Genomic DNA, 57,671 nt, shown 5'->3' with positions numbered 1-57,671 from the left:
CTCCGGTGAACTGCCCTTCGCCTCGGCCGCGCCCCCTTCCAGGCTCTCCCGCACCCTGACGAAGCAGTGCTCGACGACCGCGGCGAACAGGGACTCCTTGTTCGGGAACAGTCGGTAGACGTATGCCTGGGAGATGCCGGCGGCCTTGGCCACCTCCGTGGTCGTCGTGCCGAAGTAGCCCCGCGAGGCGAAGGCGCCGATGGCGGTGCGGAGCACCGTCTCGCGGCGCTCCTCGGCGGTGGACAGGTGGCGGCGTCGTTCCGTCTGCATGTGAGTACTCAACCACTCACACTTTTTCGCCGTCAAGGGCGGAGTCGCTCGTCACGCTGAAGTAAGTAAAGAAACGTCCGAATCGGAACCCGCGAGTGGCTACGCTGCGTCACCCAGGGCGGAGCTGGCGCCGAGCCGTCAACTCGCCTGTATCACCCACGACTTGCCGACCGACCTACGTAACAGAGCACGGGAGCCCGGATGGGTACGAACTGGATCGAGAAGGCGCAGCGGCTGGGCGACGGGAGCGTCGGAGGCGCGATGGATCATCCGTCGGTCCCCGGCCGTGTCGTCTGGCACACCACGGAGAGCGGCGCTGGCGACGCCGCGTTCCGTTCCGTGACGGCGCACCTGATCAGCGTCGCCGCCGAGCCGCACCTGCTGTACGACCCGACGACCGACCGGCTCGGCCAGTTCGGCCCGCTGAACGCGAGCGCCCGCGCGCTGCGCAACGACGGTTCGACGAGGACCAACCGCGTCGGGAAGGTCTGCATCCAGATCGAGGTGCTCGGGCGGGCGGGCAAGCCGTTCACCGCCACCTGGAAGCCGGGGCCCAACTACCGGGCCATGATGGCCGCGATCCGCTCCTGGAAGATCCCGGACACCTTCCCGGCCGGCCGTCTCGCGACCTCGGGCGCCGACGCGACCAACCGCCCCCGGACGATCTGGATGAGCAAGGGCGGCCACTACGGCCACGCCAACATCCCGGGCAACGACCACTGGGACCCGGGCGACATCGACAAGTCCGCCCTCTTCGAGGCGGCCCCGGCCGGACAGCCCGGGGCGGGCGGCGGTACGCCGTCGAAGCCGGTCGTCGACCTCAGCAACGTCGTCGCCGCCGCGCGTCGCGACCCGGGGCTGCCCCAGGGCGGCATGACCCACAAGGCGGACGTCCTCGTCGTCGAGAAGGCCCTCGTCGCCGAGGGGTTGCTGCCCGCCCAGTGGGCCGACGGTTCCTTCGGCAGCAGGACCGTCGAGGCGTACGCGTCCCTCCAGCGCCGGTACGGCTTCAGCGGTGCCGACGCCAACGGCATCCCGGGCCGGACGACGCTGAAGAGGCTCGGCAAGGAGCAGGGCTTCACGGTCAAGGACTGACTCCTGGCGCGCGGCCCGTGGGGCTCCGGACGTCGTCCGGAGCCCCACGGGCCGTTGTCGTTCCCCGCCTCTTCCCCCGCCTTCCTCCGCTCCTTCCCGCGCTTCTTTTCTGCTGCCTTTTCTCTTGACGTGAAATTGGTCCGTACCTATGGTCACGGCCAACGCCTGTGTTCATAAAGGCATTCCGTGTTCACATACGAGAACGGATGTCCCCACAATGCCGAACACCCCGGTACCCCCACGTCACAGCCGCAGATCCCGCCTCGCGCTCCTCGCGACCGTCGCCGCACTCCTGGCAGGCGCCCTCGCCTGGCCCGCCGCCGACCGAGCCGAGGCGGCTCCCGCCACCTTCGCGCACCCCGGAGTCACCGTCTCCCGCGGCCAGTTGGACTTCGCCCGGCAGCAGGTCAACGCCGGCGCACAGCCCTGGAAGGGCGCGTACGACCAGATGCTGGCGAGCAGGTACGGCTCGCTCACGCGAACTCCCAAGCCCCGGGCGGTAGTCGAGTGCGGCCCGTACTCGAACCCCAACAACGGCTGCACCGACGAGCGCGAGGACGCGATCGCCGCGTACACCCAGGCCCTCGCCTGGTACGTCACACGGGACGCGCGGTACGCGAAGAAGGCGATCGAGCTGATGGACGCCTGGTCCGCGACGATCCGGGACCACACCAACAGCAACGCCCCGCTGCAGACCGGCTGGGCGGGCTCGTCCTGGCCCAAGGCCGCCGAGATCATCAAGCACACGTACGACGGCAACTGGGCGAACTCGGGCCGCTTCGCGACCATGCTGCGCACCGTGTACCTCCCCGAGATCATCAACGGCTCGCACTCCAACGGCAACTGGGAGCTGTCGATGATGGAGGCCGCCGTCGGCATCTCCGTCTTCCTTGAGGACAGGGCGTCGTACGACAAGGCGATGGCGAAGTTCCGCACCCGTACGGCCGCGTACGTGTATCTGTCCTCCGACGGCGCGCTGCCGAAGACCGTGCCGAGCCAGAACCTCGACACCGCACAGAAGATCATCAACTACTGGCAGGGGCAGTCGACCTTCGTCAACGGGCTCACGCAGGAGACCTGCCGCGACCTCACGCACACCGGATACGGCATCTCGGCGATCTCGCACACCGCCGAGACCAGCCGTATCCAGGGCCAGGACCTGTACGGCACCGACGTCGGGGAGCGGCTGCGGCACGCGCTCGGCTTCCAGGCCAAGTATCAGCTGGGCGAGGTGCCCCCGAGCTCGCTGTGCGGCGGTTCGCTGAATCTCGGGCTCGGGCCCGTCACGGAGGTGGGCCACAACGCCCTGAGCAACCGCCTCGGCCATGCCATGACCAACACCGATCGGCTGACGCGGCAGAACCGTCCGGCGGGGAGCAACAACCTCTTCGTCGCCTGGGAGACGCTCACGCACGGCGACAACCCGAACTGAGACGTTGCCCGACCGGGCGCCGGACGGTGATACTGGCGCCCGGTCCACGGGGGAGGGTCATGAGCCAGGTCGTCACCGAAACGATGGTGCGCGTCGAGAACGTCCACCGCTCGTACGGCAGCGGAGCCACCGCCGTACACGCCCTGCGCGGCGTCTCGTTCGACATACCGCGCGGTGAACTCGTCGCCCTCAAGGGGCGGTCGGGGTCCGGCAAGACCACACTGCTCAACCTCGTCGGCGGGCTCGACGAGCCGGACGACGGTCGGATCACCGTCGACGGGCTCGACCTCTCCGGGCTCGGAGAGAACGGGCTGCTGGAGCTGCGCCGGGACCGTATCGGCTTCGTCTTCCAGTCCTTCGGTCTCATCCCGATCCTGACGGCCGCCGAGAACGTGGGCGTGCCGATGCGGCTGCGCCGGGCCGACCCCCGTGAGCGCGAGGAGCGTGTCGAGCTGCTGCTCTCCCTGGTCGGGCTCGCCGACCACGCGGCGCAGCGGCCCGGCGAGCTGTCCGGCGGGCAGCAGCAGCGCGTGGCCATCGCCCGCGCCCTCGCGAACGAGCCCGCGCTCCTCATCGCCGACGAGCCCACCGGCCAGCTCGACGCCGAGACCGGTATCGCGGTGATGGAGCTGTTGCGGGCGGTCGTCCGCAGTGAGCGGGTCACCGCGCTCGTCGCCACCCACGACGCGGCCCTCCTGGACCTCGCCGACCGGGTCCTGGAGCTGAGCGACGGCGAGATCGTCGAGCACTGAGGCCCGGAGGGATCGGCGGCGCGTCAGGGCTCTGTCAAAGACGTCCCGCGTACCACTCCTCACCCCATTTGTCAGGATTGTTGGCCGTAAGGTCGACGCAGCGTGCGCAGTGCGTTTTGGGAAGACAATGGGGCCATGGGACGCGGCAAGCTTCGGATCTACCTCGGTGCGGCACCGGGCGTCGGCAAGACGTACGCGATGCTGTCCGAGGCGCACCGCCGCGTCGAGCGGGGCACGGACTGCGTGGTGGCCTTCGTCGAGCACTACGACCGGCCGCGCACGGAGGTCATGCTGCACGGCCTGGAGCGGATCCCCCGCCGGGAGATCCCCTACCGGGACACGGTCTTCACCGAGATGGACGTCGACGCCGTCCTGGAGCGCGCCCCGGCCGTCGCCCTGGTGGACGAACTGGCCCACACGAATGTTCCCGGCTCACGGAACGCCAAGCGCTGGCAGGACGTCGAGGAACTCCTCGCCGCCGGAGTCGACGTCGTCTCTACGGTCAACATCCAGCACCTGGAGTCGCTCGGCGACGTCGTCGAGTCGATAACGGGAGTACGGCAGCGCGAGACCGTCCCGGACGAGGTGGTGCGCCGGGCCGACCAGATCGAGCTGGTCGACATGTCTCCGCAGGCGCTGCGCCGCCGGATGGCGCACGGCAACATCTACAAGCCCGACAAGGTCGACGCGGCCCTCTCCAACTACTTCCGCCCCGGCAACCTCACCGCCCTGCGCGAACTGGCCCTCCTCTGGGTCGCCGACCGCGTCGACGAGTACCTCCAGCAGTACCGCGGTGAGCACGGCATCCGCTCCACCTGGCAGGCCCGCGAACGCATCGTCGTGGGCCTCACCGGCGGTCCCGAGGGCCGTACGCTGATCCGCCGAGCCGCCCGGCTGGCGGAGAAGGGCGCCGGCGGCGAGGTCCTCGCCGTCTACATCGCCCGCAGCGACGGCCTGACCTCCCCCTCGCCCAAGGAACTCGCCGTCCAGCGCACCCTCGCCGAGGACCTCGGCGGCACCTTCCACCACGTCATAGGGGACGACATCCCGTCCGCGCTGCTGGAGTTCGCCCGCGGGGTCAACGCCTCCCAGATCGTGCTGGGCTCCTCCCGGCGCAAGGCCTGGCAGTACGTGCTCGGCCCCGGAGTCGGAGCCACGGTCGCCCGGGAGTCGGGGCCCGACCTGGACGTGCACATCGTCACGCACGACGCGGTCGGCAAGGGGCGCGGGCTGCCGGCCGCCCGGGGAGTGCGGCTCGGCCGGTCCCGGATCATCGCGGGCTGGCTGGTCGGTGTGGTCGGGCCGGCCCTCCTCGCGCTGCTGCTGACCCATGGCGCCTCGAACCTCGGGCTCGCCAACGACATGCTGCTCTTCCTGACGCTGATCGTCGCGGCGGCCCTCCTCGGCGGGCTGCTCCCGGCGCTCGCCTCGGCGGCCCTCGGCTCGCTGCTGCTGAACTACTACTTCACCCCGCCGCTGCACCGGATGACCATCGCGGACCCCAAGAACATCGTCGCCATCGTGATCTTCGTGGGCGTCGCGGTGTCGGTGGCCTCCGTGGTGGACCTGGCCGCCCGTCGAACCCAGCAGGCCGCCCGGCTGCGGGCCGAGTCCGAGATCCTCTCCTTCCTGGCCGGCAGCGTCCTGCGCGGCGAGACCAGCCTGGACGCCCTCCTCGAGCGGGTCCGCGAGACCTTCGGCATGGAGTCGGTGGCCCTGCTGGAGCGGGAGAGCGACGTCGATCCGTGGACCTGCGCGGGCAGTGTCGGCCCGCACCCGCCGACGCTCCCCGAGGACGCGGACGTCGACATGCCGGTCGGCGACCACACCGCGCTCGCCCTCTCCGGCCGGGTCCTGCCCGCCGAGGACCGCCGGGTGCTCGCCGCCTTCGCCGCCCAGGCCGTCGTCGTCCTGGACCGCAAGCGCCTCCAGGAGGAGGCCGAGCAGGCCCGCGCACTCGCCGAGGGCAACCGCATCCGTACGGCGCTGCTGGCGGCCGTCAGCCATGACCTGCGCACCCCGCTGGCCGCCATCAAGGCCGCCGTGTCGTCCCTCAGGTCCGACGACGTGGCCTGGTCCGAGGAGGACGAGGCCGAGCTCCTGGAGGGCATCGAGGCGGGCGCCGACCGGCTCGACCACCTGGTCGGCAACCTCCTCGACATGTCCCGCCTGCAGACCGGCACGGTCACCCCGCTGATCCGTGAGATCGACCTCGACGAGGTCGTCCCGATGGCGCTCGGCGGCGTACCGGAGGACAGCGTCGAGCTGGAGATCCCCGAGACGCTGCCCATGGTCGCCGTCGACCCGGGCCTGCTGGAGCGCTCGGTGGCCAACATCGTCGAGAACGCCGTCAAGTACGGCCCCGCCGGCGAGCGGGTCCTGGTCGCCGCCAGCGCGCTCGGAGACCGGGTGGAGGTACGTGTGGTGGACCGTGGCCGCGGGGTCCCGGACGAGGCGAAGGACCGTATCTTCGCGCCCTTCCAGCGCTACGGGGACGCCCCGCGCGGCGCCGGTGTGGGCCTCGGCCTCGCGGTCGCCCGGGGCTTCGCCGAGGCCATGGGCGGCACCCTGGACGCCGAGGACACCCCCGGCGGCGGCCTCACCATGGTCCTCACCCTCAGGGCGGCCCCCGCCCACCCGACACCCCTCGTGGACGTCACAGCACTCGTACAACCGGAAAGGCAGGCTTCATGACCCGCGTCCTCGTGGTCGACGACGAGCCGCAGATCACCCGAGCCCTCGTGATCAACCTCAAGGCACGCAAGTACGAGGTCGACTCGGCCCCCGACGGCGCCACGGCGCTCCAGCTCGCGGCCGCCCGGCACCCCGACGTCGTCGTGCTCGACCTGGGCCTGCCCGACATGGACGGCGTCGAGGTGATCAAGGGGCTGCGCGGCTGGACCCGCGTCCCGATCCTGGTGCTGTCCGCCCGGCACTCCTCCGACGAGAAGGTCGAGGCCCTCGACGCGGGCGCCGACGACTACGTGACCAAGCCCTTCGGCATGGACGAGCTGCTCGCCCGTCTGAGGGCCGCCGTCCGCCGGGCCGAACCCAACGGGGGCGACGAGGAGGACGTGATCGTCGAGACCGAGGACTTCACCGTCGACCTGGCCGCCAAGAAGGTCAACCGGGACGGCCGCGACGTGCGCCTCACGCCCACCGAGTGGCACCTCCTGGAGGTGCTGGTGCGCAACACGGGCCGCCTGGTCAGCCAGAAACAGCTGCTCCAGGAGGTCTGGGGCCCCTCCTACGGCACCGAGACGAACTACCTGCGGGTCTACATGGCCCAGCTGCGCCGCAAGCTGGAGACGGACCCGGCGCATCCCCGGCACTTCATCACGGAGCCGGGGATGGGATACCGGTTCGAGAGCTGAGCCCTGAGCCGGCCGGGGGTCCGGGGGTCGCCCCCGGGGGAAGCAGCATCACGGAGCCGGGGATGGGATACCGGTTCGAGAAGTGAGCCGGTGCGAGAAGCGCGTCGGGCCGGGTCGTACGCCGATTCGGGTCGTACGCCGGTTCGAGTGGCGGCACCAGGGGTACGTAGACGTCAGCGCCCCCCGGTACGCTTCGGATATGAGCGCTGTTCCTCGTTCCGAAAAGCCGGCGGGCCGGTTCCGGCGGATGATCGACCGGCTCTCCTCGTCCCAGCAGGACCTGGAGTCGGAGGAGCTGCGCGAGGACACGGAGACCGCGGGCTGTACGCGTATCGGTGACTGCCGCGACCGACAGGTGGTCACCGTTACTGGTACCTTGCGCACGGTCACCCTGCGCCCGAGGGCCGGTGTCCCGGCCCTGGAGGCCGAGCTGTTCGACGGTTCGGCCGCGCTGGACGTGGTGTGGCTCGGCAGGCGCTCGATAGTGGGGATAGAACCGGGGCGCAAGCTGATCGCATCGGGCCGGATCTCGCTGAGCCGGGGCCGCCGGGTGCTGTTCAATCCCAAATACGAACTCAGACCCCTCGGACGGGAGTAGCCGGTGACGTCGCTCGACAAGCCGACCGAAGACGCCCAGCGGGATTCGCGGGCGGTGACCGAGGCCGCGCTCTTCGAGGCGTTCGGCGGTCTGCGGGGCATGATCGAGACGGTCCTGCCGGGCCTGCTCTTCGTCACGATCTTCACGATCAACAAGGACCTGCACTCGGCGGCCATCGCGGCCCTCGGCGTCTCGATCCTCCTGGTCGTGGTCCGCCTGGTCATGAAGGACACCGTCAAGCACGCCTTCAGCGGCGTCTTCGGTGTGGCCTTCGGCGTGGTCTTCGCGATGATGACGGGCAACGCGAAGGACTTCTACCTGCCGGGCATGCTCTACACGCTCGGACTCGCCCTCGCCTACATCATCACGACGCTCGCGGGAGTTCCGCTGATCGGGCTCATCCTCGGCCCGGTCTTCAAGGAGAACCTCTCCTGGCGTACGCGCAATCCGGGGCGCAAGACGGCGTACGCGAAGGCCAGTTGGGCCTGGGGGCTCATTCTGCTCGCCAAGTGCGCGATCCTGTTCCCGCTGTACTGGTGGGCAGACACGACTCAGTTCGGCTGGGTCCTGATCGCCCTGAAGATCCCGCCCTTCCTGCTCGCCGTCTGGCTCACGTGGGTCTTCCTGGCGAAGGCTCCGCCGCCGATTGACGTCTTTGCCGAGATGGAGGCGGAGGAGCGGGCCGAGAAGGAGCGGGAAGCGGCGGCTCGGTCTGCCGATTAGGCACCGGTGCCTGTGTGGGCCGCTGGGGGCGCAGCCCCCAGACCCCCGCTATCGGCCTGAACGGCCTCGTCCTCAAACGCCGGACGAACTGGATGGTGCCGGACCAAGCGGTGAAGCGCTGCCGGGCCACCTCGAAAGTGATGCCGGACCAAGCTGACAAGTGGAGGGGCGCTCGGAGACATCTCCGAGCGCCCCTCCACTTGTCTCCCGTACGCCGGCCGTCAGCTCGACGCGTCCTCGCGACGCACCGACAGCAGGTCCTCCAGCTGTTCCTCGCGGGCCTGGGCCGCCACGAAGAGGAGTTCGTCGCCCGCTTCCAGAGAGTCCTCCCGGGTGGGGGTGAGGACCCGGGTGCCGCGGATGATGGTGACGAGGGAGGTGTCCTCGGGCCACTCCACATCGCCGACCTGGGTGCCGGCGAGAGCGGACTCCGGGGGCAGGGTCAGCTCGACGAGGTTGGCGTCGCCGTGGCTGAAGCGGAGCAGGCGGACCAGGTCGCCGACGCTCACCGCCTCCTCGACCAGGGCCGACATCAGACGGGGGGTCGAGACGGCCACGTCCACGCCCCACGACTCGTTGAACAGCCATTCGTTCTTGGGGTTGTTGACACGGGCGACGACCCGCGGGACCCCGTACTCCGTCTTGGCGAGGAGCGACACGACGAGGTTCACCTTGTCGTCGCCCGTCGCCGCGATGGCCACGTTGCACCGCTGCAGCGCGGCCTCGTCCAGCGAAGTGATCTCGCAGGCGTCGGCGAGCAGCCACTCCGCCTGCGGGACGCGCTCGACCGAGATGGCGGTCGGCGCCTTGTCGATCAGCAGGACCTCGTGCCCGTTCTCCAGGAGCTCGCCCGCGATCGAGCGGCCCACCGCACCGGCACCGGCAATGGCGACCCTCATCAGTGACCGCCTTCTTCCTCGGGGCCCTCGGCGAACGACGCCTCGACCTTCTCGACGTCGTCCGTACGCATCATCACGTGCACCAGATCGCCCTCCTGCAGCACCGTCTGCGAGGTGGGCAGCACCGCCTCACCCAGTCGGGTGAGGAAGGCCACGCGCACACCGGTCTCCTCCTGGAGCCGGCTGATCCGCTGGCCGACCCACGCCGTGGACGCGTGCACCTCGGCGAGCTGCACCCCGCCCGTGGGGTCGCGCCACAGCGGCTCGGCGCCCGACGGCAGCAGCCGGCGCAGCATCTGGTCGGCGGTCCAGCGCACGGTGGCGACCGTCGGAATGCCCAGCCGCTGGTAGACCTCGGCACGGCGAGGGTCGTAGATACGCGCCGCGACGTTCTCGATGCCGAACATCTCGCGGGCCACCCGGGCGGCGATGATGTTCGAGTTGTCGCCGCTGGAGACGGCGGCGAAGGCGCCGGCGTCCTCGATGCCCGCCTCGCGCAGGGTGTCCTGGTCGAAGCCGATGCCGGTGACACGACGGCCGCCGAACCCGGAGCCCAGTCGTCGGAAGGCGGTGGGGTCCTGGTCGATCACGGCGACCGTATGCCCCTGTTGCTCCAGGGTCTGGGCAAGAGCGGAACCCACTCTTCCGCAGCCCATGATGACGATGTGCACGACCGTCCTTCCGGTGTGAAAAATTGCTGCTCAGGCTGACACGCCAAGACAGCGTCTCAGACCGACGCCCAAGCTACACACGCGCGGTCCGCGGGCGGCAACCCCCGTGCACGATCGCCCGCGGGATCCCGGCGGTCAGCGGCGGCTGATGCTGCGGACGCTGACGAGAGTGAGGATCCCGAGGCCTACGAGTCCGGCGGCGGCGCCGATGAGTTCCGCGGTGGTGTGCATGGAACCTCCATGAAGTGGCAAGGGGCGGCAAAGTTCTGGCTTTTTTCATATAGGCATGCGGCTTTGCCCAGCGGTGGAATCCGCAACCGGGCCCGTACGGGATTTCACTCGGAGGGCAGACGAAGGACGGCCGCTCCGTCCTCCGAACGACGCCGAGGGCGGGGGAGGGTGGGCGTGGCCGTGTTCGACCGCTTACGATCCTCTGCGTGTCCAAACTGACCGACGTGCCCAAACGGATCCTGATCGGGCGCGCACTGCGCAGTGACCGGCTCGGAGAGACACTCCTGCCGAAGCGCATCGCACTCCCCGTCTTCGCTTCCGACCCGCTCTCCTCCGTGGCGTACGCGCCGGGAGAAGTGCTGCTCGTCCTGTCCATCGCGGGCGTGTCGGCCTATCACTTCAGTCCCTGGATCGCCGTCGCGGTCGTCGTGCTGATGTTCACCGTTGTGGCCTCGTACCGGCAGAACGTGCACGCCTACCCCAGCGGCGGCGGCGACTACGAGGTCGCCAACACCAACCTCGGCCCCAAGGCCGGCCTCACCGTTGCCAGCGCACTGCTCGTGGACTACGTCCTCACGGTCGCCGTGTCGATCGCGTCCGGCATCGAGAACCTCGGCTCGGCGATCCCGTTCGTCGTCGAGCACAAGGTGCTCTGCGCGGTCGCCGTCATCGTGCTGCTCACGCTGATGAACCTGCGCGGCGTCAAGGAGTCCGGGAAGCTCTTCGCGATCCCGACGTACGTCTTCGTCACGGGTGTCTTCCTGATGATCGCGTGGGGTGCCTTCCGCGGGCTCGTCCTCGACGACACCATGAAGGCGCCCACCGCCGACTTCGAGATCAAGGCCGAGCACCAGGGGCTCGCGGGCTTCGCCCTCGTCTTCCTGCTGCTGCGCGCCTTCTCCTCCGGCTGTGCCGCGCTCACCGGCGTCGAGGCGATCTCCAACGGCGTCCCGGCCTTCCGCAAGCCCAAGTCCAAGAACGCGGCGACCACCCTCGCGGCCATGGGCCTGCTCGCCGTCACCATGTTCTGCGGCATCATCGCCCTGGCCATGGTGACCAACGTCCGCATGGCGGAGAACCCGGCCCACGACCTGCTGAAGAACGGCGTCGAGGTCGGCGCCGACTACGTCCAGAACCCGGTGATCTCCCAGGTCGCCGAGGCCGTGTTCGGCCACGGCAGCTTCCTGTTCATCGTGCTCGCCGCGGCCACCGCGCTCGTGCTCTTCCTCGCCGCGAACACCGCGTACAACGGCTTCCCGCTGCTCGGCTCGATCCTCGCGCAGGACCGCTACCTGCCGCGCCAGCTGCACACCCGCGGCGACCGGCTCGCCTTCTCGAACGGCATCGTGCTGCTCGCCGGCGCGGCCATCCTGCTCATCTGGATCTACGGCGCCGACTCGACGCGGCTCATCCAGCTCTACATCGTCGGCGTGTTCGTGTCCTTCACGCTCAGCCAGACCGGCATGGTCCGGCACTGGAACCGCCACCTGGCCACCGAGAAGGACCAGGCCAAGCGCCGCCACATGGTCCGCTCCCGGGCCATCAACGCGTTCGGCGCCTTCTTCACCGGCCTGGTCCTGGTCGTCGTCCTCGTCACCAAGTTCACGCACGGCGCCTGGGTCGCACTGCTCGGCATGGTGATCTTCTACGCCACGATGTCCGCGATCCGGAAGCACTACGACCGGGTCGCCGAGGAGATCGCCGCGCCCGAGGGCCCGTCCGACGACAGCGTGCGCCCCTCCCGCGTCCACTCCGTCGTGCTGATCTCGAAGATCCACCGCCCGACACTGCGGGCCCTCGCGTACGCCAAGCTGATGCGCTCCGACACTCTGGAGGCGCTCAGCGTCAACGTCGACCCGGCCGAGACGAAGGCCCTGCGCGAGGAGTGGGAGCGGCGCGGCATCGACGTACCGCTGAAGGTCCTCGACTCGCCCTACCGCGAGATCACGCGGCCGGTCATCGATTACGTGAAGGGGCTGCGCCGCGAGTCCCCGCGCGACGCGGTGTCGGTGATCATCCCCGAGTACGTGGTCGGCCACTGGTACGAGCAGCTGCTGCACAACCAGAGCGCGCTGCGGCTCAAGGGGCGGCTGCTGTTCACGCCGGGCGTGATGGTGACGTCCGTGCCGTACCAGCTGGAGTCGTCCGAGGTGGCCAAGAAGCGGGCCCGCAAGCGGCAGGACTGGAACGCGCCGGGTTCCGTGCGGCGCGGACCGGCCGAGGACCGGCCGAAGGAGCCGTCGTCCCCGAAGCGCTGAGAGGCAGGGGGCCCACGGGCTTGTGGTGAGCGGTCGGGCGGTGTCCACGTAGACTGGTGGGCTGTTGTCCGGCCGTTCCCCATTTCGCATCTGGAGTCACCCCGCCATGCAGGCAGAACCGAAGAAATCGCCGGCGGGGTCGCTCGTGGGTCAGGAGTACGAGGTCGAGATCGGCCCCGTCGCGCACGGCGGGCACTGCATCGCCCGTACGGACGCCGGCCAGGTCCTCTTCGTACGGCACGCGCTGCCCGGCGAGCGGGTCGTCGCGCGGGTGACGGACGGCGAGGAGGACTCGCGCTTCCTGCGGGCGGACGCGGTGACCGTGCTGGAGGCGTCCAAGGACCGCGTCGAGGCGCCCTGTCCGTACGCCGGTCCGGGCCGCTGCGGTGGCTGCGACTGGCAGCACGCCAAGCCGGGCGCGCAGCGGCGGCTCAAGGGCGAGGTCATCACCGAGCAGCTGCAGCGGCTCGCGGGCCTCACCCCGGAGGAGGCCGGCTGGGACGGCACGGTGATGCCCGCCGAGGGCGACAAGCTGCCCGCCGGCGAGGTCCCCGCCTGGCGTACGCGCGTGCAGTACGCGGTCGACGAGGACGGCAACGCCGGTCTGCGCCGCCACCGTTCGCACGAGGTCGAGCCGGTCGAGCACTGCATGATCGCGGCGCCCGGGGTCTCCGAGCTGGGCATCGAGGAACGCGACTGGTCCGGCATGGAGTCGGTCGAGGCGATCGCGGCGACCGGCTCGCAGGACCGTATGGTGATCCTCGAACCGCGGCCCGGCGCCCGCCTGCCCCTCGTCGAACTCGACAAGCCCGTCTCCGTGATGCGCGTCGAGGAGCACGACGGCGGTATCCACCGGGTCCACGGCCGCGCCTTCGTCCGCGAGCGCGCCGACGGCCGTACGCACCGGGTCGGCAGCGGCGGCTTCTGGCAGGTCCACCCGATGGCGGCCGACACCCTGGTCAAGGCCGTCATGCAGGGCCTGCTGCCGCGCAAGGGCGACATGGCCCTCGACCTCTACTGCGGCGTCGGCCTCTTCGCCGGCGCGCTGGCCGACCGCCTCGGCGACAAGGGCGCGGTCCTCGGCATCGAGTCCGGCAAGCGCGCGGTGGAGGACGCCAAGCACAACCTCGCCGCGTTCGACCGCGTCCGCATCGAACAGGGCAAGGTCGAGGCCGTCCTCCCGCGCACCGGCATCACCGAGGTCGACCTCATCGTCCTCGACCCGCCCCGCGCCGGCGCCGGCAAGAAGACGGTCCAGCACCTCGCCTCCCTCGGCGCCCGCAAGATCGCGTACGTCGCCTGCGACCCGGCGGCGCTGGCCCGCGACCTGGCGTACTTCCGGGAGGGCGGCTACCGGGTACGGACGCTGCGGGCGTTCGATCTCTTCCCGATGACGCACCATGTTGAGTGTGTCGCGATCCTTGAGCCGGTCGCCAAGGGCTCCTGACCTGCGGCGATGTTGCCGAATCGGAACCGAAGGCCCGTATCGACGGTATGGGCGGGAATCCCCCTGGCATCAGCGAGGCTGAGTGCCATTTACGGTCGGCATGGCCGCGATTCGGTCATCCTCTCTTGCCGGCAAAGGGGCCGCCGTCGCCGAACGCGAGCCGTGCGAAGTTCTCGCCGATGCGGCGGTGTCCGGCGGGGTCGGGGTGGACCTCGTCGGGCAGCGGGAGTTCGGCGTAGTCCTTCTCGCCGTAGAGGTCGCGGCCGTCGAGGTGGTGCAGGTTCGGGTCGTCGGTCGCCCGTTGTTCGACGATTCGGGCGAGTTCGTCGCGGATGATGTTGAGTGTCAGGCGCCCGGCGGCGCGTTCGGCGGGATCGCCCGTGGCCTTGAAGCGCAGGGTGACGCCGTCGAAGTCGGGCGCGAGGGGGCCCGGTGTCGAGGAAGCCGTGGACCGCGGGGGTGAAGGCGCGCAGGCGCATGGCGTCGGTGTTGACGACGTTGATGCCGATTTTGAGGCTGATCAGGTCCGCGGGGGTGTCCCGTATCGCACGGGCGGTGAACGGGTCGAGCAGCGCGCTGCCACTGAACCCCAGGTTGACCAGTTCCACCCCGCCCCTGTTCGCGGCCAGGGTGGGCCAAGTGGCGGTCGGGTGGGTGGCGTTGGAGCCGTGGCTGATGGAGCTGCCGTGGTGCAGCCACACTTTGCGGCCGTTGTCGGGTGCCGGTTCGACGGGGGCGTCGGTGCGCAGGGCGATCAGTTCGGTGATCTCCGTGTGCGGAAGCCAGATCTCGATGTCCTTGTCACGCGCGGGCAGTTCGGCGAACCGGGCGGTGCCGGCGGGCCCCTCGGTCAGTTCGGCGGACTGGGTGGCCATGTCGACGATGGTGTGTACGTTGCCGCCGGTCACCGTGGTCTGGGCGGCGAGGCGGCCGTCGACGAGCAGGTCGTACACGCCGTCCGCGGGGGCCGGGAAGCCTCGGTGGACCCGCTTGGTGGGCAGTGTGTCCAGTTCGATGGTGGTGGCCCTGGTGCGGAAGACCAGCCGCACGCCGGAGGGCTGGGCCTCGGCCACGGCGAGTTGGTCGTCGGGGATCTGCCGGCGGGCCCGGGCGGGCAGGCGGTGCGGCAGCAGGCCGTGTGGGGTGGGTTCCAGGTCGAGGAAACCGCGCAGCATGTCCGCGGTGACAGGTGTGGTGATCCAGTCGTGTCCGGTGTTCATCGCCTCAGCCTCGGGTCGTGGTCCAGGTGCGCAGCAGAGTGTCGAGGGAGTCCAGGGTCCAGGCCCAGGACTCCTGCGAGGGGACGGCGGTGTGGCTGAAGCCTCCGGCCATCTCCAGGCTGACGTAGCCGTGGAAGACGCTGACTTCTTGACACATGGGGGTATCAGGGCGTCGTAGCAGGTCACTGACCGCAACGGGCTGGAAGGTGCGAGTAGCGGTACGCGCAGGCGGCAGGGTCTGCGCGAACCAGCGATCCCTGCCTTCGTGCCAAGGGAGCCCTCAGGTTCGAAGGCGCTGTTCTCCGGGCGCAGGACGGTCTCTTGGTGCCCGTGTAGAAGAAGGCCCCGTTCAGCACCTCGAAGTCGTCTGGCAGCGACGTCCTGGCCGGCGCTGTCATGCCGAACTGACTGATCTTGACCGAGCCGACGCCCCTGATCTCGCCGCGCGCGTCGGGCAGGGCATGGTCCGGCGGGCGGCCGGTGTCCGCGGCCGCGGCGTCCGGTCTGCCAGGCGGTCAGGACTGGCTCGACCAAATCCCAACGGGCAGACGGGACAGTCGCCTCATCGCCTCTTGGGCACCGTCAGTTTCCTTTCCGGAATACGGACTTGGTCCGGCGACGTCGGACAGCGCCATGAGATGGTGCTCTCGCCGGTGAGGCGGCGGAGCTACCAAAGCCCCTTACTTCATGCGCGCGCAGCCGCCAACTGACCCGATACAGCACCTTGTTCGATCAAGAGTGAACGCGCAATCGACATGGCAACGGCTCGTCAGTCGGCCAATTCCGCGAGCAGACGCAGTGCCTCATGCGACCGGCTGCTCGACTCTGCGGAATAGACCACCAGCTGCTGTCCCGGTGCGGAGGGCACCAGAAACCGTTCGAGATCGAGCGTGAGGGTACCGGCCCGCGGGTGCGCGATCGTCACCCTGCCATTGGTGCGGCCCCCGACATCATGCCTGGCCCAAAGACGTCGGAAGCTCTCGCTGCGCATGGACAATTCGCCTACCAGCGCCTCCAGGTCCGGGTCGTCGGCCTCCGTGCCGGCCAGCCCGCGCAGGCACGCCACGAAGTCCTGACGCGGATCCGGTTCGACCAGGAAGTTGTCCGGCTCCAAAAACACGGTTCGGACGAGGTTGGTCCCTGGTGTGTGCGCGGGCGACAGGGCCTGGGCCAGCGGATTCGCTGCCAGCACCAGGAACGTATGGGTCTGCACAAACGCGGGTGTCGCCGGCCAGGAGTCGATCAGCCGAGCCAAGGTGGGAGACACCCTGGGGCGGGGAGCACGCACGCGCGAACGCGGGACAGAATTGGCGAGCGTGAACAAGTGCGTGGTTGCGGACTCGTCGAGCCGCAGAGCCTGAGCGAGTGCCCGGAGGATTTCCGCAGACGGCCGCCGGTCACGGCCCTGTTCGAGACCGAGGTAGTAGTCCACGCTGATACCGGAGAGTGTCGCGACTTCCTCGCGGCGCAGGCCGGGCACCCGCCGACGTGCGGTCTCAGGAAGGCCGACATCCGCAGGGCGCACCAGCTCGCGACGAGCCCGCAGATAATCGCCCAGCAAGTTCACGGTGCGGTCGTCCATGAGGGCAAGGGTAAGCCGGAACGAGCCCCGGACCCTGGTGCCGGCAGTACCAGGGTCACGGCTCACTTCCTCTGCCGCGACCGGGGACCTAGCGTCGGATCCATGCAAGCAGAAACACTTGACGGCCTGACCGCCGTCGTCACCGGCGCCAGTTCCGGCGTCGGCGCAGCCGCGGCACGGCAGATGGCCGCAATGGGTGCGTCAGTCGTAGTCGTGGGCCGTGCGGTGACCAGAACCCGCGCTGTCGCCGACGAAGTCGGTGGCACCGCTTTCCCTGCGGACTTCGCGCGCTTCAGCGAGGTGCGCGAACTCGCTCAGCACCTGATCTCCCACATGCCGCGGATAGACATCCTCGTCAACAACGCCGGCATCGTTTCACCTAAGCGGGAAACGACGTCAGACGGTCATGAATTGACCGTGCAGGTCAATTTCCTCTCTCCCTTCCTGTTGACATCGCTTCTCTGGGAGAAGCTCCTCCAGGCTCCCTCCGCCCTTGTCATCAACACCGGCTCCAGTCTCTACCGGTTCGGAAAGCTCAACCCGGACGATCTGGACCAGAAACGGAGCCGTTACGCACAGATGCGCTCGTACAACGCCTCGAAGCTGGCAAGTGTCGTACATGCCGCCGAGATCAACCGCCGGGCACCGGACACAATGACCGCTGTTGCGTTCCACCCCGGCACCGTCCGCTCCGGCCTCGACCGCAACTCCGCACTGATCACGGCAGCGAAGTCAAGCCTGATCGGTCGGTACCTGACGCAGTCACCGGAGGAGGGCGCCGAGCCGATTGTCAGGATCGCCACCACCGACCGCAGCAAACTGAGAGACGTCTTCTACAACCGGCTTGAGCCGGAGCCACTGCGCGCCCCTGCCGCGGACGCGGATCTCGGTGCCCGACTGTGGCAGCGGGCCCACGAGCTCACCCACGCATCGACATGACAGTCCCTGCCGAGACGATGCCCTATCCGGCAGATCCTGGGTGGCGGTGGTGAACCGTACGGTCATCGGCGACTCCTCCTACGAGTGGGCCCACGGCATGCGCTCCCAGGATCGCCTGGGCAGACCGCTGCCTCCGGAGACAAAATCCGGCTTCCTCAAGGTGCCTCGCGCCTTCCTCCGCGACCTGCACGGATGGGAGTGGCTGGAGGGCGTGGGGGTGGTCGGCAGGTACTGGACGGCACGGCCGACATCGGGGACGTACGTGGCCCTGTACGCCGTACGTCGTCCAGGAACTGTGAACCGGATAACCGGCGGCGCAGTGCCATTCCCGCATCGGCTGACAGAGAGGGGTACGGGCACGGCCGCTGTCGGAGGGTCCTCCCCCCCATACGGCGTGGACGATCTCGGCGGTGGTGACAAGGCGCCCGCGCCGCAACAGCATCGCCCCAGCACCACACGCTGCTGGGGCGATGCGAGGGTCAGCTCCTCCTTGCCGCGCCACACCCGGAGTGGCCCCAGTACCGCGAACCGCAGGGGGACTTCGGCAACTTTCTCCACATCCTGACCGGGTCCGCGGCGACGGGGCCGGCCGTCCTTGACGGAGCGGCGCGCGGGCTCCGTTCCGACTCGCCGTGTCTCTCTCAGGCGCTCGCGCCTCGCGCTTCCCCGTCGCCGCTTCCCGTAGTACTTCCGCAGCCGCTGGGCAGAGCATCCGCTGATGGCGGCCGCGGAGACTGCGGCCTCTGGGCTGCGGGTCCTCACGGATTTCCTTTCGCCGACCGCCGACCGCCGACCGCCGACCGCCGACCGCCACGGCCAGGACGGCGGCTACGTCTCGTCCCGGCCGTGTCCGAGGTGCTCGTCGAAGAAGCGCTCCACGGCGCGGTACAAAGCGATCAAGTTCTCCGGGTTCTCGATGGAGGCCTCTCCAGTCCTCCTATTCGGTTCGCAGGGCGGTGGCGGTGCGGGTTCTTGCGGCCCAGCTTGCGGGGAGCAGCGCGCCCAGGACGGCGATGAGGAGGCCGCCCGAGACCAGTAGGGCCAGTTCGGCGGCGTGGTAGACGGTGAGCACGGAGTCGGGGAGGTCGAGACCGGCGCTGTGGCCCATGGCGGGGAGGACCCAGCCGTGCAGGGTGACGCCGAGCGGAACGCCCAGGGCGCCGCCGGCCAGTCCGGTCACGACCACGGAGGTGACGACCATCGCGATCATCTGCCGGGGCGTCATGCCCAGGGCTTTGTGGACGCCGAGTTCGCGAACGCGTTCGCGGGTGTCGAGTACGACCGTGTTGAGTACGCCGAGCGCCGCGACGGCGACGAGCATCAGTGTCAGGAGCGCCGACAGTGCGTTGAGCGTGACGACCATGTCGCTGCCGCCGTCGGCTCCGCCGGGCCGGGCGGTGACCCCGAGCGGCTTCAGGTCTTCGTTCAGCGTGTCGACGTAACGGACCACGTCGGTACCGGACTTCACCGCGATGTGCTGCGTGGTGTCCGTCAGGGCCGGGTGCGCGGGTGAGAGCGTGGCGGCGTCCGTGAACAGTTGCATGCCGTCGTCGCGGGGGTCGAGGACCTCGCCGACGATCCGGACCGTGACCGCCGCCTCGCCCAGGCCGCCCAGTGTGACGGTGTCCCCGATGCGCGTACCGGTGGCGGTGAGGAAGCCGGTGGGCGCCACGGCCTCGCCGGGCTCGGCGATCCAGTTGCCGGAGACCATGGTGTAGCCGCCCCAGGAGGCGTCGCCGGTGAAGGCGACGACCGCCGTGGTGCCGGCCAGGCCTGGGACCGTGGCCCGGGCTGTCGCGGTGCTGTAGTGGGTCCGGGTCGCGGGCTGGGCGTCGATCGCGGTGGCGACGGCGGCCGGATCGGGCTCGGGCCGCGATGAGGCGATCGGACCGTTGGGGCCGAGCTCCGGCAGAGGTGCGGCGACGGTGACGTCGGCGGCGTCATGGGCTCTGGCCTTCGTCACTTCGCCGAGCGATGCCCCCATGCCGACGGTGAAGGTGATGGCGGCGGCGCCGAACAGGACCGCCGTCCCCATGGCCAGGGCACGGGCGGGGCGGGCGAAGGGGCGGGTCAGGCCCAGGGCGAGTGGCCGGGACACGGGGAGCCGTCCGGCCAGGCGTGCCGCCCACCGGCCGCGGTCCGTTCGCGCGGTACGCCCGACGGCGAGCGCGTCGACCGTGCGGAGCCGGCCGGCCCGCCAGGCGCTCGCCCAGGCGGTCACCGCGACCAGACCGAGCACTCCGCCTACCACGGCCGTGTCGACCCAGGGGACGACGGCCAGAGAGGTGGTGCCGTAGACGTCCTCGGTCTCGGACATCACCGGCACGGCCAGCAGGTGGCCCGCGAGAACACCGAGTGCCGTGCCGACCGCCGCCGGGATCAGGGCCTGGCCCACGTAGGCCCGTACGACCTGCGCCGGGGTGAAGCCGATGGCCTTGAGGACGCCGATCCGGCGCAGTCCCGCGCTCACGGTGCCGGCGACCACGTTGCCCACGATGAGAACCGACATGACCAGGCCCAGGACGCCGAACGCGAGGAGGAACGGCACGTACAGCGCGGTGTCGCGCTCGGCGGACGCCCTGACGGTGAGCCAGGACTGCGTCCCCGTCACCGCCTTGACCCCCGCTGTCACGGCCTTGCGGCCTGCCGAGACCTGGGCTTCGGTGTCGGCGGCGGTGAAGCGGTAGAGCATCTGGTAGCCGCCGGGCCGGTCGGGCGTGAGCTCGGTGACCTGGGCCGGAGACACCCACGCGTCGGCGCTGTGGGTGACCGAGCGGGCCGCGCCGACCACCTTCACGGTGGGGGTACCGGGCAGGCCGGGGAAGGTGAGTTCGAGACCGAGGGTGGGGAAGAGCGAGGCGTCCGCGTTCAGCACGATCTCGCCGGGGCGAGTGGCCCAGCGCCCGGCGGTCAGCTTGAGGTCGTCGACCGCTCCGTCGGGGTCACCGCGGCCGACGACGGTCATCGGCCACGCATTCGCGCCGTCGTGGACGCGTGGGGTGACCGACACCGCGCGGAACGGGCCCGCCGAGGCCGCCACCCCTTCGGCACGCCCGGTCGCCTTCGCCCGACCGGCGCTGGTGCCGGCCGCGTCGAACTCGGCGGACAGGTGCGCGCCGTGCTGCCGGGCGAAGGCGTCGTCGAACGGAGCGCCGGAGATCACCAGCAGCGAGCCCGCCAGGACGGACGCGGCGACCGCCATCATCGCGGTCAGGCCGATCACGAGCGTCTGCACACGGCGTCGCTTCACGCCCGAGCGCACCACCCGGCCCAGCGCGCTCATCGGGCCACCTCCGCGCCGCTGCCCTCGGCGCTGCGGCTGTCGGCGATGCCACCGTCGGCGGTCTGGCCGCCGGTGATCCGGTCCTCGGCGATCCGGCCGTCGACGATCCGCACCGTGCGGTCCGTGCAGGAGCGGGCCAGGGCGAGATCGTGGGTGACCACGACCAGGGTCTGGCCCTCGGCGTTGAGGTCCCTGAGCAGTCGGCTGACGTCCTGGCCGGCCGCCGTGTCGAGCGCGCCGGTGGGCTCGTCGGCCAGGATCAGCGGCGGCCGGTTCATCAACGCCCTGGCCACCGCGACGCGTTGGCGTTCACCCCCGGACAGCCGCCCGGGGTAGCCGGCGGCGTGCCGGTCGATATCGAGGGCTTCGAGGAGTTCAGCCGCCCGGCGACGCGCTTCGCCCCGGGCCATGCCGGCCAGCTGCGCGGGAAGCGCGACGTTGTCCGCGACGGTCAGGTCGTCGAGCAGGTTGAAGAACTGGAAGACCATGCCGATCCTGGACCGCCGGTAGCGGGCCGCCGCGGCCTCGCCCAGCCGGTCGACCCGTACACCGTCCACGGTCACGGTCCCCGTGTCCGGCCGGTCCAGACCCGCGATCAGGTTGAGCAGCGTGGACTTGCCGCTGCCGGACGGTCCCAGGATCGCGACGGCCTCACCGGGCCGCACGGTCAGCGACGTGTCGTGCAGGGCGGGCGGCCCGTCGTCGTATCCGCGGCTCACGTCGCGCAGTTCGATCACCGGCTGGGTCATGAAGGGCTCCTCGGGTCCAAGCGTCTGGCGCCCTGGACGCTAGGCGGGCTCCCGGTCCGGCCACGTCCTTCGCCCGTGCCGTTTCCGGTCGTCCGTCGGAACGAGGGCCCGGCGGTGTCCTCCCTGAGAAGTAGGCGACTGATGTAGGCGGTGCGCCGGAAGTGACCTCCGGGACGGATCCCAGGAGGGCCGGGTGACGGCGAGAATGTGCCGGTGACGAACGAGACGACCGCGGTGGACCGGCTGCGAGAGGCAGCCCGTCGTGCGCTGCGCCCGACCGGGCCGGCACCGCGCCCCACCCGGCGCGGCCGGCAGTTCGACCTGTTGGTGGCGGGGGTCTTCGCCGTCGCCACCGTGTACTACGCCATCGACGTCGCCGACCATCAGATTCGCGAGGTCCTTCCCGGTGTGGGGAAGGCGATCCAGCCGTCGGGAACGGATGCCCGGGTGGCCCTGAGCGCCCTCGCGCTCGTCACCTCCGGTGCCCTGGCACTGCGCCGCCGCTACCCGCTCGTCGTGCTGTGCGCGGTGACCTGCCTGGCACTGCTGACCCCACAGGACGTTGCGCGGCTGACCTTCTACCCCCTTGTCGTCGCCGTCTACAGCGCCGCGGCCTACAGCCCGTACAGGATTCCCACCCTGGCGGCCGTGCCGACGGCGGTCCTCCTCGTCTACACGTCGGGCGCCTCGACCACCCACGTCTACCCGTATCAGCCGGGCATCGTCCCGAACGAGTACGTGGCCCTGTGGATCCTCGGACCGCTGGCGATGGCCGCCAACGGCCTGCGCACCTGGCGGGTACGCACCGACGAGGGCCGCGCCCGGCTGACCGCCGTGGAACGCGAGCAGGCCGAGGCACTGCGCCGCGCCGTCGAGGAGGAACGCGCCAGAATCGCCCGCGAACTGCACGACGTCGTCACCCACAACGTCAGCGTCATGGTCATCCAGGCCGGCGCCGCCCGCCGGGTCATGAGAGTCGTCCCCGACGAGGCCGACGAGGCACTGCTCGCCGTCGAGGCGAGCGGCCGGGCGGCCATGACCGAGCTGCGTCACGTCATGGGCCTGCTCACCATGGAAAGCGGCGACCAGGACGCGACCAGTGCCGAGAACCTGACCCCGCAACCGGGCCTGGAACAGCTGGAGACACTCGTCGGGCGGGTCCGGGACACCGGCCTGCCCGTCGACCTGAAGATCACCGGAGTGGCCCGCCCCATGCCACCCGGCATCGGGCTCACCGCCTATCGCGTGGTCCAGGAGGCGCTGACCAACACGGTCAAACACGCGTCCGGGGCGAGTGCCACCGTCTCCGTCGAATACGCCCCCGACCGGATCCGGGTGGAGGTCTCCGACACCGGCGGACCTCCGGGCCCCGCCGCGGCCACCGGAAACGGCCGTGGACTGCTCGGCCTGCGCGAGCGCCTCTCCGTCTACGACGGGACCCTGCACACCGGGCGGCGCCTCACCGGCGGCTACCGTGTCGAGGCACTCATCCCCCTGGAGGCACTGTGACCGAGCCGCCACCGCGCGTGGTGCTCGCCGACGACCAGACCCTGGTCCGTACGGGATTCCGGATGATCCTGCGCTCCGACGGCATCGAGGTGGTCGGCGAGGCCACCAACGGGTCCGAAGCCGTCGACGCGGTCCGCCGCACCCGGCCCGACGTGGTCCTGATGGATGTCCGGATGCCGGAGACGGACGGCCTGGAGGCCACCCGCCGCATCCTCACCGGCACCCCGGGCGAACCCCGTGTGATCATCCTGACCACCTTCGACCTCGACGAGTACGTCTACGCGGCCCTGTCCGCCGGGGCCAGCGGCTTCCTCCTCAAGGACGTCACCCCCGAGCAGCTGATCTCCGCCGTCCGCACGGTCCGTTCCGGAGACGCGCTGCTCGCACCGGCCGTCACTCGCCGCCTGGTGGAGAGATTCACGCAGCGGGACAGTCACGACAGCCACACCACCGCGATTCACCGTGACCTCGCCTCCCTGACCCCGCGCGAACGCGAAGTCCTGGGTCTGCTGGCCCGAGGACTGAGCAACGCCGAAGTCGCCGACCGCCTGCACCTGGCCGAGACGACCGTCAAGACCCACGTTTCCCGCGTACTCGCCAAGCTCCAGCTGCGTGACCGCGTCCAGGCCGTCATCGCCGCCTACGAGGCCGGGCTGGTCAGCGTGGGCGGACGGGAGCCGGCAGGGCCGTCGGCCGAGCACCTGTGACCGGTCTCGGCGGCCACCCGTTACCCGTCCTGGCGCGAATCCCGCCAAGGCGAGGGCAAGTGGGGTCTGAGTCCCAGCGACACGCCGTGCGTGCGGCGTGTCGCTGGGACTGAGCAGACACCTACCGCCGCGCAGCGGATTCGCCAACCGCGTCCCCCAACGGCAGGGGGCCTGGCGTGTATGGAAACGCCCGGTCAGGACCCCTGTGGCTGCAGGTAGCGGGCCAGTAGGTCGTCCAGGCTCACCATGCCCGTGAGCCGGCCGGACTCGTCGACGACGACGGCCAGGGAGGCACGGCGCCCTCGCAGTACGTCGATCGCGTCGGCGACCGTGGCACCCTGACCCATCTCGGGCACCGGCCGCGCCAGTTCACGGGCGCTGATCGCGCGGCCCTGGGCACGGGCGACCAAGGCGTCGCGGGTGTGGACGGAACCGATGACGGCGGCCTCGTCCCGGACGAGCAGGCGGGTGCGGTCGCTGTCGGCTGCCACGCGCAGGATCTCGTCGACGTCCGCCGTGCCGCCGACCGAGACGATCTCCGCGGCCGGCACCTGAAGGTCACCCACCGGGGTCTGCGGTTCGGTGAGCGAGCGGGTGAGCAGCTCCGAGTCGGCCACGCTGATCAGGCCGAGCCGCTCGGACTCCTCGACGAGGTGGGTGAGCTGCTCCCGGTTGTGGACCGAGAGCAGTTCGTCGCGCGGGGTGACCCGGCACAGCCGTACCAGGACGTTGCTGATCCGGTTCAGCACTCCGATCAGCGGACGGACCACCCTCACCACGGCCCGGAAGGACGGGGAGAGCAGCATCGCGGAGCGTTCGGGGTGGGCGATGGCCCAGGACTTCGGGGCCATCTCGCCGAGCACCATGTGCAGGAACACCACCACGATCATCGCGACGGCGAAGGCGACGCCGTAGCTGAGCGCGCTGGGCAGGCCCAGGTCGTGCAGCAGCGGGTCGAGTTCGTGCGAGATGGCCGGCTTGGACACCGAGCCCAGGCCCAGGGTGCAGATGGTGATGCCGAGCTGGGCGCCGGCCAGCATCAGCGACAGTTCGCGCATGCCGGCGAGCGCGGCCTTGGCGCCGCGCTGCCCCTGGGCGGCGGCCTTCTCCACGCGGTGTCGTTTCGCGGCGACCAGGGCGAACTCGGCCGCGACGAAGAAGCCGCTGCCGATCAGCAGCAGCACGGTGACGAAGAGTGCCATCGGGAAACTCATGCCGGCTCCTCCTCACGGTCCACGGCGGGCAGCCGCTCCAGTCGGACCCGCTCCGGCACGTGACGGTCCAGGGTGCGTACGTCGATCACCGCGCGGCCTCCGCCGGGCAGCTCGACGGTGAGCCGGTCGCCGATGGCGGGGAAGCGGCCGAGGCGGTCCACGATGAGGCCGGCCACGGTGTCGTAGTCCTCCTCCTCGGGCAGGTCGATGCCGGTGGCCTCGGCGATCTCGTCGAGGCGGCGCCCGGCGTCCACCAGCCAGCCGCCGGCGTCGGCGACGGCGAGTTCGGTGACCGTGTCGCTCTCGTCGGCGATGTCGCCGACCAGCTCCTCGGCGATGTCCTCGTAGGTGACGATGCCCGCCACCCCGCCGTGCTCGTCCAGCACGACGGCGAACTCGTCGTCGCGCTCCCGCATCTGCCCGACCGCCTCCGACAGGGGCAGTGTGTCGGGCAGCAGCAGTGGCCGCCGGGCGAGGGCGCCCGCGGTGATGCCGGTGAGCCGGCCGGCGGGCAGGCGCATCAGCTCGCGTACGCCCAGGACGCCGGTGACGTCGTCGGGGTGGTCGCCGAGGACGGGGTAGTTGGAGTGGCCGTGTCTGCCGATCAGGTCGACCGCTTCGGTGGCACCCGCGTCCTTGCGGACGAAGACGGCGTCGACACGCGGGACCATCACCTCGTCCAGGGTGCGCTCGGAGAACTCCAGGGCGTGGTCGATCAGGTCCGCGGTGTCCTTGGGCAGCTCGCCCTGCTCGTGGGACTCGCCGATCAGATGGCCGAGCTCCTCCAGGGTGGCCCCGTGGTGCAACTCCTCGACCGGCTCGATGCCCACCTTGCGCAGCAGTCGGTTGGCCGCCCCGTCGAAGACGCGGACGAGGGGACCGACGACCTTCAGATACGCCAGCGTCGACGGGGCCAGGGCCTTCGCCAGCCGCTCCGGTACGGCGATCGCGAGGTTCTTGGGGGCCAGCTCGCCCAGCACCATCTGCACCACCGTGGCGCCCACGAAGGCGAGTACGACGGAGATGCCGCCGACCGCGCCCTCGGGGACGCCGATGCCGGTCAGCGCGGGCTTGAGCAGCGCGGAGACGGAGGGCTCGGCGATGAAGCCGACGACCAGTCCGGTCACGGTGATGCCCAGCTGGGCCCCGGAGAGCATGAACGACAGCCGCTCCAGCACCTTCAGGGCGCGGGCGGCCTTCCGGTTCCCGGCCTCTGCCTCACGGGCGAGGGCGAGCCGGTCGGCGGAGACGTAGGCGAATTCCTGAGCGACGAAGTAGCCGGTGCCGGCGGTCAGCACGAACACGGCCAGCAGGCCCAGCACGGCGTTGGCGGCACTCATCGAACACCACCCCGCCGGGTGCCGTTCTCATGCTCGGGAACGTCCTGGCGGGATGGTCGGGGACTGTGCCCCGAGGGGTCCGTCGGTCTGGCGGACAAGGTCGGTACTCCTCCGGTAGTGCTGGTACTCGAAACGATTCTGGCCACATTCCGGTTCCCGGCGCCTTCCGCACTCGGACGCGCCGGAGGGCCGCTGCATTCACCGGCCCGTCACCGACGACGCCGCCGCATGGGCCGCATGGCTGAACCCGCTCTTGCCGGTCAGCGCCCGTCGCTGCTCCTGCCGGGAACCGTCCGAACCGCTTTCGGTAAGCCCGTACGCCAGGAGAACCAGGCTGACGGCCGCCGCGGCTACCAAGGCGTGCCGGTAATCGTCATGCCGGGGACCACACGCCGAACCACTGCTCGGCGCCGTAGTCCTCGAACCGCTCCGCCTCGGTGAACCCCAGCTTCGCCGCGAGGCGCATCGAGCGGACGTTGGCGGTCTGGGTGGCGAGCACCACTGGTTCGCCGGGAAGCGCGTCGGCGAACCAGCCGAGTGCTGCCGCGCACGCCTCGGCGGCGTACCCGTATCCCCATGCCCGCGGCAGGAACAGGTAGCCGAGCTCGGCCTTCCCGGCAGCCTGACGAATGTGCCCCGTGTCTCTGGTGAGCGTGATCCGGCCGATCATCGTTCCGTCGAGATCGACCATGAAAAGGCCGGGGCGCCGGACGGGCGCGCCGGGCATCTCGCGTTCGAGCTCGTCACGCGGCCGGGGGCCACCGAGGTAGGTGCCCACCTCCGACGAGGCCAGCAGCTCGATGACCGCCGCACGGTCCCGGGCCTCGGGCTCACGGAGTACGAGCCGCTCGGTCCTGATCGGAGCAGGTGGCCAGGCGACGGGTCCGAGCTCAGTCATGCCGGCCAGCCAATCAGCAGGCCCGGCAGTGATCAAGGCTCCCGGACTGGTCACCCACGCCATCGGCCCGGGCCAGGCGCATGACGCCGGGCGCATCGCGACAACGTGAACACCGTCACGGTCACTGGCACCGTCACCGTCACTTTCACCGACCCGGCCGCTCCGAGCGGTGCAAGAATGCGGCGCCCACGGCATGAGCGTTTCGGCTCGTGCCGGGGTGCGAGCACCATGGGAACGGGGTGGGGAGCCATGAGCTTGGCCATGTGTCCACTGTGCAGCGACGACGAGGATGTCGAGGTGGTCCGCTCGCTCGGTGGCGGACGTCGAGTCGTGAAGCACCGGTGTGGTTACCAATGGGAGCACGGAGAGCCCGCTTCTCCCCAGAAGCAGCCGCCGTACGCATTCAGCGACCTGAAGGCCCGCTTTCCGAAACCCGAGGACGTCGAGCCCGAGCGACTGGACCGCGTCAGCCGGCTCAAGGCGCGGTACCTCGTCACCAAGCCCGACTTCGAGCCCGAGGTCGCGCTCTACTGGGCGAAGTACCAGAAGGTCTTCTCCCCGGACGGGCTGCGGACATGTGACCCCAGGGTCCTCAAGGACTTCGCCAACTCCGATGTCGGAGCCCACCCCGGCAACCAGGCCACCTTCAACTCCGCCTGGAACGCCATGGGCGATGCGGCGGCCGGCGAGTCGACCCGTCGGACCATCGACTATCTCCTGTACGGACCCGACGACATACCGCTCGCGGACCGGCTCCAGCACCTGCTGACGGGTACGAAGCCGTTCGCCATGACCGGATTCAAGGAGGCTCTCCTGACGAGAGCCCTGTGCGTGACGCAGCCGGACCGCTTCCTGTCGATCCTCAAGTACACGACGCAGGCAGGCGGTAAGCGCGAGATCGCGCGGTCGGTGTACGGACTGGAGCTGCCGGCGCCCGAGTCGGTGAACTGGACCCTCGGGCGGCTCATCCTGTGGAGCAACGACCTCCTGCACCACCTGGTCGGAGACGGCTTCGCCAACCAACAGCACGCCGCCGCCTTCCTGTGGTGGGCCAAGGACCAGCCCGGAGGGCTCCGGTAGGCGACGCACCGAGGCCGATCACGGCAGCAGGCTTGTCCCCAGGACTCGGCCTGCTTCCGCATGACTTGGGCTGTTTACGGCGCCGGCCGCGCAGTGGTGGCCGGGTGACAGCCTGCTGTCGGACCTGTCCCGCAAGAACTCCTGGACGACCGCTGAGCGGGCGGGGGAGGCCGGCGGCCGGGCGGAACGGCCCCTGCCGCAGGGGCCGCTCAGGAGGCCGGCTTCCGTGCCGGAGGCTTGTCCGGCCTCCGGCCTGCTCGCCTCGTCAACAGAAGTGAATCAGTTGAATATTCGCAGCACCAGCCGGACAACTGTCGTGACTCCTCGCCAGATCCACTCGAACAGTCCTCCCGCCACGGCCATGTCGGCGGCATCCTCGGCCGAGGACGCCCGGCTCGACTTCGAGCGGCACTGCGAGCAGGAACGGGGCCAACGGCGCTTCCGCGCACCGCATTTCTTGCACATCGTCATGACCTCATTCTTCCCTGCCGTCACACCCCTGCGGATCGTCGCGACCGCGGTTCCGACCACCACCCGCACTTTGTCGACCCCACTCGCCGGACGCGCGACATGGCCCGCCAACTCAAGGCCCTCGGCCACGACTTCGCCCGCGCACCGGCAGCCTGACCGGCAACGCCGTCCAAGCTCTGGCCAACCAAGGGCGCGGCCTGCCCTGTTGGACGGGGATCTCTTCGCGATCCCCGTCCGGGCACACACCCTGCGCCGGTACCTGCGCGCCTCCTCCGCCCGTTGTACGCGGCCGAGTCGCGGATCGACCGGACCTCGGCGAAGGCGGCTCCGGCGGCGTACCGCGCGGCGGTTCGTCGGTGAGTCACGTGCGAGGATGTCGTCCGTGACCGGATCGTCTTCCTCGCCCGTCGCCAAGGACACGCCGGGCGACCACGGCCTGGGTCCCCGTGCCGCTGCCGTGCTTGTGTTCGGGTCCTCGGCCGCGGTCCTGGTGGTCGAGATCGTCGCGTTGCGGCTGCTGGCTCCCTACCTCGGTCTCACCCTCGAAGCCAGCACCATGGTGATCGGCATCGCGCTCACCGCGATCGCTTGCGGCTCCTGGCTGGGCGGGCGCCTCGCCGACCAGGTCGATCCGCGCCGGCTCATAGGCCCGTCGCTCGGGGTGTCGGGAGCGGTCGTGGCGCTCACCCCCGCCGTGCTGCGCACCAGTGCGGAGTGGGCGCCGGCGGTGCTGTTGCTGATCGCGTCGCTGACCATCCTCGTGCCGGGCGCGCTGCTCTCCGCGGTGACGCCGATCGTGACCAAGCTACGTCTCACCAGCCTCGCCGAGACCGGAACGGTTGTCGGCCGGCTGTCCGGCGTCGGCACCGTCGGTGCCATCTTCGGCACCGTCCTCACCGGCTTCGTCCTGGTGTCGCGGCTGCCGGTCAGCGGCATACTGATCGGCCTCGGGAGCCTGCTGGTGGCCGGCTCGGCGCTCATCGAGTGGCGGACCCGACGGTGGAGCGGCACCCCTGCCCTCACACTCGTGGTCGTTGCCGGCGGCCTCGCCACCACGGTCGCGCCCGGTGGCTGCGACGCGGAGACCAAGTACCACTGCGCACGGGTCGTCGCAGACCCCGACCGGGACAGCGGCCGCACACTCGTCCTGGACGGCGTGCGGCACTCCTACGTCGACATCGACGACCCGACCTTCCTGGAGTTCACGTATGTGCGCGCCATCGCGTCGGTGGTCGATGCCGCCTTTCCCGAGGGCGAGCGACTTGCCGCCCACCACCTGGGCGGCGGCGGGCTCACCTTCCCGCGCTACCTCGCGGCCACGCGGCCCGGGACGCGCAGCCTCGTATCCGAGATCGACAGCGGGGTCGTGCGCATCGACCGCGACCAGTTCGGTCTGAGCTCCGAAGCCGGTATCGACGTACGCGCCGAGGACGGCAGGCTGGGCCTGCGCCGACTGGACGCCGGTAGCCGTGACCTCGTCGTCGGTGACGCCTTCGGGGGCGTCAGCGTGCCGTGGCACCTCACCACCGTGGAAGCGATGACCGACGTACGGCGGGTGCTCGACGAGGACGGCCTGTACGTCGCCAACCTCATCGACCACGGTGATCTGGCCTTCGCGCGCGCCGAAGCGGCCACCCTCCGCGAGACCTTCGAGCACGTCGCCCTCGTCGGCCGACCCACCGACATCGGCCTCGACCCGACCGCCACCCCCGAGGGCGGCAACCTGGTGATGATCGCTTCCGGCCGACCGGTCGACCTGCGCGCGACCCAGGAAGCGCTGGACAGCCGGCGAACCGACTGGAAGATCGCCACCGGCGACGACCTCACCTCCTGGATCGGCGACGCCCAACCGCTCACCGACGACTACGCACCCGTCGACCAGCTCCTCCAGCCCTCCAGTTCGCGGGCACCCAGTGACAGGACACGCGCCGGTGCGACCGGCTGAGAAGCAGGGTCTGACCTGGTCTTCTCCGTGACCCGCTCAGGGCGACATCTTTCCTAGACCCCGTCACGCGAAAGGCCTGGCGATTCTGGAGCCCGCCCCGAAGGGTGCCTGACCCGGCTCAGTGTGGTGCGAGTGCCGCGAAGGCCTCGTCCAGGAGGTCGACCAGGTCGAGGTGGCCGTCGGAGGCGGTCCAGTGGTCGACGGCGACGTTCAGGCAGTCGAGGGCGGCCGCGGCTCGTACGGATCGGCCCACTGTCGTGGAACCTGCCGGGTTGTCGCGCTCGGCCAGGGCCTCGGCCAGGGTGGGGCGCCAGCCGTGCTGTTTCTCCAGTTGGCGTGCGCACAGGGCCGGGGTGTCCTGCACGAGGCGTGCCATCGCCAGGGAACCCGCCGGGTCCAGGCGGTAGAGCTCGACGACGGTGTCCAGGGCCCGGCGCAGGGCCGTCCAGTCGTCCTCGTCGGCGGGGCGGGCCCGCAGGGCGTCGGCGACCTGGGTGCCGTGGGCGTTGAAGGCGCCGAGGACCGCGTCCTCCTTGGTGCCGAAGTAGCGCAGAAAGGTGCTGCGGGACACCCCGGCAGCCGCCGCCAGGTCGTCGAGGGTGACCTTGGCGAAGCCCTCCTGGCGGAACAACTCGAAGGCCACCTGGGCCAGTTCGGCCCGCACGGCCGCCCTGGCGATGTCTCGCGTGTTCGTACGCGCCGCTCCACTCACCCCGTGATCGTACCGCTTGACCGACCCTGGATGGCAAGAGAGGCTCTTGGTGGCATGTGTGACACTGAGGTTCACTTGTGCGGTCGGTGTTCATCGATGTTCATCGATTGCCATCGGCATTCTTCGAGAGTCTTCGAGAGGGAGATCCGTCACCGTGACCCAGACCCTTGGAATCATCGGCAGCGGCATGATCGGCGGAGCGCTGGCCCGCCTCGCCGTCGCCGCCGGACTGAACGTCGTCGTGAGCAACTCCCGCGGCCCGGACACCCTCGGCGACCTCGTCGCCGAACTCGGCGAGCGGGCCCGCGCCGCCCTGCCCGCCGAAGCCGCGCGGGCCGGTGACCTGGTGGTGGCGACCGTCCCGCTGCGCGCCTACGACCGGCTGCCCGCGGAGGCCCTGGCCGGCCGGACGGTGATCGACACGATGAACTACTACCCGGACCGCGACGGCCGCATCGCCGAGCTGGACTCGGACGAGTTGACCTCCAGCGCCCTCGTGCAGCGGCATCTGGAGGGTGCGCGCCTGGTCAAGGCGTTCAACAACATCGACTTCCGGCGCCTGTTCACCAGCGCCCGGACCGCCGGTGCCGCCGACCGCAGCGCCCTGCCCGTCGCCGGTGACGACCCGGCCGCCAAGGCGGACGTGGCCCGGCTTCTCGACGTCCTCGGTTACGACGCGGTCGACATCGGCACCCTCGCCGACAGCTGGCGCAGCGAACCCAACACCCCGGTCTACGTCCAGCCGTACATGGTGGAGTGGCCCGAGGGGCTGAGCCGGGAAGAGATGGAACGCTGGTTCTTCGAGACCCCTGGCGTCCCGGTGCCCGCCGCCCGGGTGAAGGAACTGACCACCACAGCTGTCCGGGGTCCGGCCGGCGGTCCTCCCGTGGCCGTCCCCAGCAGCTGAGCCCGGCCGTCGCGGTACGGGACACGGCAGTCGCGCTGCCGTGCCGGACACGGGAGCCGGGACACGGGAGTCCGCGGCGGGTCCTACGCGTTGGGATCGAACGCGATCCCCGCGGGCTCGGCCTTCGCGAGGTGGGCGGCGAAGTTGGCGTCCTTGAGGCCGAAGTTGGCGCTGCCGAAGTCGTAGGCGCTCAACTTGTCGCGCAGGCCCGCGGGGTAGCCGTTCCAGCCGACCAGGGCCGGGTACTGCCATGTGTGACGGTCGTTCTCCGGCGGCTCGTCGGCCGGGTTCGCGGCGCGGAAGGCGTGCGTGCTCACCCCGTCCTTGTGGTAGACGATCTTGGCGTGTGCGCCGTCCCACTGGATCTGGTCACGGGTGTGCACCGCGAACTCGCCGTGCGCCGAGGTGGAGACGTACTGGACCTGGTTGTTCTGCACCCACACCACGACGTGCTCCCAGTCGTGGCGGTGGCCGCCGATCGTCGCCTGGTCCTTCTCGAAGTAGAGGCCGTACATGACCGCGCACCAGCCGTTGTTGCACTTGGACCGCGCGTACCCGTTGGTGTTGTCGAGGTCCGACGCGTCGTGGCACTCGGCCTGCGGGGCGCCGGACGGGTTGAGGCCGCCGTTCACGGTTCCGTCGGGGCCGATGGCGGGAGTGGGGTAGCAGCCGTCCGTGTCGTAGTCGTAGGCCGGCTGGTACGTCTTCTCCAGGTCATCCGCGTTGGCGGGCAGGGCCGTTGGGGGAGCGGCGAGCGCGCTGCCCGGAAGGGCGACGACCAGCGCGACGGCGCTGACGAGGGTGAGCGAGGCCTTGCGGATGCGCGAACTCTTCTGCACAGCGTCCTCCTGTGTGGCCGCGGAGTGGGGTGAGCGGCCTCTTTGGCATGCCCAGCTCACCCTGCTGAGATTCGTCGACCGTCCGATCGCCGACAGGTGTCGGAGTGATGAAAGATCAACCAACAAAGGGGAATGGTGAGTTGGGGTGCTGTGAAGCACGGAGGGCTAGGTCAGGGGGGGTGGGGTGAAGTGCTCACGCCGGAAGCGGAGTTGGGGGAGGGCGACGCGGGTCGGGCCTCTGGGGGGCGCACCTGGGCCGTGGCGGATGCGGAGTCGGACTCCCGTGGGGGTCGGAAGCTGGATGCGGCCCCCCCCGGCCCTCACGCGAGCCCCGGTCTCAACTCCGCGGCCAGGGTCGCCCGTCGTGGCGTTCGACGTCGCGGTTCAGGCGGCCGAGCAGGGCCGCGAACTCGGCGACCTCCTCGGGCGTCCAGTCGGCCACCACCTTCTCCAGCCCCCGGACGTTCTCGGCGCGGTCGGCGGTCAGCCGTCGTTCGCCCTCCGCGGTGATGGCGAACTGGCGGGCGACGCCCCCGTCCGGGTCGGGGATGCGCTCGACGACACCGGCCCGCAGCATGGCGGCGGTCTGCCGGTTGAGGGTGGAGACGTCCAGACCGAAGGCGGCGCTGAGCCGGCCGATGGACATCGGTCCCTCCGCCCGGATGCGGCTGAGCAGCAGATAGGCGCTGCGGTCGAGCCGCCCGTGCAGGCCTCGTGCTTGCGGGGTGAGCAGGTGGATGTGGCGCCCGAGCAGCATGGCCTCGAACTCGATCAGGGATGTCGGCTTGTCCATGCGGGGGTTCCTCGGCTCCTGGATTCCTGGATCGGCGTGCTGGTCCTGCTGGGGAGGGGCGTCTCCTGGTTCGTGCGGTGTGGTGTGACGAGATATGACGCGGTGCGGTGCGACGAGATGCGACGCGGTGCGGCGAGACGCGGCCAGGTGCGCCACGTCGTGACGCCGCATCGCATTGCCTCGCGCGGGCGCCGCGATGTAATGCGATGCGAATATGCATGATGCATTAGACATGTACGATGCACATTCTATGCATGCCGCATTCCTGCCGTGCAGTGTCGTGCAGTGCGTCGCGTCCGCCGTGATCCGGGGGAGCGCAAGAGGGAGTATCCGTGGACCATCCCAAGGCCGAGTCCCGCTCAGGCGGTGTCATCGGCATCCTCGCCTTCGCGGGCATCGTGGCCGCGCTCACGCAGACGCTGGTCGTGCCGCTGATCGGCGGCCTGCCGGAGCTGCTCGGGACCAGCGCCTCGAACGCCTCGTGGGTGATCACCGCCACGCTGCTGGCCGCGGCGGTGGCGACGCCCGTCGCGGGACGCCTCGGTGACATGTACGGCAAGCGGCGGATGCTCCTGGTCTCGCTGATCCCGCTCGTCGTGGGCTCGGTCGTCTGCGCCCTGTCCTCCTCGGTGATTCCGATGATCACCGGACGCGGTCTGCAGGGCCTCGGCATGGGCGTGGTGCCTCTGGGCATCAGCCTCCTGCGCGACACGGTGCCCGCGGAGAAGCTGGGCTCGTCCATCGCGATCATGAGCGCGTCCATGGGCGTCGGTGGTGCGCTCGGTCTGCCGTTCTCCGCGGCGATCGCCGAGAACACCAGCTGGCGCGTGCTGTTCTGGGTCGTAGCGGCCCTGGCCCTCGCGGTCGGCACCCTGATCTGGTTCGTCGTGCCCGTCGGCCGGGCGAACACCAACGCGGGCACCAGCTTCGACCTGCTCGGCGCGGCCGGCCTGGGCGTCGCGCTCGTCTGTCTGCTCCTCGGCGTCTCCAAGGGCGCCGACTGGGGCTGGGGAAGCGGCACCACCCTCGGACTGCTCGGCACCGCGGTCGTCGTCCTGCTGGCCTGGGGCTGGTGGGAGCTGCGGACGCGTGAGCCGCTGGTCGACCTCCGTGTGACCGCCCGCCCGCAGGTGCTGATGACGAACATCGCCTCGATCCTGGTCGGCTTCTCGATGTACGCCCAGTCGCTGGTCATGCCCCAACTGCTCCAGCTGCCCGAGGCCACCGGCTACGGGCTCGGCCAGTCGATGCTGGCCATGGGCCTGTGGATGGCACCGGGCGGCCTGATGATGATGGTGATGTCGCCGTTCGGCGCCAAGGTCTCGGCCGCCCGCGGCCCCAAGACGACCCTGACCGTCGGAGCCCTGATCATCTCTCTCGGCTACGGCATCTCCCTGCCGCTGATCGGCTCCGACTCACCTCTGGGCCTGCTCGCCGTGACCATCGTCGCCAGCACGGGCGTCGGCTTCGCGTACGGTGCGATGCCCGCCCTGATCATGAGCGCGGTGCCGCAGTCGGAGACCGCGTCCGCCAACAGCTTCAACACGCTGATGCGCTCGATCGGCAGCTCCGTGTCGGCCGCAGTGATGGCGGTGGTCCTGGCCCAGATGACCACGGACTTCGGCGGGTTCGCCCTGCCGTCCGAGGACGGGTTCCGGGTCGCCATGCTGATCGGCTGCGCCGTGGCCCTGGTGGCCGCGGCCCTCGCCTTCTTCATCCCGGTCCCGAACGCGGCCGTCGAGCCGCAGCCCGGCACGGTACCGGACACCGCCCCCGAGACGGCCGAGGTCAAGGCCTGACCACGGCGCCAACAGCGCCCCCTGCGGTCAGGGCCCGTCCCGTACGTCCGTGCTCGACAGCGTCATCGGCGCCCCCGTGAAGGCCCGCAACCGGATCCGTACACCGTGCCGGGGAAGCGTGAACTTACCGGTGGGCGGCCGGAGTTCGTACGTCGCCGAGGCGTGGCGGGCGAGGACGGCCGGGCCCCGGGCCACCGACCAGTAGCGGGACATGCCCTGCCCCGTGGTCAGGGTGAAGTGGGGCCGCAGGTCGTCGTCGGCGAGGTTGGTGACGCGCACGGTGAGGTCGGCCAGGGCCGCGCGGCCGGCCGGGCGTTCGTCGAGCACGGTCATGCGGAGCGGTGGCGCGCTCGTCGCCGCGACGGTCACGCCGATCGCGGCCGGTGCCAGGAGCAGCGCGCTCAGCCCGGCCCGGGCGCGTCGCCCGAGCCCGAGCCGCGGCTGCCACGCCGTCGCGAACGGCGCGGGCGGCGCGGTGACGGCCGCCGCCACCCACAGCGGTGTCATCAGCAGGTAGTACCCGTCCTGGGAACGCGTCGCCAGATAGAACGCGCACCAGGGCAGCACGGCCGCCGCCGGACCGAGACGCCGTACGAACAGGACGAACAGCGCCAGCAGGGCCGCGGCAAGCAGCAGGCTCGCGTACGAGTACCAGACCAGCCGGCCGCTGCCGTCGGTGAGGTAGAGCGAGATGCCCACGAGGCCCTGGCCGTGGACGACCGCGCCCTGGGTCAGGGGCAGCGCGATGCCGGAGAGCCAGTCGTGGGGCTGCCGCACGATGAAGTACGTGTTGATCAGCAGCCAGACCGCCGAGGCCACCGCCACGAACCGGCCCACGACACGGGCCGCCTCGCGAGGCCCCAGCTCGCCACGGCGCACGGCGTAGATCCCGGCCAGCAGGAACGGCGCCAGGAACCACGGCAGTTGCTGCGCCGCGCACGCCGCCCCCAGACACGCCGCCCGCGTCAGACCGGCGGGACCGAGCCGACCGCCCGCTCCCGTGCCCGGCCAGCGCACCACCACCGGCACGAGCAGCGCCAGCGCGACGACCGCCGGATAGCCGAGCCGCGCGTAGTCGGGGAGCAGCCCGAAACCCAGGCACACCAGAGTGGCCGCGGACCGCCAGGGCACGGGCAGCAGCCACCACATGACGACCGCGCCGACCAGCAGGGCACCGGTGCTCACCAGCGTCGCGGCCATCGCCCCGTGCCCCACCCCCACGAACGGCGCCGTGAGCAGCACGGACAGGGGCGGATAGCCGTACGTGAAGTCGTAGCCGCCGGTGACCGTGGGCGTGAGCGCCACCCCGCGGCCGAACAGCCCGGGCCACGGCTGCCCGTACACCGGGAGACCGTGGGCGAGTTGCCGCGCGGCCTGGGTGGTGAGCAGGGCCTCGTCGCTGCCGCCGTGGTCCATGGCGTACGCGCAGAGCGTGAGCGTGACGGCCGTGACGAGGACGCACAGGTCGAGCCGGGCGAGCGAACGGCCGCGGCGTACCACCAGGACCAGGACACCGGTCGTGAGGATCGACGCGTAACAGAGCGAGATGACCGCCGCCACGAGCGGACGGTGGCTCGCGGCCTGCGCCCACACCGGACGCGTACCGACGAAGAGGCCGATGTCGGCGAGCAGGGTCAGGAGCCGGTGCCACTGCGCGGGCGCCCCGTCCGCCGACGACACCTTCACGGGTGTCCGCAGGCCGGCTGCCGAGGGCCTTGTCTCTGTCACGTACACGGCATCGGAAGCTAATACGCGGTGGTGAGCGCCGTAGCGACGGAGGTGAAGAGCCCGGTGTGAGGCCGGTAAGAGCAACCCGAGGCCGCTCCTGACGGACTGTCAGTAGACATCCCGGACGTACCGCTTGTCCGCCGCGAGTTGCTTCACGTACCCGGCGGCCTCGGTCTCGCTCAGGCCGCCGTGCGTGACGGCGATGTCCCGCAGGGCCCGGTCGACGTCCTTGGCCATGCGGGAGGCGTCACCGCAGACGTAGAAGCGGGCGCCGCTCTGGAGCCAGGACCAGAGTTCCGGTCCGTGCTCGCGCATCCGGTCCTGGACGTAGACCTTGGCGCGCTGGTCGCGGGAGAACGCCGTGTCGAGACGGGTGAGGGTGCCGTCGTCGACGAAGCCCGTCAGCTCGTCCTCGTAGTAGAAGTCCGTGGCCCGGTGCTGCTCGCCGAAGAACAGCCAGTTGGGCGCCCGGTGGCCGAGGGCCCGCCGCTCCTGGAGGAAGCCGACGAAGGGCGCGACTCCGGTGCCGGGCCCGACCATCACCATCGGGGTCGCCGGGTCCGCCGGGGGCTTGAAATAGGGGGAGCGCTGCACGAACACCGGTACCGGCGTGTCCGGTTCGGCGTCGGCGAGGAAGGGTGAGCAGACACCGCCCCGGACCTGTCCGCCGAGGTTCTCGTACCGCACGACGGACACCGTCAGCGACACGAGGTGCGGGTCGACGAGCGGGCTGGACGAGATGGAGTACAGGCGTGGCTGGAGCCGTTTCAGGACCCCGGCCCACTCCTGGGCGCTCGCTCGCACGGGGTGCTCGGCGATGACGTCGACGGCCTGCCGTCCCCAACTCCACTTGGCCAGCCCGTCCTTGTTGTCCGGGCGCAGCAGCCTCTTCAACTCCCGGTTGTCACCGGTCCGTTCGGCCACGAAGCGCAGCAGGTCCGGGGTGATCCTGGTGATGTCGAGATGGCGCCCCAGTGCGTCGGCGAGGGAGGTGTGGCCAACTCCGTTCACATCCACGGTGGTTGAGGCGTCCAGTCCGGCCACTTTCAGCCATTCCCCCACGAGGGCGGGGGAGTTGACCGGTCGCACACCGAGCGCGTCCCCGGCCTCGTACGTCAGTGGGGTCTCGCTGTCCCGCGTGTCGAAGGTGAACCGGCGGACCTCCTTGCCCGCGCCGGGCAGGCTGAGCAGCCGGTTGCCGGTGAGCCGGGCGGTGACGGGGGCGGGCTTCCTCGACACCGAAGGCGCACTCGCAGTAGCGCGCGAAATCGCACCAGACCCAGCAACAGCACCAGCACCAGCACTTGCACTCGCGCTCGGAGCCGGTGCGGGAGCGTCCCGCTGACCGGGACCGGGACCGGGCACGAGCGCGGTGAGCACCTGGTCGAGCCAGGCCTGTGCGGAGGGCTCGTAGTCCGGCTCGCAGTCCGTACGCGGAGCGAGCCGCACCCCTCCCAACTCGTCCAGCCGCAGGTCGAGTCGGCGGCCGTGCCCGCAGAAGTCGTCGTACGAGGAGTCGCCGAGGGCCAGTACGGCATAGCGCACGCCGTCCATGCGCGGCGACTCGGAAGTGGCCAGCGCCGACCAGAAACCGGAGCCGTTGTCGGGCGCGTCGCCGTCGCCGAACGTGCTCGTGATCAGCAGCAGATCCGCCCCCGGCGGCAGCGCGCGAGGGTCGGCGTCGTCCATCCCGAGGAGCGTCGCCCGGTGCCCGGAAGCGGTGATCCGCTCGGCCGCCGCGACCGCGAACTCCTCGGCGTTACCGGTCTGCGAGGCCCAGAGGACGACGACTTCACGGAGGGGAGTGGCCGGGGCCCGAGAGGTGTCCGCCGCTCGCGAGTACATCCCGGCGAGGACACCGTTCACCCACAGGGCATGGTCCGGGCTGAAGGGCGCGTCCGGCGGCAGCACGGGCACACCGGGGGCGCCCGCGGGAAGCCCGGCGAGGAATCCGGTGAGGTACTGGCGTTCCTGGGCGGTGAGGACGGGGGGAGGGGCGGGGGTGAGGCCGAAGGCACCGGCCGCGGATATCTCGGTCCCTCCGGAGCCACTGGCAATTCCAGCCCCTCCGGCGTTCGAGGAGCGGGGGCCCGGGAGCAGAGCCCCCAGCGGGGTCCGGGGCAGCGCCCCGCTTTCGGGAAGGGGCGGGGTGGGGGAGGAAACCCTCACCACCGAAACCGCACACACCTTCAACTCCGGCTGAAACGACACAGGATCAACGGCGTCACTGGTGACGGCATTGACGCTCAGATACTCCCCGAACAGGTCGTTCCAGTGGAACGGCGCGAACAGACACCCCACTTGCACCCGGTCCGTCACCACCGCGGGCAGCACGGCCCGCCCCCGCCGCGAGGCGACCTCGACCCGGTCACCGTCGGCCACGCCGAGCGCCGCGGCGTCCTGCGGATGCACCTCCACGAACGGCCCGGGATCGAGCTTGTTGAGCTTGGCCACCCGCCCCGTCTTGGTCAGCGTGTGCCACTGGTGCTGAAGCCGCCCGGTGTTCAGCACGAAGGGAAAGTCGTCGTCCGGCATCTCGGCGGCGGGCAGATGCGGCCGGGCATGGAACACGGCCCGCCCACTGGCAGTGGGAAAAACGGGGCCCCTGTCCACGGAGTCCCCGCCCACGCGGCCGACGCCCTCGGAATCCCCATCCGTGGAGCCCCCGCCCACGGACTCCACGTACCGAATCGGATTCCGGTCGTCCCCGTCCTCCCGCGCCGCCGGCCACTGCACGGACGTCTCCCGCAGCCGCTCGTACGTCACGCCCCGCAGATCCCAGCCGGTCTTCGGGTTCCACGCGCGCTTGATCTCCTCGAAGATCTCCTCCGCGCTCTCGTACGAGAACCCCTTCTCGTAGCCCATCGCGCAGGCCACCCGCGCGATGAGCCGCCAGTCCGCGAGTGCCTCGCCGGGCGGTTCGACGGCGGCGCGGGCGAGCGTGAGGTTGCGCTCGCTGTTGATGAGGACGCCCTCGGTCTCGGTCCACATGGCGCCAGGGAGTACGACATCGGCGTACGCGTTGGTCTCGGTCTCGGCGAAGACGTCCTGTGTGACGACGAACTCGGCGGCTTCAAGACCCTCGATGACGGTCCGGCGGTTGGCCACCGAGGCGACGGGGTTGGTGCAGATGATCCAGCAGGCCTTGATCTCGCCGTCGGCCATCTTCTGGAACATCTCGATCGTGCCCTTGCCGACCCCGTCCTTGCGGAGGGTGTCGGGCGGCAGCTCCCACAGCTCCTCGACGAAGGCGCGTTCGTCGTCGACGAGCACGGACCGCTGCCCCGGCAGACCGGGCCCCATGTATCCCATCTCCCGGCCGCCCATGGCGTTGGGCTGCCCGGTGAGCGAGAAGGGACCGGACCCCGGGCGGCAGATCGCGCCGGTGGCGAGATGCAGGTTGACCAGCGCGTTCGTGTTCCAGGTGCCGTGTGTGGACTGGTTGAGCCCCATGGTCCACAGGCTCATCCACTCGCCCGCTTCGCCGATCAGCCGCGCGGCCTCACGGATGTCGTCCTCGGGGATGCCGGTGGTCTCCGCGACGACCGCGGGCCGGTAGTCGGCGAGGAAGCCGGGCATGGCCTCCCAGCCCTCGGTGTGGGCGGCGACGAAGCCGGGATCCGTGTGCCCGTTCTCGTGGAGGAGGTAGAGCAGCCCGTTCAGCAGGGACAGGTCCGTCCCCGGCCTGATCCGCAGGAACAGATCCGCCTTGTCGGCGGTGGCGGTACGCCGCGGGTCGACGACGATCACCTTCGCGCCCGCCGACTTCACCCGGTCCATCATCCGCAGGAACAGAATCGGGTGGCAGTCCGCCATGTTCGAGCCGATGACGAGGAAGACGTCCGCCTTCTCGAAGTCCTGGTACGAGCCGGGCGGCCCGTCGGCGCCGAGCGACAGCTTGTAGCCGGCGCCCGCGCTCGCCATGCACAGCCGCGAGTTCGACTCGATCTGGTTCGTCCGTACGAAGCCCTTGGCCAGCTTGTTCGCCAGGTACTGGGCCTCCAGGCTCATCTGCCCCGAGACATAGAAGGCGAAGGCGTCGGGACCGTGCTCGTCGATGACCGCCCTCAGCCGCCGCGCGGTCTCGGCGATCGCCGCGTCCACGGGCGCCGGCACCGGCTCCGCCCCGCGGTCGTCCCGTACGAGGGCGGTGGACAGCCGTCCCGGCGCGGCGAGCATGTCGGCGGTGGTCGCACCCTTCGTGCACAGCCGGCCGAAATTCGCGGGGTGCGCCTTGTCCCCGGACGCCTTCAGGACCGTACGCCGTCCGTCCGGGCCCATCCCGATGTCGAGGACCATGCCGCAGCCCACACCGCAGTACGAGCAGACCGTGCGCACCTGCGACGTGGGGGTGGTGGTGCTCACACGCTGCCTTTCTCCGGCCTTTCCGAGCCTCTCCGAGGGGAACCTCGGTCCATGAGCGTACGAATTGCCCGTTACGCCTGTGTCACATGGCGCGATCATGAGGAGTTACACGCGCCACACAGCCGCCGTCGGCCAGGTGTGAGGGGGCCCGGTCCGCCGCGGACCGTGTCGCATTGGGCCGAACGGGTGATCATGCGCAAGAATTGCCCGGTGCAGGCAATCAGTGCGAGTCAGGTCGGGGGGAACCGGTGAACCGCCACGACGTCACCGATGAACAGTGGGAAGGACTCGCCCAGGTCGTACCGCTGCGTGGTCGCGACGCCTGGCCCTCGGCAGTCGGCCACAGGTCGATACCGGAGGCGGAGACCGAGGCGCGGCGCCGTTTCGTGGTGCTCCGGGTCAGCATCTTCGCGGACGCCCGCGAGGTCGCCGAGACCGTGATGGCCGGTATCCCGGTCCTCCTGGACCTCACCAGCGCCGAGACGGACGTCGCCAAGCGCGTACTCGACTTCAGTACGGGTGTCGTCTTCGGCCTCGCGAGCGGGATGCACCGGGTCGACCGGAACGTCTTCCTGCTCACGCCGCCGGGAACCGAGGTGCGGGGGCTGATGGAGGGGGCTGGGATTCCCGGAATGTGACGCGCGGGGTGCGATCCCGCGGGGGTGATTCCTGACGGTCGGGGGTGTCGACCCTCGATCGGGTCCCCCGTTCGTAGGAAGGTTTCGCGGACGAAACGGTTCCGCCTGGTCGCGGAGCCCTACCGTCCGGATATGACCGCGTCATCTCCCGGGTCTCGCGCGCAGGCCGAGGCACGTCCGGACCGGCCGAGCGTCGTCGAACTGCGGCTCGCCGCGTTCGCCGCGCACCGCCGCGCCGGATTCCCGCTCGGACCGCTCAGCCTCTTCGCCGGACCCAGCGGCAGCGGCAAATCCAGTGCCCTGCGGGCGTACGAGGCACTCGCCAGACTCGGCGGCGGCGCCGAACTGGACGAGGTGTTCCCCGACCCGGTCGCGTGCGTGCCCGAGCAGGCACGCCCCGACGCCCAGCGGCGGCGCGGCTTCCGCATCGGCTGTACGGCGGACGGCCCCGAGGGTCCCGTACGGCTCGACGTCGCCGTGCAGGCCGAGCCCGAACTGCGCATCGTGGGCGAGCGGTTGACGGCGGGCGGGCTGACCCTGCTGGAGACCGCGCTGCGCGACCCGAGCCGGCGTTCAGTGCAGGCGGCCTGGCACACGGCGGGCGCGTCCCCGGTGACCCGGGCGCCGCTGCCCGACGACCGTCTCGGTACGCCGCTCCTGCCGCTCCGCGTCGCCGGGAAGACGGACGGCCAGCGCCAAGTCCTGGCCGCCGCCGAGCAGATGGTGGTCGCCCTGCGGTCGGTCTTCGCCTGCGATCCGCTGCCCCGCTCGATGCGCACGGCGGTGCCGCTCGGCGCGGGACGGCTGCTGCGCGGCTGTGGCAACCTCGCCGAAGTGCTGTGGCGTACGCGGTCGGAGTGCGGGCGTCGGCACGGGCTGCTGGTCGACGCGGTGCGCGCGGGATGCGCGGGACCGGTCCTCGACCTGCTGGCCGAGCGGCCGGTCGGCGGGATCGACGGGACGGTCCGGGCGCTGCTGGACCGGGGCGACGGACTGCGCACACCGCTCGGACGGCTGGGGGACGGGGAGTTGAGGTACCTCGCGCTGTCCCTGGTGCTGCTCACCGGGCCCGGCGTGCTTGAGGTCGACACTGCGGGAGAGGTGCCCGCGGCACTGCAGACGCTCACCGTCCTCGCCGACGGCTTCGACCGCGATCTGGACGTACGGCAGCGGGAGGGGCTCGTCCGGCTGGCGGCGCGGATGTGCGAGCGCGGGCACATCCGGCTGGTGGGGGCCGTGAGTGACGCGTCCTGGGCGGCCGGGGTGGGCGGCGTCACGGTGGTAGACCTTGAAGCGTGACCGAACTTGATGTGCCGAAGTTGCAGCGCAGGCTGGCCGAGTTCGCGGCGGCGCGGAACTGGCAGCAGTACCACACGCCCAAGAACCTCGTCGCCGCGCTCAGCGTGGAGGTGTCCGAACTCGTCGAGATCTTCCAGTGGTTGACGCCCGAGGAGTCGGCCCGCGTGATGGACGACCCGGAGCGGGCCCCGCGTGTGACGGACGAAGTCGCTGACGTGCTCGCGTACTTGCTGCAGGTGTGCGAGGTGCTCGGTATCGATGCCCTTGCGGCGCTCGATGCGAAGATCGACCGGAATGAACGGAGGTTTCCGGTGGGGGAGGGGTCGTGACCGTCCGCTTGTCGCCCGATTGCTGCCCGCTTGTTGCCCGCCTGGCGCCCATGAAGAGCCTTCGAAAAGGGACTTGAAGACCCCGATTGTCACTCTCCGGAGTTATTGATCTGTCCACAATCAATTCCGTGTCCACAGATTTCAGGCTTCCTCTGGCTTTTCGTCCCGATGCACTTCACTCTGGGTAGTGGACAGGCGGAGTTCGGGCAGGCGTGTGAAGAGCGCGTCGGGACAGACGGGGTCAGCGCATGGACGCGGTGCGGCTCATCGGCGCGAGCAGGTGCGCCCTGATGGGGAGCTCGGATGCTCCCGGAATCATGGCGGAGGCGTGGCAGGCGCAGGCCCTCGCCCAGGCGATAGGCAGTCGGCTGGCGGTGTCCGGGCCGCCCGAATTACGGGGCGAGGCGCTGGGGTTGACCGAGTTGGCGGGGCGGGGGTGCGGGGTGCTGAACACGCCGGTGCACGATGTGAGGAGGCTGCGGGCCGCCCAGCTCACCGAGCTCGGCGATGCGCGCGTCGCTCTCCTCGACCTCGGCGGGCTGCTCGGCGAGGTCGGGATAGCCCTCGTCGGGATAGCCTGCGCGGCCAGCGACGAGGGGACGTACTGGCAGTGCATGGAAGCGATCGACGCGGCGGACGAGTCCCGGGACCGGGTACTGGAGATGCTCCGAAGACTCGCGGTACGGGATCAGGGGGCGGCGGCGGGGTAGGGGGGTTTCTCGCCCCCGCCGCCGCTTCCCGTCCCGTCCCTGGGGGTTGCGCCCCCGGACCCCCGCATCGCGCTGACGCGCTCGTCCTCAAACGCCGGACGGGCTAATAGTCAGCCCCTCCGGCGTTTGAGGAGCGGGGGTTCGGGGGCCGGCCCCCGAGTAAGTGACGGGAATGGGCAGGGGCGGCGGGGGCGAAAAAGATCAGGTGCGGTCGGACCCGTCGGCCGAAGCCGGGGCCGGGCGCTCCGCCGACTGCTGGAAATCCGCGTCGAGTTGCGACAGATCCGCGTTGAGCGCCGCCATCAGCTCCTCCATCTGCTGCAGCAACCCCTTGGGCTGCGACGACGGAACGGCTTCCTGGGACATGACGGCCTCCTCGGCCTTCGCCCTCCCCACGGGGAGAACCAGCAACACACCGGCCGACCGCCGGCGACGGGTGCCGGGCGGTCCGGCTCCGCCCGAGCCAACGATCACCGCCCAGACGGGTCACTGGCCCGGTCTCACCCCACGCACACGGTTGACGGATTTTCACCCGACCGTGGACACGGAGGACCGGCGGGACCGATGAGGTTGACCGACGTTCGACCGTGCAGGATGGAGGCATGGATCTTCGAATCTTCACCGAGCCCCAGCAGGGCGCCACCTACGACACCCTTCTCGCTGTCGCCAAGGCCACCGAAGACCTTGGTTTCGACGCGTTCTTCCGTTCCGACCACTACCTCCGTATGGGGTCCGCGGACGGCCTCCCGGGCCCCACGGACGCCTGGATCACCCTCGCCGGACTCGCCCGCGAGACCAAGCGCATCCGCCTCGGCACACTGATGACCGCCGGTACGTTCCGCCTGCCCGGCGTCCTGGCGATCCAGGTCGCCCAGGTCGACCAGATGTCCGGCGGCCGTGTCGAACTGGGCCTGGGCGCGGGCTGGTTCGAGGAGGAGCACAAGGCGTACGGCATCCCCTTCCCCAAGGAGAAGTTCGCCCGCCTGGAGGAGCAGCTGGCGATCGTCACCGGGCTGTGGGAGACGAAGGTCGGCGAGACCTTCAGCTTCGACGGCACGTACTACCAGCTCACCGACTCGCCCGCGCTGCCCAAGCCCGCACAGCCCAAGGTGCCGGTGCTCATCGGCGGCCACGGCGCCACCCGTACCCCGCGCCTCGCGGGCCGTTACGCCGACGAGTTCAACATGCCGTTCGCGTCGATCGAGGACAGCGAGCGCCAGTTCGGCCGGGTGCGGGCGGCGGCGGAGGCGACCGGCCGCAAGGGCACCGACCTCGTCTACTCCAACGCGCTCGTCGCCTGTGTGGGCAAGGACGACGCGGAGGTCGCCCGCCGCGCCGCAGCGATCGGCCGCGAGGTGGATGAGCTGAAGGCGAACGGGCTGGCCGGTACCCCGGACGAGGTCGTCGAAAAGATCGGCCGGTACGCGGAGATCGGTTCCCAGCGGACCTACCTCCAGATCCTCGACCTCGACGATCTGGACCACCTGGACCTGATCTCCTCCAAGGTGCAGTCCCAGCTGCGGTAGCCGGGAGGTCGCCGCGCTCCGGCGATCCGCCGGGACGGTGACTGCCGCGGACTCGTCCCGGTCACGGGCCGACGAAACTCCTCGGCCCGGACCGTGACGGGGACCGAAGACCCCGCCTCAGCAGTCGGCCAGCAACCCCGCGTCATGGGCCAGGACCGCCGCCTGGACGCGGTTGGCGCAGCCGGTGCGGGTCAGGATCCGGCTGATGTGGGCCTTGACCGTGCCGGCGCTCATATAGAGCTGGTCGGCGATCTCGGCGTTGGACAGGCCCGTACCGAGCAGCCGCAGGACATCCCGTTCGGCCGGGGTCAGCTCCTCGGTCCTGCGCAGCGCGGCCTCGGTGTCACGGCCGGACCGCACGTGCCGTTCGAGCAGTTGGCGCGTGATCCGGGGCGCCAGGACCGGCTCACCCTTCGCGGCGAGTTGCACCGCGCGGATCAGTTCGGCGGGACCGGTGTCCTTCAGGAGGAAACCGCTCGCCCCGGCCCGCAGGGCCCGCGTCACGCTCGCCTCCTCGCCGAACGCCGTCAGCATCACCACACACGTACCGGGCGAGAGCCGGGCGATGTCCTCGGCCGCCGCGATGCCGTCCCGGGTCGGCATCTGGATGTCGAGCAGGGCGACGTCGATCTCCTGGGCGCGGCAGGCCGCCGCGGCCTCCAGGCCGTCGCCCGCTTCGGCCACGACCTCGATGTCGTCGGCGTTCTCCAGGATCAGCCGGATTCCGACGCGCATCAGTGCTTCGTCGTCGGCGACCAGGACTCGGATCATCACCTCATCTTAGGGCCGCCAACACCAGCAGGACGATCAGGAAGCCCGCCGTGGGCAGGACCACGACCACCGCCGTGCAGCCGGCCCCGAGGACGCGCGGCCAGGTCAGGGTCTCGGCCGACAACGGGGAGCTGGGCCCTGGCCGCCAGGTGCCGCCGGAAGGAGGGCGGGGCACATGCGGAAGGGGGGCGGCCCCGGGCTCCGAGGCCGTGGGCACAGGTCCGTGGCGAGCCGCCTCGGTGCTGACCGTGTGGGACGGCAGCCACGCCGTCACGCGGAAGCCGCCGTCCGGCAGGGCGCCCGCCCCGAATGTGCCGTCGAGCAACGAGATCCGCTCCTGAAGTCCGGCCAGCCCGCTGCGCGTTCCCCCCTGGGAGTCGCCCGGCAGACGCGGCACCCCGTTGGTGACGTCCACCTCGATCCCCGCGTCCGTGCCTCTGACCTCCACCAGGGTCGGTGCGCCCGACGCGTGTTTCAGCACGTTCGTCAGTCCTTCGCGGACCACCCGGTGGATCGCCTGACGGACCCGGGCACCCACCTCGACGGTGTCGGGAACCGACCAGACCAGCTCGACCGGGCCGCCACCCGTCTGCCGGGACTGCGCCACCAGAGCGGTGATGTCCTCGTACGTTCCCCGGTCGGTCCCGGTGTCGTCCGACAGGTCCGTGCGCCGCAGGACGCCGAGGATCTCGCGCAGCTCGTCCATGGCCGTCCCCGCGGTCGTGCGCAGCAGCTCCACCTGTCCGACCAGGGGCGGGGCCTGGCGCGCGGCGGCGAGTTCCAGCGCCCCGGCGTGCACCGAGATCAGGCTCAGCCGGTGGCCCAGGAGATCGTGCATCTCCCGTGCGATCCGGGTCCGTTCCTCCAGCCGGGCCGCCGCGTCGGTGAGCGTGCGGGTCTGCTCCAGGTAGGAGTTGCGCTCCCGCAGCAGGTCCACCATGGGCCGTCGTCGGCCCAGCATGGTGCCGGCCAGGGTGGGGAGCAGCAGGAGGAGTACGGCGGAGACGGCGTTCTCCGCCAGCTTCATCGGCAGGGTCTCCCACCGGAGCAGACCCGCGGCGACGGTCAGTCCGGCGAGCGCGGCGCAGGCCACCCCGACGATCCGCCACGCACGCCGGGGCGGCGCGATACGGCGGGTGGCGGACAGCACGATCAGCGGTACCACCGCCAGCACCCATACGTTGGCACCCATCACCAGCGGAAAGGCGCACAGGACCGCGGCGACCGGCCGGCCGCGCCGCGCGGCGACGAGCAGCACCGCCCACAACGCCTCGAGTACCGCGAGAACCGGCCGGTCCGGGGGTATCAGCAGCAGCGGGATCAGCCCGAAGGCCGCCGTGAGGGCGCACACCAGTGCCTCGGCCAGGACCGTACGACGTGGAGTGGCCCGTAGCGCGGCGCTGATCTCGGCCGCCTCACGGCGCAGTCGGCGTGCCGCGCCGCTCGGTCCGTGCCCCGGAGGCACGGGCAACTGCTGTTCCTCTTCGGTCACTCGACTCATGTTCGTCTCTGCCTCCGGCACCACGGATCCGCCGGAGGGAACGGTAGCCGCGGCGCGGAAGGCCGCGGCTCGGCGCCCCTCGATGTCATGCGCCCGACCGCGGACCCAGCTCCGCCCGCAACGCGGCGATGTCCACGCGCTCGGCGGCCAGCAGCCGTCCGACCGTCAGGCCCTCGTCCCGCGTCTCAGCGTCCCCGGCCTCCGCGCCCCCCGTCTCCGCGTCGACCGCGGGTGCTTGGAGCAGTGCCGCCAGCAGGTGGACCGTACCGACCGTGGGCGAGCCCTGCTCGGCGGCGATGAGCTGCGCGGTCGCCCTGGCCTGCTTGGCGGAGTCGGTGAGACGTGTCTGGTCGACGCCGCCGACCGGCGTGCCGATGGTCGCCGAACGGGCCAGGGACCCGTGCCGAACGCCGTGCCGGCGCAGGATTTCGGCGGCCGTGCTGACGGATGCCAGATCCTCGGGCAGCGACCGTCCGGCAACGGCCAGGGCCCGGTCCAGGGCCAGGATTCCCAGCAGGAGGTCCACGGGCTCCGCCTTGCCGCGCCCGCACCGAGCCGCCTGCCGTGCGGCCTCGACGCTCACCGCGAACATCACCGGTGAGCCGTAGATGGACGACCCGGCGGTCCACGACGCGATCGCGCGGGACAGACGGTTGCCGCTCTTGCCCAGCGTGCCGGCGCGGCGGAGAAGCAGGACGCCACGGGATTCCGGTCCCTCGGTCTCCGCCGAGGCCTTCGCGTCCAGTGCGTCGAGTGCCGTGGCCGCGGCGGCCAGGTCCAGCTTCTCCACGACCAGTGCTTCCCGGGCCCGGCTCGCCGGCAGGTTCAGCAGGGCCCGCGCCACGTGCCGGCAGCGCACCGAGACCGTTCCCTCGGCGCGGGCGGACGTGAGCGCCAGCAGCAGGCACGTCCGCGTCGCGTAGGTCATCCCGGGCAGCGGCCGGTCGTTCTCGTCGGCCGGTTCCTTCGCCTTGCGCGAGCCGCGCGACTGGTCGGCCGCAAGCCGGAGGCGCCACTGTGCCTCGCGCCAGGCGGCGGTTACCTCGGCCTCGTCCTCGTCGGTGGCGTCCACCGAAGTGCCGCCGTCCCCGTCGTCGTTCGCCCAGGCCGCCCCACCGGTCCCGGCGCGGCCCGACACCAGGCCGCTGAGCGAGCCGGGCTTCCGTATCCCGGGGGCTATCGCCGCACCGGCGTCCGTCTCCCCCATCACCAGCGCGGACAGCAGGTTCTCGGTGCCCACGGCCGACGACTCGTACCTGACCGCGCTGCGCATCGCCTCCATGAACAGCTCCAGGACGTCGAGCTCGAACTCCACGGGCACGCCGGCCGATCCGGCCATGGCGCCGGCATCGGTGTGTGCTTCGGTCGTCGGTCGCTGGTGCATCGAACGTTCCCCTCGGGCTGCTGCGGTGGCCGGACGAGACCGACGTTAGACGGACACCGCACGCGACGGCGTCGGCCGACCGGCCAAGCTCCCGGTCCGACCGGCCAGGTGTCCGGTCCGATCGGCCCGGACGCCGTACGCGGAGGACGGAAAATGCGTGACTTCGCCGGAGGGAATCGCTGTACGTTGTGCACGGTGCCGGACGGCGGCACCCCCGATTTCCGCAGTTCAGAAGCGGTTCTGAAAGACGTTTCGAGGCAGACCACCGTGTTCCTGACGATCAGTACCACCGGCACCCCAGAACGCCCCGCGACCGACCTCGGTTACTTGCTGCACAAGCATCCAGACAACGCGCTGGCGTTCTCCACCTCCTACGGCAAGGCGCATGTCGTCTACCCCGAGGCGGGCGTGGAGCGCTGTACGGCGGCGCTGTTGCTGGAGGTCGACGCGGTGGCACTGGTCCGGCGCGGCAAGGGCAAGGGCCGTGGCGGGGCCCCGGACGCGGCCCTCGCGCAGTACGTCAACGACCGGCCGTACGCCGCCTCGTCCCTGCTCGCCGTGGCGCTGAGCAGTGTGTTCTCCAGCGCGATGAAGGGCACCTGCAAGGCGAAGCCCGAGCTGCCCGCACGCCCGCTGCCGCTGCGCGTCGAGGTGCCCGCACTGCCGGCCCGCGGCGGCGCCGGCCTCGTACGGGCGCTGTTCGAGCCGCTCGGCTGGACGGTGGGTGCCGAACCGGTGGCGCTGGACACCGAGTTCCCCGAGTGGGGCGACTCGCGGTACGTGAGCCTCGTACTGGAGGGTGAGCAGCGGCTGGCCGACGCGCTGCGGCATCTGTACGTCCTGCTGCCGGTGCTCGACGACGCCAAGCACTACTGGGTGTCGTCCGACGAGGTCGACAAGCTGCTGCGGGCCGGGGAGGGCTGGCTGCCGGACCACCCGGAGCAGAAGCTCATCACCAGCCGCTATCTGTCCCGCCGTTGGTCGCTGACCCGGGAGGCCATGGAGCGCCTCGAACTCGTACGGCTCGCCGAGACGGACGACAGCGCGGTCGAGGAGATCGACAACGCCGTCGACGAGCAGACGGACACGGAGGAGAAGCCCGTACCGCTCGCGGTACAGCGGCGGGACGCGATCGTCGGCGCGCTGAAGTCCGCCGACGCCGCGCGGGTCCTCGATCTGGGCTGCGGGCAGGGCCAGTTGGTGCAGGAACTGCTCAAGGACACGCGGTTCACCGAGATCGTCGGTGTGGACGTCTCGATGCGTGCGCTCACCATCGCCTCGCGGCGGCTCAAGCTGGAGCGGATGGGAGAGCGGCAGTCCGGGCGCGTCAAGCTCGTCCAGGGTTCGCTCGCCTACACCGACAAGCGGCTCAAGGGGTACGACGCCGCCGTGCTGAGCGAGGTCATCGAGCACCTCGACCTGCCGCGGCTGCCCGCCCTGGAGTACGCGGTGTTCGGTTCGGCACGCCCCAGGACCGTGATCGTGACGACGCCGAACGTCGAGTACAACGTCCGCTGGGAGACCCTCCCCGCCGGCCATGTCCGGCACGGCGACCACCGCTTCGAGTGGACGCGCGAGGAGTTCCGCGGCTGGGCCGGAACGGTGGCCGAACGGCACGGGTACGGCGTGGAGTTCGTGGCGGTCGGACCGGACGACCCCGATGTGGGGCCGCCGACTCAGATGGCCGTCTTCACGGTGAGCACCCAGAACACGAAGGACCAGAACACGAAGGAGGAGAAGGCCGCATGACCAGCACCGACAACAAGGTTCGTACCCTGCCCGTCACCGACCTGTCCCTCGTCGTGCTGATCGGCGCGTCCGGGTCGGGCAAGTCCACCTTCGCCCGCAGGCACTTCAAGCCGACCGAGGTGATCTCGTCGGACTTCTGCCGCGGCCTCGTCGCCGACGACGAGAACGACCAGAGCGCCAGCGGCGACGCCTTCGACGTCCTGCACTACATCGCGGGCAAGCGCCTCGCGGCGGGCCGGCGCACGGTCGTCGACGCGACCAACGTGCAGCAGGAGAGCCGTAAGCAGCTCATCGACCTCGCCAGGACCCACGACGTGCTGCCCATCGCCGTCGTGCTCGACGTACCCGAGGAGGTGTGCGCCGAGCGCAACGCCTCGCGCACCGACCGCGCCGACATGCCGCGCCGCGTCATCCAGCGCCACATCCGCGAACTCCGGCGCTCCCTGCGGCACTTGGAGCGTGAGGGGTTCAGGAAGGTGCACGTCCTGCGGGGCGTGGCGGAGATCGAGAGCGCCGAGGTCCGCACCGAGAAGCGGTACAACGACCTGACCCACCTCACGGGACCGTTCGACATCATCGGAGACATCCACGGCTGTGCCTCCGAACTGGAGTCGCTGCTGGGCAAGTTGGGCTACGCGGACGGCGTGCACCCGGAAGGCCGTACTGCCGTCTTCGTCGGCGACCTCGTCGACCGCGGCCCGGACACCCCGGGCGTCCTGCGCCGCGTGATGTCCATGGTCGGCTCGGGCGACGCGCTGTGCGTGCCCGGCAACCACGAGAACAAGTACGGCCGTCACCTCAAGGGCCGCAAGGTCCAGCACACCCACGGCCTGGCCGAGACCATCGAGCAGATGGAGGGCGAGAGCGACGAGTTCAAGCAGCGGGTACGGGAGTTCGTGGACGGGCTCGTCAGCCACTACGTCCTCGACGGCGGCCGGCTCGTCGTCTGTCACGCCGGACTGCCCGAGAAGTACCACGGGCGTACGTCGGGCCGGGTCCGCTCGCACGCGCTGTACGGCGAAACCACCGGCGAGACCGACGAGTTCGGGCTGCCGGTGCGCTACCCGTGGGCCGAGGACTACCGGGGGCGGGCGGCCGTCGTCTACGGCCACACCCCGGTCCCGGACGCCACCTGGCTGAACAACACCATCTGCCTGGACACCGGTGCCGTCTTCGGCGGCAAGCTCACCGCGCTGCGCTGGCCGGAGCGCGAGCTCGTCGACGTACCGGCCGAGCGCGTCTGGTACGAGCCGGTCAAGCCGCTGGCCTCCGAGGCGCCCGGCGGACACGAGGGGCGTCCGCTGGACCTCGCTGACGTGCACGGCCGCCGGGTCGTGGAGACCCGGCACGCCGGACGTGTCTCCGTACGCGAGGAGAACGCGGCCGCGGCCCTGGAGGTCATGAGCCGCTTCGCCGTGGACCCGCGGCTGATGCCGTACCTGCCGCCGACCATGGCGCCCACCGCCACCTCCAAGGTGGACGGCTACCTGGAGCACCCGGTCGAGGCCTTCGCGCAGTACGAGTCCGACGGGGTGGCGCGGGTCGTGTGTGAGGAGAAGCACATGGGTTCGCGGGCGGTGGCTCTGGTGTGCCGGGACGAGGAGACCGCGCGCGAGCGGTTCGGCGCGGGCGGTGGTGTGTCGGGCTCGCTGTACACCCGTACCGGGCGCCCCTTCTTCGACGACTCCGCCCTCACCGAGGAGATCCTCGGGCGGGTACGGGCCGCCGTCACCGAGGCGGGTCTGTGGGAGGAGCTGGAGACGGACTGGGTGCTGCTCGACGCCGAGCTGCTGCCCTGGTCGCTCAAGGCCTCCGGGCTGCTGCGCTCGCAGTACGCCGCGGTGGGTGCGGCGGCCGGAGCCGTCTTCCCAGGAGCCGTGGCCGCGCTCGAAGGGGCCGCGGCGCGTGGTGTCGACGTACAGGACCTGCTGGTCAAGCAGCGGGAACGGGCCGTGGACGCCGCCTCCTTCACCGACGCGTACCGGCGCTACTGCTGGACCACGTCCGGGCTCGACGGTGTCCGCCTCGCGCCCTTCCAGATCCTCGCCGTGCGGGGCCGGAGTCTCGCGGCCCTGCCGCACGAGGAGCAGCTCGCGCTGATCGACCGGCTGGTGGCGGACGACCCGTCCGGGCTCCTGCAGACCACCCGGCGTCTCTTCGTCGACACGGGTGATCCCGAGTCGGTGCGGGCCGGTGTCGACTGGTGGCTGGAGATGACCGGCCGCGGTGGCGAGGGCATGGTCGTCAAGCCCGACCTGGCCGTGGTGCGTGGCGGGAGCGGGCGGCTGGTCCAGCCCGGGATCAAGTGCCGGGGGCGGGAGTACCTCCGGATCATCTACGGGCCCGAGTACACGCGTCCCGAGAACCTCGACCGGCTGCGGGGGCGGTTCCTCAACCACAAGCGGTCGCTGGCCCTGCGCGAGTACGCCCTGGGCCTGGAGGCCCTGGACCGGCTCGCGGAGGGGGAGCCGTTGTGGCGGGTCCATGAGGCTGTGTTCGGGGTGCTGGCGCTGGAGTCGGAGCCGGTGGATCCGCGGTTGTAGTTTTTCGCCCCCGCCGCCCCTTCCCGTTCCCGTCCCTGGGGGCTGCCGCCCCCAGACCCCCGCTGGAATTCAGCCCCTCCGGCGTTTGAGGAGCGGGGGTTCGGGGGCGGAGCCCCTGAGGAACTCCGTCGCTTCGGTGGGTGAACACGCGGCCGAATGGTCAGGATGGAGGCATGGGATTCCACGTCGACTCCGAAGCCGGGCGGCTGCGCCGCGTCATCCTGCACCGGCCGGATCTTGAGCTCAAAAGGCTCACCCCCAGCAACAAGGACGCCCTGCTCTTCGACGACGTGCTGTGGGTGCGCAGGGCCCGCGCGGAGCACGACGGTTTCGCCGACGTGCTCCGCGACCGCGGAGTCACCGTCCACCTCTTCGGCGACCTGCTGACCGAGGCTCTGGCGATCCCGGCGGCCAGATCGCTCGTCCTGGACAGGGTCTTCGACGAGAAGGAGTACGGCCCACTGGCCACCGACCACCTCAGAGCCTCCTTCGAGGCGCTGCCCGCGGGCGAGCTGGCGGAGGCACTGGTCGGCGGTATGACCAAGCGCGAGTTCCTGGAGGCACACCCGGAGCCGACCTCCGTGCGCTTCCATGTCATGGACCTCGACGACTTCCTCCTCGGCCCCCTCCCCAACCACCTCTTCACCCGCGACACCTCCGCCTGGATCTACGACGGCGTCTCCATCAACGCCATGCGCTGGCCCGCCCGGCAGCGCGAGACCGTGCACTTCGAGGCGATCTACCGGCACCATCCGCTGTTCCAGGACGAGACGTTCCACGTGTGGTCCGAGGGCCAGGCCGACTACCCGTCCACCATCGAGGGCGGGGACGTGCTGGTGATCGGCAACGGCGCCGTGCTGATCGGGATGAGCGAGCGGACGACGCCCCAGGCCGTGGAGATGCTCGCGCACAAGCTGTTCGCCAACGGTTCGGCGCAGACGATCGTGGCGCTCGACATGCCCAAGAAGCGCGCCCTCATGCACCTCGACACGGTGATGACGATGGTCGACGGCGACACCTTCACCCAGTACGCGGGGCTCGGCATGCTCCGCTCGTACACCATCGAACCGGGCGTCGGCGACAAGGAGCTGAAGGTCACCGACCACCCGCCGGAGCACATGCACCGCGCGATCGCCGCCGCGCTGGGGCTCGACCGGATCCGCGTGCTGACCGCCACGCAGGACGTCCACGCCGCCGAACGCGAGCAGTGGGACGACGGCTGCAACGTCCTCGCGGTCGAGCCGGGCGTCGTCGTCGCGTACGAGCGGAACCAGACCACGAACACACATCTGCGAAAGCAGGGCATCGAGGTGATCGAGATCCCGGGGAGCGAGCTGGGGCGGGGGAGGGGCGGGCCGCGGTGCATGAGCTGTCCGGTGGTACGGGACCCGGTCGGCTAGCCGTCGGCGTCGGCGCGGGGTCTCGAAAGTGAGGCCCACGTCTCGAAAATGAGTCCGTATAGAAATGTGGAGCGTCGTATAGAATTCCAAGAGTCCCTGTTTACGTAACCCTGGAGCGCCCCCATGGCGACAGTCCCGTACGCCCTCGCCGGCCGCCACTTCCTGAAGGAGCTGGACTTCACGGAGGAGGAGTTCCGCGGTCTGATCGGGCTCGCCGCGGAGCTGAAGGCGGCGAAGAAGGCCGGGACGGAGACCCAGCACCTGCGGGGCCGGAACATCGCGCTGATCTTCGAGAAGACCTCGACGCGCACGCGCTGCGCGTTCGAGGTGGCGGCCGCCGACCAGGGCGCGTCCACCACCTACCTCGACCCGTCGGGGTCGCAGATAGGACACAAGGAGTCCGTGAAGGACACCGCGCGGGTGCTCGGCCGGATGTTCCACGCGATCCAGTACCGCGGGGACAGCCAGGAGGGTGTCGAGGAGCTGGCCGCCCACGCGGGCGTGCCGGTCTACAACGGTCTGACCGACGCCTGGCACCCGACCCAGATGCTCGCCGACGTCCTCACGATGACCGAGCACACCACCAAGCCGCTGAACCGGACCGCCTTCGCCTACCTCGGCGACGCGCGCTTCAACATGGGCAACTCCTACCTGGTCACCGGCGCGCTGCTCGGCATGGACGTACGGATCGTCGCGCCGAAGGCCTACTGGCCCGCCGAGGAGATCGTCGACCGGGCGCGCGAGCTCGCCGTGCGCAGCGGGGCGCGGGTCACGCTCACCGAGGACGTGGCGGAGGGCGTCGCGGGGGCCGACTTCGTCGCCACCGACGTCTGGGTGTCCATGGGGGAGCCCAAGGAGGTCTGGGACGAGCGCATCGTCGCCCTCGGCCCGTACGCGGTGACGATGGACGTCCTGCGGGCCACCGGCAACGCGGACGTCAAGTTCCTGCACTGCCTTCCGGCCTTCCACGACCTGGGCACCAAGGTCGGCCGCGACATCCACGAGCGGCACGGTCTGGACTCGCTGGAGGTCACCGACGAGGTCTTCGAGTCGGCCCACTCGGTCGTCTTCGACGAGGCGGAGAACCGGCTGCACACGATCAAGGCGGTGCTGGTGGCGACCCTCGCCTGAGGGGCGCGCGGGGTACGAGGGGTGTGCTCAGGGGGCGCGACGGGTGATGCCGTCGCTACAGCGGGTTCCGCTGGTGCGGCACCGCCGGCAGCCTGAACCAGACGGCCTTCCCGGAGTCCGTGGGGCGGTGTCCGCACGACGAGCTGAGGGCGCGGATCAGCAGCAGCCCGCGGCCGTGCTCCTGCCAGGGGTCGGGCTCGCCCAACGGGTCGGGGATCGTGAGATCGCCGGGCGGGGACGGGTCCGGGTCGTGCACCTCGACCTGGCAGCCGGTCGGCAGCAGCTCCACGACCAGCTCTATGGGCCTGTCGCCCTTGGTGTGCTCCACGGCGTTCGCCACCAGCTCCGCGGTGAGCAGCTCGGCGGTGTCGCTGTCGGCGGCGTGTTCCAGTTCGGCGAGCGCTGTACGGACCAGGGCACGGGCGACGGGCACTGCCGCGGCGGTGTGCGGCAGAGCGATGCGCCAGGAGGCTGGGGCGTGGGGATCGTGCAAGGTGGGTCCGTTCATGGAGCAGGATGTCCTGCTTTCAACTTTAGGAATGGTACGACGCAACCGGACAGAGGCGCTCGGCGGGCTTTTTTCGGGACGTTCGGCCTGGTAACGGGCTGCTTACCCAGGTGAACGGTCCGCATCCCGCGTTCTGCGCCTGTCGTTACCGGCCTATCGACGAGTCGTGACTCCGTGACCGAGCTGTCGCGCATCCATGACGGCAGCGGCATACGCGAAACAGGGCCGTGGGGGGGGGGGCCCCCCCGGGGCGGGGCGCCCCCCCCCCCCCCCCGCGGCGGGGGGCCCCCCCCCCGGGGGGGGCGCCCCCCCCCCCCCACCCCCCCCCCCACCCCGACCGCGGGGGGGGCGG

At 70.6% G+C, this 57,671-nt stretch carries 44 protein-coding genes and 2 pseudogenes (1 of these 46 running past the window's edge); 25 read left to right on the top strand and 21 right to left on the bottom strand.

Annotated elements, in window-relative coordinates; genetic code table 11:
• Positions 1–270: the beginning of a TetR/AcrR family transcriptional regulator gene (locus ACH4YP_RS14575; protein WP_143638208.1), read on the bottom strand. Its footprint begins 297 nt before the window's first position; the window shows 270 of its 567 coding nt (coding positions 1–270); the start codon lies at positions 268–270; the stop codon falls past the left edge of the window.
• Positions 271–471: 201 nt separating this feature from the next.
• Here ACH4YP_RS14575 and ACH4YP_RS14570 point away from each other — a divergent pair, with 201 nt between their 5' ends.
• The 7 genes from ACH4YP_RS14570 (at position 472) to ACH4YP_RS14540 (ending at position 8,244) form a co-directional block, all read left to right on the top strand.
• The gene (locus ACH4YP_RS14570) at positions 472–1,365 is read left to right on the top strand and encodes a peptidoglycan-binding protein (protein ID WP_398490761.1); all 894 of its coding nucleotides are present in this window, start codon (positions 472–474) and stop codon (positions 1,363–1,365) included.
• Positions 1,366–1,582: 217 nt separating this feature from the next.
• A complete protein-coding gene (locus tag ACH4YP_RS14565; RefSeq protein ID WP_398490760.1) occupies positions 1,583–2,797 on the top strand; it encodes an alginate lyase family protein in 1,215 nt (404 codons plus the stop codon).
• A 59-nt stretch (positions 2,798–2,856) separates the two neighbouring features.
• Complete coding sequence (locus tag ACH4YP_RS14560; RefSeq protein ID WP_361072112.1) at positions 2,857–3,549, top strand: ABC transporter ATP-binding protein; 693 nt, start codon at positions 2,857–2,859, stop codon at positions 3,547–3,549.
• Positions 3,550–3,684: 135 nt separating this feature from the next.
• Positions 3,685–6,243, top strand: coding sequence for an ATP-binding protein (locus ACH4YP_RS14555; RefSeq protein ID WP_398490759.1), 2,559 nt, complete (start codon positions 3,685–3,687; stop codon positions 6,241–6,243).
• Positions 6,240–6,923 (top strand): response regulator, encoded by a 684-nt coding sequence (locus ACH4YP_RS14550; protein ID WP_398490758.1) that lies wholly within the window; start codon positions 6,240–6,242, stop codon positions 6,921–6,923. The genes ACH4YP_RS14555 and ACH4YP_RS14550 overlap by 4 nt, the downstream gene beginning before the upstream one ends.
• A 199-nt stretch (positions 6,924–7,122) precedes the next feature.
• Positions 7,123–7,521 (top strand): OB-fold nucleic acid binding domain-containing protein, encoded by a 399-nt coding sequence (locus ACH4YP_RS14545; protein ID WP_361072121.1) that lies wholly within the window; start codon positions 7,123–7,125, stop codon positions 7,519–7,521.
• 3 nt (positions 7,522–7,524) lie between these two features.
• Complete coding sequence (locus ACH4YP_RS14540; RefSeq protein WP_055615459.1) at positions 7,525–8,244, top strand: DUF3159 domain-containing protein; 720 nt, start codon at positions 7,525–7,527, stop codon at positions 8,242–8,244.
• Between the two features lie 221 nt (positions 8,245–8,465).
• On the opposite strand, the gene ACH4YP_RS14535 is transcribed toward ACH4YP_RS14540, so the two are convergent.
• Both ACH4YP_RS14535 and ACH4YP_RS14530 read right to left on the bottom strand, forming a co-directional pair.
• Positions 8,466–9,143: a TrkA family potassium uptake protein gene (locus ACH4YP_RS14535; protein WP_361073032.1), complete on the bottom strand. Its 678-nt coding sequence runs from the start codon at positions 9,141–9,143 to the stop codon at positions 8,466–8,468.
• Positions 9,143–9,814, bottom strand: a complete 672-nt coding sequence (locus ACH4YP_RS14530; RefSeq protein WP_055615461.1) for a TrkA family potassium uptake protein — start codon at positions 9,812–9,814, stop codon at positions 9,143–9,145. Before ACH4YP_RS14530 ends, ACH4YP_RS14535 begins: the two co-directional genes overlap by 1 nt.
• Positions 9,815–10,251: 437 nt before the next feature.
• Here ACH4YP_RS14530 and ACH4YP_RS14525 point away from each other — a divergent pair, with 437 nt between their 5' ends.
• Positions 10,252–12,303 (top strand): APC family permease, encoded by a 2,052-nt coding sequence (locus ACH4YP_RS14525; RefSeq protein ID WP_361073035.1) that lies wholly within the window; start codon positions 10,252–10,254, stop codon positions 12,301–12,303.
• A 106-nt stretch (positions 12,304–12,409) separates the two neighbouring features.
• Positions 12,410–13,750, top strand: coding sequence for a class I SAM-dependent RNA methyltransferase (locus tag ACH4YP_RS14520; protein ID WP_361073038.1), 1,341 nt, complete (start codon positions 12,410–12,412; stop codon positions 13,748–13,750).
• A gap of 115 nt (positions 13,751–13,865) precedes the next feature.
• Here ACH4YP_RS14520 and ACH4YP_RS14515 read toward each other — a convergent pair.
• The 3 genes and pseudogenes from ACH4YP_RS14515 to ACH4YP_RS14505 all read right to left on the bottom strand — a co-directional run bounded on the left by ACH4YP_RS14515 (position 13,866) and on the right by ACH4YP_RS14505 (position 16,552).
• Positions 13,866–14,970 (bottom strand): annotated as a pseudogene (locus ACH4YP_RS14515) (GDSL-type esterase/lipase family protein).
• Positions 14,971–14,974: 4 nt separating this feature from the next.
• Positions 14,975–15,112 (bottom strand): annotated as a pseudogene (locus ACH4YP_RS14510) (TetR-like C-terminal domain-containing protein); the annotation flags it as partial.
• Positions 15,113–15,739: 627 nt separating this feature from the next.
• A complete protein-coding gene (locus ACH4YP_RS14505; protein WP_398490757.1) occupies positions 15,740–16,552 on the bottom strand; it encodes a helix-turn-helix domain-containing protein in 813 nt (270 codons plus the stop codon).
• Between the two features lie 102 nt (positions 16,553–16,654).
• On the opposite strand from ACH4YP_RS14505, the gene ACH4YP_RS14500 reads away from it, so the two are divergent.
• Entirely contained in the window at positions 16,655–17,491 is an 837-nt protein-coding gene (locus ACH4YP_RS14500; protein WP_361067451.1) for an SDR family NAD(P)-dependent oxidoreductase, read from the top strand.
• Between the two features lie 937 nt (positions 17,492–18,428).
• Here ACH4YP_RS14500 and ACH4YP_RS14495 read toward each other — a convergent pair.
• Complete coding sequence (locus ACH4YP_RS14495; protein ID WP_398490756.1) at positions 18,429–20,774, bottom strand: ABC transporter permease; 2,346 nt, start codon at positions 20,772–20,774, stop codon at positions 18,429–18,431.
• Positions 20,771–21,523: an ABC transporter ATP-binding protein gene (locus ACH4YP_RS14490; RefSeq protein ID WP_398490755.1), complete on the bottom strand. Its 753-nt coding sequence runs from the start codon at positions 21,521–21,523 to the stop codon at positions 20,771–20,773. Before ACH4YP_RS14490 ends, ACH4YP_RS14495 begins: the two co-directional genes overlap by 4 nt.
• A 213-nt stretch (positions 21,524–21,736) precedes the next feature.
• Between ACH4YP_RS14490 and ACH4YP_RS14485 the strand changes: the two genes are divergently transcribed.
• The gene (locus tag ACH4YP_RS14485) at positions 21,737–23,032 is read left to right on the top strand and encodes a sensor histidine kinase (RefSeq protein WP_398490754.1); all 1,296 of its coding nucleotides are present in this window, start codon (positions 21,737–21,739) and stop codon (positions 23,030–23,032) included.
• Positions 23,029–23,739 carry a response regulator gene (locus ACH4YP_RS14480; RefSeq protein ID WP_398490753.1) on the top strand — a complete coding sequence of 237 codons (711 nt, stop codon included), beginning with the start codon at positions 23,029–23,031 and terminating at the stop codon, positions 23,737–23,739. Before ACH4YP_RS14485 ends, ACH4YP_RS14480 begins: the two co-directional genes overlap by 4 nt.
• A gap of 194 nt (positions 23,740–23,933) precedes the next feature.
• Here ACH4YP_RS14480 and ACH4YP_RS14475 read toward each other — a convergent pair whose 3' ends face one another.
• The 3 genes from ACH4YP_RS14475 to ACH4YP_RS14465 all read right to left on the bottom strand — a co-directional run bounded on the left by ACH4YP_RS14475 (position 23,934) and on the right by ACH4YP_RS14465 (position 27,191).
• Complete coding sequence (locus ACH4YP_RS14475; RefSeq protein WP_398490752.1) at positions 23,934–24,953, bottom strand: hemolysin family protein; 1,020 nt, start codon at positions 24,951–24,953, stop codon at positions 23,934–23,936.
• Positions 24,950–26,293: a hemolysin family protein gene (locus ACH4YP_RS14470; protein WP_398490751.1), complete on the bottom strand. Its 1,344-nt coding sequence runs from the start codon at positions 26,291–26,293 to the stop codon at positions 24,950–24,952. Before ACH4YP_RS14470 ends, ACH4YP_RS14475 begins: the two co-directional genes overlap by 4 nt.
• A gap of 373 nt (positions 26,294–26,666) precedes the next feature.
• A complete protein-coding gene (locus tag ACH4YP_RS14465) occupies positions 26,667–27,191 on the bottom strand; it encodes a GNAT family N-acetyltransferase (RefSeq protein WP_398490750.1) in 525 nt (174 codons plus the stop codon).
• A 249-nt stretch (positions 27,192–27,440) separates the two neighbouring features.
• Here ACH4YP_RS14465 and ACH4YP_RS14460 point away from each other — a divergent pair, with 249 nt between their 5' ends.
• Complete coding sequence (locus ACH4YP_RS14460) at positions 27,441–28,271, top strand: hypothetical protein (protein WP_398490749.1); 831 nt, start codon at positions 27,441–27,443, stop codon at positions 28,269–28,271.
• A gap of 853 nt (positions 28,272–29,124) precedes the next feature.
• Positions 29,125–30,687: a fused MFS/spermidine synthase gene (locus tag ACH4YP_RS14455; RefSeq protein WP_398490748.1), complete on the top strand. Its 1,563-nt coding sequence runs from the start codon at positions 29,125–29,127 to the stop codon at positions 30,685–30,687.
• A 118-nt stretch (positions 30,688–30,805) separates the two neighbouring features.
• On the opposite strand, the gene ACH4YP_RS14450 is transcribed toward ACH4YP_RS14455, so the two are convergent.
• The gene (locus ACH4YP_RS14450) at positions 30,806–31,399 is read right to left on the bottom strand and encodes a TetR family transcriptional regulator (RefSeq protein ID WP_361067479.1); all 594 of its coding nucleotides are present in this window, start codon (positions 31,397–31,399) and stop codon (positions 30,806–30,808) included.
• Positions 31,400–31,553: 154 nt separating this feature from the next.
• Between ACH4YP_RS14450 and ACH4YP_RS14445 the strand changes: the two genes are divergently transcribed.
• Complete coding sequence (locus tag ACH4YP_RS14445; RefSeq protein WP_398490747.1) at positions 31,554–32,306, top strand: NADPH-dependent F420 reductase; 753 nt, start codon at positions 31,554–31,556, stop codon at positions 32,304–32,306.
• A gap of 83 nt (positions 32,307–32,389) precedes the next feature.
• On the opposite strand, the gene ACH4YP_RS14440 is transcribed toward ACH4YP_RS14445, so the two are convergent.
• Together ACH4YP_RS14440 and ACH4YP_RS14435 are read right to left on the bottom strand one after the other, a co-directional pair.
• Positions 32,390–33,145, bottom strand: coding sequence for an NPP1 family protein (locus tag ACH4YP_RS14440; RefSeq protein WP_361067484.1), 756 nt, complete (start codon positions 33,143–33,145; stop codon positions 32,390–32,392).
• A 337-nt stretch (positions 33,146–33,482) separates the two neighbouring features.
• Complete coding sequence (locus ACH4YP_RS14435; protein WP_361067487.1) at positions 33,483–33,938, bottom strand: MarR family transcriptional regulator; 456 nt, start codon at positions 33,936–33,938, stop codon at positions 33,483–33,485.
• A gap of 332 nt (positions 33,939–34,270) precedes the next feature.
• Here ACH4YP_RS14435 and ACH4YP_RS14430 point away from each other — a divergent pair, with 332 nt between their 5' ends.
• Positions 34,271–35,737: an MFS transporter gene (locus ACH4YP_RS14430; protein WP_398490746.1), complete on the top strand. Its 1,467-nt coding sequence runs from the start codon at positions 34,271–34,273 to the stop codon at positions 35,735–35,737.
• A 27-nt stretch (positions 35,738–35,764) separates the two neighbouring features.
• On the opposite strand, the gene ACH4YP_RS14425 is transcribed toward ACH4YP_RS14430, so the two are convergent.
• Both ACH4YP_RS14425 and ACH4YP_RS14420 read right to left on the bottom strand, forming a co-directional pair.
• Positions 35,765–37,471, bottom strand: a complete 1,707-nt coding sequence (locus ACH4YP_RS14425; RefSeq protein ID WP_398490745.1) for a hypothetical protein — start codon at positions 37,469–37,471, stop codon at positions 35,765–35,767.
• 102 nt (positions 37,472–37,573) lie between these two features.
• Positions 37,574–41,764 (bottom strand): molybdopterin-dependent oxidoreductase, encoded by a 4,191-nt coding sequence (locus ACH4YP_RS14420; protein ID WP_398490831.1) that lies wholly within the window; start codon positions 41,762–41,764, stop codon positions 37,574–37,576.
• 314 nt (positions 41,765–42,078) lie between these two features.
• Here ACH4YP_RS14420 and ACH4YP_RS14415 point away from each other — a divergent pair, with 314 nt between their 5' ends.
• From ACH4YP_RS14415 to ACH4YP_RS14400, 4 genes are all read left to right on the top strand, one after another.
• A complete protein-coding gene (locus ACH4YP_RS14415) occupies positions 42,079–42,468 on the top strand; it encodes a cell division protein SepF (protein ID WP_361067495.1) in 390 nt (129 codons plus the stop codon).
• 132 nt (positions 42,469–42,600) lie between these two features.
• Entirely contained in the window at positions 42,601–43,767 is a 1,167-nt protein-coding gene (locus ACH4YP_RS14410) for an ATP-binding protein (protein ID WP_398490744.1), read from the top strand.
• Positions 43,764–44,096 carry a nucleotide pyrophosphohydrolase gene (locus ACH4YP_RS14405; RefSeq protein WP_398490743.1) on the top strand — a complete coding sequence of 111 codons (333 nt, stop codon included), beginning with the start codon at positions 43,764–43,766 and terminating at the stop codon, positions 44,094–44,096. The genes ACH4YP_RS14410 and ACH4YP_RS14405 overlap by 4 nt, the downstream gene beginning before the upstream one ends.
• Before the next feature lie 248 nt (positions 44,097–44,344).
• Entirely contained in the window at positions 44,345–44,806 is a 462-nt protein-coding gene (locus ACH4YP_RS14400; protein ID WP_361067504.1) for a DUF6099 family protein, read from the top strand.
• Positions 44,807–45,007: 201 nt separating this feature from the next.
• On the opposite strand, the gene ACH4YP_RS14395 is transcribed toward ACH4YP_RS14400, so the two are convergent.
• Entirely contained in the window at positions 45,008–45,172 is a 165-nt protein-coding gene (locus tag ACH4YP_RS14395; protein WP_361072312.1) for a hypothetical protein, read from the bottom strand.
• A 236-nt stretch (positions 45,173–45,408) separates the two neighbouring features.
• On the opposite strand from ACH4YP_RS14395, the gene ACH4YP_RS14390 reads away from it, so the two are divergent.
• Positions 45,409–46,332 carry an LLM class F420-dependent oxidoreductase gene (locus ACH4YP_RS14390; protein ID WP_398490742.1) on the top strand — a complete coding sequence of 308 codons (924 nt, stop codon included), beginning with the start codon at positions 45,409–45,411 and terminating at the stop codon, positions 46,330–46,332.
• 117 nt (positions 46,333–46,449) lie between these two features.
• On the opposite strand, the gene ACH4YP_RS14385 is transcribed toward ACH4YP_RS14390, so the two are convergent.
• From ACH4YP_RS14385 to ACH4YP_RS14375, 3 genes are all read right to left on the bottom strand, one after another.
• Positions 46,450–47,103, bottom strand: coding sequence for a response regulator transcription factor (locus tag ACH4YP_RS14385; protein ID WP_361072318.1), 654 nt, complete (start codon positions 47,101–47,103; stop codon positions 46,450–46,452).
• Positions 47,104–47,107: 4 nt separating this feature from the next.
• On the bottom strand, positions 47,108–48,595 hold the full coding sequence (locus ACH4YP_RS14380) for a sensor histidine kinase (RefSeq protein ID WP_398490741.1): 1,488 nt from the start codon (positions 48,593–48,595) through the stop codon (positions 47,108–47,110).
• 94 nt (positions 48,596–48,689) lie between these two features.
• Positions 48,690–49,988 carry a hypothetical protein gene (locus ACH4YP_RS14375; RefSeq protein ID WP_398490740.1) on the bottom strand — a complete coding sequence of 433 codons (1,299 nt, stop codon included), beginning with the start codon at positions 49,986–49,988 and terminating at the stop codon, positions 48,690–48,692.
• A gap of 267 nt (positions 49,989–50,255) precedes the next feature.
• Here ACH4YP_RS14375 and ACH4YP_RS14370 point away from each other — a divergent pair, with 267 nt between their 5' ends.
• The 4 genes from ACH4YP_RS14370 (at position 50,256) to argF (ending at position 56,811) form a co-directional block, all read left to right on the top strand.
• Positions 50,256–51,737: a 3' terminal RNA ribose 2'-O-methyltransferase Hen1 gene (locus tag ACH4YP_RS14370; RefSeq protein WP_398490739.1), complete on the top strand. Its 1,482-nt coding sequence runs from the start codon at positions 50,256–50,258 to the stop codon at positions 51,735–51,737.
• Positions 51,734–54,280 carry a polynucleotide kinase-phosphatase gene (locus tag ACH4YP_RS14365; RefSeq protein ID WP_398490738.1) on the top strand — a complete coding sequence of 849 codons (2,547 nt, stop codon included), beginning with the start codon at positions 51,734–51,736 and terminating at the stop codon, positions 54,278–54,280. The genes ACH4YP_RS14370 and ACH4YP_RS14365 overlap by 4 nt, the downstream gene beginning before the upstream one ends.
• Before the next feature lie 173 nt (positions 54,281–54,453).
• A complete protein-coding gene (locus ACH4YP_RS14360) occupies positions 54,454–55,680 on the top strand; it encodes an arginine deiminase (RefSeq protein ID WP_398490737.1) in 1,227 nt (408 codons plus the stop codon).
• A gap of 123 nt (positions 55,681–55,803) precedes the next feature.
• Positions 55,804–56,811 (top strand): ornithine carbamoyltransferase, encoded by a 1,008-nt coding sequence (gene argF, locus ACH4YP_RS14355; protein WP_398490736.1) that lies wholly within the window; start codon positions 55,804–55,806, stop codon positions 56,809–56,811.
• 55 nt (positions 56,812–56,866) lie between these two features.
• Here the strand turns inward: argF and ACH4YP_RS14350 are convergent, their stop codons facing one another.
• On the bottom strand, positions 56,867–57,319 hold the full coding sequence (locus ACH4YP_RS14350; protein WP_398490735.1) for an ATP-binding protein: 453 nt from the start codon (positions 57,317–57,319) through the stop codon (positions 56,867–56,869).
• Positions 57,320–57,671: the final 352 nt, after the last annotated feature.

The sequence above is a fragment of the Streptomyces sp. NPDC020747 genome (assembly GCF_044334695.1).
Classification (GTDB): domain Bacteria; phylum Actinomycetota; class Actinomycetes; order Streptomycetales; family Streptomycetaceae; genus Streptomyces.
Note: the sequence above shows the minus strand (reverse complement) of the source record. Positions and strands in the feature narration are given on the sequence as shown.

What these genes read in the sequence shown, in the direction of transcription:
- ACH4YP_RS14475 (WP_398490752.1), bottom strand. Translation starts at nt 24,953, where the DNA reads ATGAGTTTCCCGATGGCACTCTTCGTCACCGTGCTGCTGCTGATCGGC.
- ACH4YP_RS14505 (WP_398490757.1), bottom strand. Translation starts at nt 16,552, where the DNA reads ATGGACGACCGCACCGTGAACTTGCTGGGCGATTATCTGCGGGCTCGT.
- ACH4YP_RS14375 (WP_398490740.1), bottom strand. Translation starts at nt 49,988, where the DNA reads ATGCACCAGCGACCGACGACCGAAGCACACACCGATGCCGGCGCCATG.
- ACH4YP_RS14410 (WP_398490744.1), top strand. Translation starts at nt 42,601, where the DNA reads ATGACCGCGTCATCTCCCGGGTCTCGCGCGCAGGCCGAGGCACGTCCG.
- ACH4YP_RS14470 (WP_398490751.1), bottom strand. Translation starts at nt 26,293, where the DNA reads ATGAGTGCCGCCAACGCCGTGCTGGGCCTGCTGGCCGTGTTCGTGCTG.
- ACH4YP_RS14460 (WP_398490749.1), top strand. Translation starts at nt 27,441, where the DNA reads ATGAGCTTGGCCATGTGTCCACTGTGCAGCGACGACGAGGATGTCGAG.
- ACH4YP_RS14570 (WP_398490761.1), top strand. Translation starts at nt 472, where the DNA reads ATGGGTACGAACTGGATCGAGAAGGCGCAGCGGCTGGGCGACGGGAGC.
- ACH4YP_RS14435 (WP_361067487.1), bottom strand. Translation starts at nt 33,938, where the DNA reads ATGGACAAGCCGACATCCCTGATCGAGTTCGAGGCCATGCTGCTCGGG.
- ACH4YP_RS14395 (WP_361072312.1), bottom strand. Translation starts at nt 45,172, where the DNA reads ATGTCCCAGGAAGCCGTTCCGTCGTCGCAGCCCAAGGGGTTGCTGCAG.
- ACH4YP_RS14560 (WP_361072112.1), top strand. Translation starts at nt 2,857, where the DNA reads ATGAGCCAGGTCGTCACCGAAACGATGGTGCGCGTCGAGAACGTCCAC.
- ACH4YP_RS14565 (WP_398490760.1), top strand. Translation starts at nt 1,583, where the DNA reads ATGCCGAACACCCCGGTACCCCCACGTCACAGCCGCAGATCCCGCCTC.
- ACH4YP_RS14360 (WP_398490737.1), top strand. Translation starts at nt 54,454, where the DNA reads ATGGGATTCCACGTCGACTCCGAAGCCGGGCGGCTGCGCCGCGTCATC.
- ACH4YP_RS14555 (WP_398490759.1), top strand. Translation starts at nt 3,685, where the DNA reads ATGGGACGCGGCAAGCTTCGGATCTACCTCGGTGCGGCACCGGGCGTC.
- argF (WP_398490736.1), top strand. Translation starts at nt 55,804, where the DNA reads ATGGCGACAGTCCCGTACGCCCTCGCCGGCCGCCACTTCCTGAAGGAG.
- ACH4YP_RS14465 (WP_398490750.1), bottom strand. Translation starts at nt 27,191, where the DNA reads ATGACTGAGCTCGGACCCGTCGCCTGGCCACCTGCTCCGATCAGGACC.
- ACH4YP_RS14500 (WP_361067451.1), top strand. Translation starts at nt 16,655, where the DNA reads ATGCAAGCAGAAACACTTGACGGCCTGACCGCCGTCGTCACCGGCGCC.
- ACH4YP_RS14420 (WP_398490831.1), bottom strand. Translation starts at nt 41,764, where the DNA reads ATGGTCCTCGACATCGGGATGGGCCCGGACGGACGGCGTACGGTCCTG.
- ACH4YP_RS14400 (WP_361067504.1), top strand. Translation starts at nt 44,345, where the DNA reads ATGGACGCGGTGCGGCTCATCGGCGCGAGCAGGTGCGCCCTGATGGGG.
- ACH4YP_RS14390 (WP_398490742.1), top strand. Translation starts at nt 45,409, where the DNA reads ATGGATCTTCGAATCTTCACCGAGCCCCAGCAGGGCGCCACCTACGAC.
- ACH4YP_RS14550 (WP_398490758.1), top strand. Translation starts at nt 6,240, where the DNA reads ATGACCCGCGTCCTCGTGGTCGACGACGAGCCGCAGATCACCCGAGCC.
- ACH4YP_RS14495 (WP_398490756.1), bottom strand. Translation starts at nt 20,774, where the DNA reads ATGAGCGCGCTGGGCCGGGTGGTGCGCTCGGGCGTGAAGCGACGCCGT.
- ACH4YP_RS14365 (WP_398490738.1), top strand. Translation starts at nt 51,734, where the DNA reads ATGACCAGCACCGACAACAAGGTTCGTACCCTGCCCGTCACCGACCTG.
- ACH4YP_RS14385 (WP_361072318.1), bottom strand. Translation starts at nt 47,103, where the DNA reads ATGATCCGAGTCCTGGTCGCCGACGACGAAGCACTGATGCGCGTCGGA.
- ACH4YP_RS14350 (WP_398490735.1), bottom strand. Translation starts at nt 57,319, where the DNA reads ATGAACGGACCCACCTTGCACGATCCCCACGCCCCAGCCTCCTGGCGC.
- ACH4YP_RS14490 (WP_398490755.1), bottom strand. Translation starts at nt 21,523, where the DNA reads ATGACCCAGCCGGTGATCGAACTGCGCGACGTGAGCCGCGGATACGAC.
- ACH4YP_RS14535 (WP_361073032.1), bottom strand. Translation starts at nt 9,143, where the DNA reads ATGAGGGTCGCCATTGCCGGTGCCGGTGCGGTGGGCCGCTCGATCGCG.
- ACH4YP_RS14545 (WP_361072121.1), top strand. Translation starts at nt 7,123, where the DNA reads ATGAGCGCTGTTCCTCGTTCCGAAAAGCCGGCGGGCCGGTTCCGGCGG.
- ACH4YP_RS14520 (WP_361073038.1), top strand. Translation starts at nt 12,410, where the DNA reads ATGCAGGCAGAACCGAAGAAATCGCCGGCGGGGTCGCTCGTGGGTCAG.